Annotated in this window: 41 protein-coding genes and 1 pseudogene (1 of these 42 running past the window's edge); 12 read left to right on the forward strand and 30 right to left on the reverse strand. The window is 47.8% G+C overall.

Translation table 11 applies throughout. From position 1 onward, the window contains the following. Positions 1–927 carry the 5' portion of a Gfo/Idh/MocA family protein gene (locus BMW71_RS18035; RefSeq protein ID WP_092177252.1) on the reverse strand. 486 nt of this gene lie to the left of the window's left edge, so the window shows 927 of its 1,413 coding nt (coding positions 1–927); the start codon lies at positions 925–927; the stop codon falls past the left edge of the window. Positions 928–1,083: 156 nt separating this feature from the next. Here BMW71_RS18035 and BMW71_RS18040 point away from each other — a divergent pair, with 156 nt between their 5' ends. Both BMW71_RS18040 and BMW71_RS18045 read left to right on the forward strand, forming a co-directional pair. Further along, positions 1,084–2,196, forward strand: a complete 1,113-nt coding sequence (locus BMW71_RS18040) for a hypothetical protein (protein WP_143057677.1) — start codon at positions 1,084–1,086, stop codon at positions 2,194–2,196. A gap of 18 nt (positions 2,197–2,214) precedes the next feature. Continuing rightward, positions 2,215–3,090, forward strand: a complete 876-nt coding sequence (locus BMW71_RS18045; protein WP_092177256.1) for a 3-keto-disaccharide hydrolase — start codon at positions 2,215–2,217, stop codon at positions 3,088–3,090. Between the two features lie 124 nt (positions 3,091–3,214). On the opposite strand, the gene BMW71_RS18050 is transcribed toward BMW71_RS18045, so the two are convergent. From BMW71_RS18050 to BMW71_RS18090, 8 genes are all read right to left on the reverse strand, one after another. Further along, the gene (locus BMW71_RS18050) at positions 3,215–4,582 is read right to left on the reverse strand and encodes a D-arabinono-1,4-lactone oxidase (protein ID WP_092177258.1); all 1,368 of its coding nucleotides are present in this window, start codon (positions 4,580–4,582) and stop codon (positions 3,215–3,217) included. 11 nt (positions 4,583–4,593) lie between these two features. Continuing rightward, complete coding sequence (locus tag BMW71_RS18055) at positions 4,594–6,012, reverse strand: Glu/Leu/Phe/Val family dehydrogenase (protein WP_092177260.1); 1,419 nt, start codon at positions 6,010–6,012, stop codon at positions 4,594–4,596. A gap of 97 nt (positions 6,013–6,109) precedes the next feature. Further along, the gene (locus tag BMW71_RS18060) at positions 6,110–7,567 is read right to left on the reverse strand and encodes a sulfatase family protein (RefSeq protein ID WP_092177262.1); all 1,458 of its coding nucleotides are present in this window, start codon (positions 7,565–7,567) and stop codon (positions 6,110–6,112) included. A gap of 85 nt (positions 7,568–7,652) precedes the next feature. After that, a complete protein-coding gene (locus tag BMW71_RS18065) occupies positions 7,653–8,081 on the reverse strand; it encodes a response regulator (protein ID WP_092177264.1) in 429 nt (142 codons plus the stop codon). A gap of 668 nt (positions 8,082–8,749) precedes the next feature. Continuing rightward, positions 8,750–9,709 (reverse strand): aldo/keto reductase, encoded by a 960-nt coding sequence (locus BMW71_RS18075; protein WP_092177268.1) that lies wholly within the window; start codon positions 9,707–9,709, stop codon positions 8,750–8,752. A 31-nt stretch (positions 9,710–9,740) separates the two neighbouring features. Next, a complete protein-coding gene (locus BMW71_RS18080; protein WP_092177352.1) occupies positions 9,741–10,697 on the reverse strand; it encodes an aldo/keto reductase in 957 nt (318 codons plus the stop codon). A gap of 284 nt (positions 10,698–10,981) precedes the next feature. Then, complete coding sequence (locus tag BMW71_RS18085) at positions 10,982–12,439, reverse strand: DUF1501 domain-containing protein (RefSeq protein ID WP_092177270.1); 1,458 nt, start codon at positions 12,437–12,439, stop codon at positions 10,982–10,984. Between the two features lie 3 nt (positions 12,440–12,442). After that, positions 12,443–14,827, reverse strand: coding sequence for a PSD1 and planctomycete cytochrome C domain-containing protein (locus BMW71_RS18090; RefSeq protein WP_092177272.1), 2,385 nt, complete (start codon positions 14,825–14,827; stop codon positions 12,443–12,445). Between the two features lie 459 nt (positions 14,828–15,286). Between BMW71_RS18090 and BMW71_RS18095 the strand changes: the two genes are divergently transcribed. Together BMW71_RS18095 and BMW71_RS18100 are read left to right on the forward strand one after the other, a co-directional pair. Then, entirely contained in the window at positions 15,287–15,862 is a 576-nt protein-coding gene (locus BMW71_RS18095; protein ID WP_092177274.1) for a DUF3244 domain-containing protein, read from the forward strand. Positions 15,863–16,167: 305 nt separating this feature from the next. Continuing rightward, positions 16,168–16,365: a hypothetical protein gene (locus BMW71_RS18100; protein WP_092177276.1), complete on the forward strand. Its 198-nt coding sequence runs from the start codon at positions 16,168–16,170 to the stop codon at positions 16,363–16,365. Between the two features lie 71 nt (positions 16,366–16,436). Here BMW71_RS18100 and BMW71_RS18105 read toward each other — a convergent pair whose 3' ends face one another. Next, positions 16,437–17,396: a calcium/sodium antiporter gene (locus BMW71_RS18105; protein ID WP_092177278.1), complete on the reverse strand. Its 960-nt coding sequence runs from the start codon at positions 17,394–17,396 to the stop codon at positions 16,437–16,439. A 135-nt stretch (positions 17,397–17,531) separates the two neighbouring features. Here BMW71_RS18105 and BMW71_RS18110 point away from each other — a divergent pair, with 135 nt between their 5' ends. From BMW71_RS18110 to BMW71_RS18140, 6 genes are all read left to right on the forward strand, one after another. Next, complete coding sequence (locus BMW71_RS18110) at positions 17,532–17,885, forward strand: hypothetical protein (protein WP_092177280.1); 354 nt, start codon at positions 17,532–17,534, stop codon at positions 17,883–17,885. Between the two features lie 101 nt (positions 17,886–17,986). Further along, positions 17,987–18,484, forward strand: coding sequence for a hypothetical protein (locus tag BMW71_RS18115; RefSeq protein WP_092177282.1), 498 nt, complete (start codon positions 17,987–17,989; stop codon positions 18,482–18,484). Between the two features lie 285 nt (positions 18,485–18,769). After that, positions 18,770–19,294: a hypothetical protein gene (locus BMW71_RS18120; RefSeq protein WP_092177284.1), complete on the forward strand. Its 525-nt coding sequence runs from the start codon at positions 18,770–18,772 to the stop codon at positions 19,292–19,294. A gap of 114 nt (positions 19,295–19,408) precedes the next feature. Then, complete coding sequence (locus BMW71_RS18125) at positions 19,409–21,073, forward strand: ribulokinase (RefSeq protein WP_092177286.1); 1,665 nt, start codon at positions 19,409–19,411, stop codon at positions 21,071–21,073. Between the two features lie 349 nt (positions 21,074–21,422). Next, complete coding sequence (locus BMW71_RS18135) at positions 21,423–22,004, forward strand: DUF4136 domain-containing protein (protein ID WP_092177289.1); 582 nt, start codon at positions 21,423–21,425, stop codon at positions 22,002–22,004. A 109-nt stretch (positions 22,005–22,113) separates the two neighbouring features. Then, complete coding sequence (locus BMW71_RS18140) at positions 22,114–23,496, forward strand: DEAD/DEAH box helicase (protein WP_244891214.1); 1,383 nt, start codon at positions 22,114–22,116, stop codon at positions 23,494–23,496. Between the two features lie 414 nt (positions 23,497–23,910). Here the strand turns inward: BMW71_RS18140 and BMW71_RS18145 are convergent, their stop codons facing one another. Then, a complete protein-coding gene (locus tag BMW71_RS18145) occupies positions 23,911–25,761 on the reverse strand; it encodes a serine hydrolase domain-containing protein (RefSeq protein ID WP_092177356.1) in 1,851 nt (616 codons plus the stop codon). A gap of 154 nt (positions 25,762–25,915) precedes the next feature. Here BMW71_RS18145 and BMW71_RS18150 point away from each other — a divergent pair, with 154 nt between their 5' ends. After that, a complete protein-coding gene (locus BMW71_RS18150) occupies positions 25,916–26,281 on the forward strand; it encodes a DUF2200 domain-containing protein (protein ID WP_092177291.1) in 366 nt (121 codons plus the stop codon). Positions 26,282–26,441: 160 nt separating this feature from the next. Here BMW71_RS18150 and BMW71_RS18155 read toward each other — a convergent pair whose 3' ends face one another. The 6 genes from BMW71_RS18155 to BMW71_RS18180 all read right to left on the reverse strand — a co-directional run bounded on the left by BMW71_RS18155 (position 26,442) and on the right by BMW71_RS18180 (position 36,509). After that, positions 26,442–27,629 (reverse strand): PQQ-dependent sugar dehydrogenase, encoded by a 1,188-nt coding sequence (locus BMW71_RS18155; protein WP_092177358.1) that lies wholly within the window; start codon positions 27,627–27,629, stop codon positions 26,442–26,444. 154 nt (positions 27,630–27,783) lie between these two features. Then, positions 27,784–29,985, reverse strand: a complete 2,202-nt coding sequence (locus BMW71_RS18160; RefSeq protein ID WP_177179701.1) for a DUF5916 domain-containing protein — start codon at positions 29,983–29,985, stop codon at positions 27,784–27,786. Between the two features lie 376 nt (positions 29,986–30,361). Beyond that, positions 30,362–30,907: an REP-associated tyrosine transposase gene (locus BMW71_RS18165; protein WP_092177295.1), complete on the reverse strand. Its 546-nt coding sequence runs from the start codon at positions 30,905–30,907 to the stop codon at positions 30,362–30,364. A gap of 485 nt (positions 30,908–31,392) precedes the next feature. Further along, on the reverse strand, positions 31,393–33,480 hold the full coding sequence (locus BMW71_RS18170) for a Kelch repeat-containing protein (RefSeq protein ID WP_092177297.1): 2,088 nt from the start codon (positions 33,478–33,480) through the stop codon (positions 31,393–31,395). After that, complete coding sequence (locus BMW71_RS18175) at positions 33,477–34,709, reverse strand: hypothetical protein (protein ID WP_143057678.1); 1,233 nt, start codon at positions 34,707–34,709, stop codon at positions 33,477–33,479. The genes BMW71_RS18170 and BMW71_RS18175 overlap by 4 nt, the downstream gene beginning before the upstream one ends. A 477-nt stretch (positions 34,710–35,186) precedes the next feature. Next, positions 35,187–36,509 (reverse strand): PQQ-dependent sugar dehydrogenase, encoded by a 1,323-nt coding sequence (locus tag BMW71_RS18180; RefSeq protein ID WP_092177301.1) that lies wholly within the window; start codon positions 36,507–36,509, stop codon positions 35,187–35,189. Positions 36,510–37,209: 700 nt separating this feature from the next. Between BMW71_RS18180 and BMW71_RS23765 the strand changes: the two genes are divergently transcribed. Beyond that, complete coding sequence (locus BMW71_RS23765; RefSeq protein WP_177179702.1) at positions 37,210–37,365, forward strand: hypothetical protein; 156 nt, start codon at positions 37,210–37,212, stop codon at positions 37,363–37,365. Here BMW71_RS23765 and BMW71_RS18185 read toward each other — a convergent pair. The 13 genes and pseudogenes from BMW71_RS18185 to BMW71_RS23865 all read right to left on the reverse strand — a co-directional run bounded on the left by BMW71_RS18185 (position 37,362) and on the right by BMW71_RS23865 (position 47,296). Next, the gene (locus BMW71_RS18185) at positions 37,362–38,267 is read right to left on the reverse strand and encodes an oxidoreductase (protein ID WP_092177303.1); all 906 of its coding nucleotides are present in this window, start codon (positions 38,265–38,267) and stop codon (positions 37,362–37,364) included. The two genes, BMW71_RS23765 and BMW71_RS18185, sit on opposite strands and share 4 nt — an antisense overlap. Before the next feature lie 4 nt (positions 38,268–38,271). Beyond that, a complete protein-coding gene (locus tag BMW71_RS18190) occupies positions 38,272–39,183 on the reverse strand; it encodes a helix-turn-helix domain-containing protein (protein WP_092177305.1) in 912 nt (303 codons plus the stop codon). Positions 39,184–39,427: 244 nt separating this feature from the next. Further along, positions 39,428–40,006 (reverse strand): hypothetical protein, encoded by a 579-nt coding sequence (locus BMW71_RS18195; protein WP_092177307.1) that lies wholly within the window; start codon positions 40,004–40,006, stop codon positions 39,428–39,430. 775 nt (positions 40,007–40,781) lie between these two features. Continuing rightward, positions 40,782–41,792, reverse strand: coding sequence for an alpha/beta hydrolase (locus BMW71_RS18200; protein ID WP_092177309.1), 1,011 nt, complete (start codon positions 41,790–41,792; stop codon positions 40,782–40,784). 342 nt (positions 41,793–42,134) lie between these two features. After that, positions 42,135–42,722 carry a hypothetical protein gene (locus BMW71_RS18205; protein WP_092177311.1) on the reverse strand — a complete coding sequence of 196 codons (588 nt, stop codon included), beginning with the start codon at positions 42,720–42,722 and terminating at the stop codon, positions 42,135–42,137. Positions 42,723–42,822: 100 nt separating this feature from the next. Then, positions 42,823–43,443, reverse strand: a complete 621-nt coding sequence (locus tag BMW71_RS18210) for a Crp/Fnr family transcriptional regulator (RefSeq protein WP_092177313.1) — start codon at positions 43,441–43,443, stop codon at positions 42,823–42,825. Positions 43,444–43,906: 463 nt separating this feature from the next. Further along, on the reverse strand, positions 43,907–44,074 hold the full coding sequence (locus BMW71_RS18215) for a UPF0175 family protein (protein ID WP_092177315.1): 168 nt from the start codon (positions 44,072–44,074) through the stop codon (positions 43,907–43,909). A gap of 394 nt (positions 44,075–44,468) precedes the next feature. After that, positions 44,469–44,822: a hypothetical protein gene (locus BMW71_RS18220; protein ID WP_218145604.1), complete on the reverse strand. Its 354-nt coding sequence runs from the start codon at positions 44,820–44,822 to the stop codon at positions 44,469–44,471. Between the two features lie 4 nt (positions 44,823–44,826). Then, positions 44,827–45,249 carry a DUF2141 domain-containing protein gene (locus BMW71_RS18225; protein WP_092177319.1) on the reverse strand — a complete coding sequence of 141 codons (423 nt, stop codon included), beginning with the start codon at positions 45,247–45,249 and terminating at the stop codon, positions 44,827–44,829. Between the two features lie 81 nt (positions 45,250–45,330). Next, a complete protein-coding gene (locus BMW71_RS18230) occupies positions 45,331–45,900 on the reverse strand; it encodes a Crp/Fnr family transcriptional regulator (RefSeq protein WP_092177321.1) in 570 nt (189 codons plus the stop codon). Positions 45,901–46,075: 175 nt separating this feature from the next. Next, positions 46,076–46,423 carry a group II intron maturase-specific domain-containing protein gene (locus BMW71_RS24025; RefSeq protein WP_317041163.1) on the reverse strand — a complete coding sequence of 116 codons (348 nt, stop codon included), beginning with the start codon at positions 46,421–46,423 and terminating at the stop codon, positions 46,076–46,078. Positions 46,424–46,444: 21 nt separating this feature from the next. Continuing rightward, a pseudogene (locus BMW71_RS24030) lies at positions 46,445–46,942 on the reverse strand (reverse transcriptase domain-containing protein); the annotation flags it as partial. 63 nt (positions 46,943–47,005) lie between these two features. Next, complete coding sequence (locus tag BMW71_RS23865; protein ID WP_218145606.1) at positions 47,006–47,296, reverse strand: RNA-dependent RNA polymerase family protein; 291 nt, start codon at positions 47,294–47,296, stop codon at positions 47,006–47,008. Between the last annotated feature and the right edge of the window lie 574 nt (positions 47,297–47,870).

A 47,870-nucleotide genomic window follows, 5' to 3' on the forward strand; every position in this document is an offset into this window, starting at 1 on the left:
GGTCATGGCAGGCATATCTCCTCGCTTGGGAAATTTGAACTCCAGGGTGGTTTCCATGGGAAAGAAGAAGGTATTATGACCATCCAATCGGGTAGGAATGATTTCTTCCGGAAGCCCTAAATCCAGGAATTCGTGGGCGGTATCCATGATATGCGCGCCCCAATCGCCCAAGGCACCCATGCCGAAATCGTACCAGCAGCGCCATTGTCCGTTCACCAGATCTTCGTTATAGGCGTGCTCATGAGCAGTGGTGTGCCAGGTATCCCAGTCCATCGTATCCGGTATGGGCTGCTTTTCGGGAAAGGAGATGATATTGGTGTCCCAACCGTGCCACCTCCTGCGACCGTTCATATGGGCCGTCATATTGGTGACATCTTTGATGATTCCTGCCTCTTTCCAGGCCTTAAATTGGAAATAATTGGCTTCCGAATGGCCCTGATTTCCCATTTGGGTGGCCACCTTGTATTTTTTGGCACCGTCCATCATTAGCTGCACTTCCTGAAAGGTACGGGCCATCGGCTTTTCTACGTACACGTGTTTGCCAAGCGACATGGCCAGCATGGTAATGGGAAAGTGAGAGAAATCAGGCGTACCTACGCTGACCGCTTCGATGTCCTTCCCCATTTTGTCAAACATTTCCCGAAAGTCCTTGAATCGGGGCACATTGGGAAACATTTTCATGACCTCCTCCGTGTGGGGCGCTCCCATGTCCACGTCGCACAAGGCCACAATGTTGGCCAGTCCTGTTTGGTAAAGCGATTTGGTGATGCTTCCACCTCGGTGACCGATACCGCAACAGGCGAGGTTTACTTTCTCGCTTGGTGCAATGTACCCCAGAGGCTTGCCCAAAACAAAGGATGGGATAATGGAAATACCGGCAGCTCCGAGGAGCCCGGACTTGATAAATTGTCTGCGTTTATCGTTCATTTATTTATTTGGTTATTTTGATCTGTTCGTCTCAAACGATCCCTGCACCCCGTCTCTAAAGAAACGGAAAAGGACGCATGAAGATAAACCATTTGTTGAGAATTTCGGGTAAAAATCACCGATTAGTTTCCCTGAAATGTTTGAAAAGGCTAAAAAATGCACGTAACTTTCGACATGAATTCTATTCGTTCCTTTATCTTACACGGGTTGGTTGCGTTCGTAGTCGTGGCCTGCGGGCCTGGAGATTTTGAGAAGCAATCCCGGTATACATTGGCCGTTTTAGATACCTTGTCGATTCCTTTTGAAGGAGAAATTCATGCCGCAGACTTTTTGGGAAACCGGGGTGTGCTTTACAACTACCGTTCCGGGACCTACCTGGCTTTCGATAGCACCGGAGCCGTGCTGGCCAGCAATTCGTTGCCTCCACAAGGCGATAACGGCCTGTTTTACGTCAATGGCTTAAAACTACTACCCAACGGGGAGCTATTCGCCCATTCGATCAAAGGAGAAATCGGCCTGCTCGACCAAAACCTACGCCTTCGGGAAAAGCGGCTGATGCCGTTCCCAAATGGGGTGGTGGACCTGAAACGGAACGTACAGATCATGGAGAAATGGAACGACGAGCTGTTATTGTTTTTTCCCGGAAGAGGAAACAAAAGCCCCTATGCGAAGGGATACTACCGGGACAATCACTTGCTGGAAAAGTTAGATTTGGTGACCGGCGAAACGGCCCCATTTTTACGGCTATCCCCCGAAAGTCAATACCAGCAGGACCTGCATTTTGAACCCTCCACTCCGCTAATCAGCCGGGCTGGTGATCACCTGTACCTTGCTTTCAACAAAGAGCCATTGATCCACCGATACAACCTTGCCGAGGAAGGGGCTTGGGAGGAAAGTGTACCGCTAGAGGCCGCGTCATTTGCACGGATAAAGGGCCAAACCCTTCCCCTGGGCAACGATGGCTCCATCCTGGCCGAAGGGGAGATTACGGGGCTGTTTGGCCTGGAAAACGGCTTCGCGGTAAGTTACTTTGAGGGCCTGTACCGGGACAGCCTGCCGCCAGCCGCTACCCTGCCCGGACAAGTAGTGAAATGGTATTTCCCGGAAAGCGGTTGGTCCGAGCCACTCGCCCTGCCAAAAGAGCTGTTGTTTCTGCTGAATTTTGAGGGACCGGACCAGCCGTTTTACGTACTACTCGATCCGGGCTATTTTCCAGATCGGATAAATGAAATGAAGATTCTTAAATTACATGTTCAACCCAGCTTGTGAAGCAGTTAATATACCAATATGACACCCACACGTACCAAAACCCAATTGCTGGCATTTCTCTTTGCCGGTAGCCTGGTGCTGGCCTGTTCGCCGCGCACCGAAACCGAAAAAGAAAGCCTGGATATCACTTCCGGCTGGCGCTCCCTTTTTAACGGGAAGGATATGGAAAACTGGCGAATAAAAATAGCCAAACACGAACTCGATGAAAACTATGCCAATACCTTTCGGGTAGAGGACGGTTTGCTCAAGGTCCGCTACGATGGCTACGAATCCTTTGACAGGCAATACGGGCATATTTTTTACGATGAGTCTTTTTCCCATTACCTGTACCGGGTGGAATACCGTTTTGTGGGCGAGCAAGCTCCCGAGGGAGAAGGCTGGGCGCTGCGAAACTCCGGCGTGATGCTGCACGGTCAGGATCCCGAAACCATGACCCGGGATCAGGATTTTCCGATTTCCATCGAAGGGCAATTACTGGGCGGAGACGGAGAAAATCCGCGCACCACGAGCAACTTGTGCACCCCGGGTACCAACGTGGTCATGAGCGGAGAGCTATTTACCCCGCACTGTACCAGTTCTTCCTCTAAAACCTATCATGGCGAACAGTGGGTAACTGCCGATTTTCTGGTGTTGGGGGATTCCATCATTCACCACATTGTGGAAGGAGACACAGTACTCACCTACCAGCAGCCCCAAATGGGCGGAGGCAACGTAAGCAACCACAATCCCGAGATAAAAAAAGATGGCCAATTGATTTCCGAGGGATTCATTTCGCTCCAGAGTGAAAGCCATCCCATTGATTTCAGGCGGGTGGAAATCTTTGATTTGGCTCCCTACAAGGACGATCCCGAAAAACTCGCAGAGGTGTTGGATCTATTAAAAACAGTCGAATAAGGGGTTTCAAAAAGCAAAAGCGGCGGTCTCTCCCACGGAAAGACCACCGCTGTATGTTGACTTTTACCTGGCATACCTGCAGTGCGTCCCATCTCTCTTTTTTCCGGTTGAAATGCCGCTTGCTTTATGTTTCACTCAGCAGTTTTTCTTGAAGAAAGGCATTTACAAACTTGCCGGAAGGATCCATTCGCTTCATCAGCGCGCGGAAGTCATCCATGCGTTCGTACCGATTCTGAAGGTAGCGGGGATCCAGGGTAAACAATTTCCCCCAATGAGGTCTGACCTGGAGCGGCCTTAACTTTTCCTCGATCCTTGGCAGGAGTTTCCGCACGTTTTCCCAATCCCGTTTCCAGGTAAAGTGCAGGGCGATGCTGTCCCGCTCGTAAGCCGGGCTTAACCACAGCGAATCTTTTTGTATGGACCTTACCTCAGAAACCAGCAAGTACGGAAAAATCGTTTCTCCCATCGCAAACAATGCAGCCAGCGCTTCCACTGCCCGGTCCCGGGGAACAAAATATTCCGATTGAAGTTCCTCTCCACTGCTGGGCATAAAATCCATCTTGAAGTGCGGCAAACGCTCGTGCCAGGGTCCTGACAGGCCCATTTGTTCGGTACAGTTTACCGCAGAGATTTCCTTGATGGGATGCAAATGGTCCCTGGCCAATGTTGCCCCAAAACGTTCCTCCCGCATGGCATCCTCTTCCAGATCCCCTGCTTTCTGTTTGATCCAGAGTTGATTAAAGCGATTTTTTTGCCAATCTGTAAACAAACTTACGCTGTATCCGGAAGAAAAAACGGCATCAAAATTACCGGCCAATTGCTCAAATGGCAGGTTTTCGTAAACGTACTGCCGAATGGAAAAGGTAGGTTGAATCGAAAGCGAAATTCGGGTAACAACCCCCAAGGCGCCCAAATGGACAACGGTCCCCTGAAATTCCTCCGGATTATTCTCCCTGCTGAGTTCGGTGATTTCCCCATCGGCTTTCATCAGGCTCATGGACGTAACGGCGGTAGACAGGTTGCCATTGGCATCACCGGACCCGTGCGTACCGGTGGCGCAGGCACCCGCGACCGAAATATGCGGCAGGGAAGCCAGGTTGTGCAGCGCAAAGCCCTGCTCCTCCAGCTTTCGAGCCAGGACACCGTAAGGCACCCCCGCATTCATGCTAACAGTGCCCCGGGCAGCATCCACTTGAATGTCCGCCTCCAGCTGATCCAGCGCCACCTGCTGGTGTTTGCTATCCGCGATAGCATTAAAGGAATGCGCGGTACCCAACACCTTTAGCCTGGACGATGTTTTGATACGTTGCCGGAGGGCATCCCGGTCCGTGGGCTTGTCCAAATTGGCGGTACTATACCGCAGGTTTCCCGCCCAGTTGAACCGCTCGGGATCAGTCTGCGAACGGGGTTGCGAATCACATGCTACCATGGGCAAAATCAGGTTGGTTCCAAGGACAAGAGAGGTGTTTTTTAAGAATTTCCTTTTTTTCATCCGGGAAAAAATTACGGGAAAATTCCCAGATCCATGTAGGAGATGGAGATACGTTCCAGCGCGACGATAAAGCCTGCGGTTCGCAGGTCCTTGATATTTTTTTCCTTGCGCACACCATTCATGTGATGGTAGGCGGTTACCATGGTTTCTTCCAAACCCGAATTGACAAGGTCCCGCTCACTTGCTCCCCGAACGATCAGTTCCTTCTGTTGCTCGCTAAACGAATCCCCCGTCGCCTTTTCGATGGTTTCCAACAGCGCATCGTATTTCTTCATGTCGTACCGCTTTTCGAGTTTTCCAAAAGAAACCCGGGATAGGTTTTTCAACCACTCGAAATAGGAAACGGTCACCCCTCCCGCATTCAGGTACATATCGGGAATGACCATGATCCCTTTTTCAAGGAGAATGTTGTCGGCATCCTGGGTTACCGGACCATTTGCGGCTTCGCCTATGATTTTCGCCTGAACCTTATCCGCATTATCCAGGGTAATCTGGTTTTCAAGGGCAGCCGGTATCAAAATATCGCAGGGATAGGTCAGCATGGATGCGGCATTCTCAACAAACGTTCCCTTTTTATAACCCAAAAACCCCTTGTTCACCAGTTGATAGGTTTTGATTTCCTCTACATCAATGCCGTCTTCGTTCCAAATACCACCGTTGTATTCCGCAATGCCAATGATTTTGGCGCCGGCTTCCTGCAAGTATTTTGCCGAATAGTACCCGACATTTCCAAAACCCTGAACGATGATTTTCTTTCCGGCCAATCCCACGCCGAGACCCAGTGCTTCCATATCTTCACGCACGCTGACAGCTTCGCGGATTCCAATAAACACTCCCATACCGGTGGCCTCTGTCCGACCCTCAATGCCGTGTTGGGAAAGGGGTTTGCCCGTCACGCATCCCTTGGCGTTGATCACCTCGGGATTAAACGCCTCAAATGTATCAACTATCCAGGCCATCTCCCGGCTGCTGGTTCCGTAATCCGGCGCGGGAACATCGATGGCCGGACCGATAAATTTCTTTTTTATCAACTCGGAGGTATACCTTCGGGTGATTTTCTCCAGTTGATCGGTGGTGTATTTTGTTGGGTCAATGGTGACGCCTCCTTTGGCACCGCCATACGGGATATTTACCAGCGCGCATTTGTACGTCATCAGTGCGGCCAGGCCCTTTACCTCTTCTTCATTCACAAAACTGCTGTAGCGAATTCCCCCTTTCACAGGCAATTTATGATGGGAATGCTGCACGCGGTATCCTTCGATAACCTGGTAGGTCCCATCCCCGTTTCGAAGGGGGAAATTAAACTTGTACACGCTGTTGCATTGTTTGATCTGATCCAAAAGTCCCGGATGGATATCCATGTGACTGGCAGCGTGGTCCACCACTTTGCACACATCTTCAAAAAGACTGTATTCCTGCTGTTTTACCATAAAATTTTTTTTCGTTAAAGGTTCCTGTTAATTTTCTAGTTACCCGACCGCAATGAGTGTGCCTAATCTTCTAAAGGCAAGCCACCCTTCAAACCTGCTAGTTATCGGTAGCGGTAAGCTGGCCGGGTGGGCGATTAGTTGCTCCGGTCCTATTTTGCAGGGCATCTCCCATATCTTCCCTGGCTCGCTCGGCGAGCTGCATCATTTCTTCCACTACTTCCGGATACTGCCCGGCAAGGTTTTGGCTTTCACCAGGATCGCTGGAAAGATCGTATAATTCCGGCTGGTCCAGTTCCACCATTTCATACCGGGTCGGCGTGCCGTCGTTCGGCAATTCGCTGCTTGCCGGAAGAGATCGGTAACGATGGGGAAAAACCAGTTTCCAGTTATCCATAATCAGCGCCTGCAGTTCGTTACGGTTATAGTAAATGTAATAGGCGTCGTGGGGAGAAACTGCTCCCGGTTCCTGCGCAAGCAAGGGCCAGATATTTTTTCCATCAATTTTTTTCTCCGGTAGATCGGCGCCGGTGAGGTGGGCAAGTGTGGGTAGCAAATCTATGGTCATGACCGGTTGGTCCATCACTTTTCCGGCGGGGATTTTTCCGGGCCATTTGATGATTCCCGGTACGCGAACTCCACCTTCCCAGGAGGTGCCTTTGCCTTCTTTTAGGTGTCCAGCACTACCGGAATGGGTCCCATATGAAAGCCAGGGACCATTATCGGAGGTAAAAATCACCAGCGTATTGTCCGATAGGCCATGCTTTTGCAGCGCCGCCATCACCTGACCAACCGACCAGTCGATTTCCATAATAACATCGCCGTACAATCCATTTTCGGATTTGCCTTTGAATTTATCGGAGACAAACAAGGGAACATGCGGCATGCTGTGCGCCAGGTAAAGGAAAAAGGGGCCATCCTGCTTACGCGCAATAAAATCCACCGCACGTTCCGTGTACCAGGTGGTGAGCATGGTTTGATCGTCCAGCGTATCGATGACCGATTCGTTCTCGTAAAGGGGAAGCGGGGGGTAGAAATTAGGCCGTTCCGGATGATAGGGCCACATATCGTTGGAATACGGCAAGCCAAAAAACTCATCAAACCCCTGCCTGGTGGGTAAAAAGGGAGGCTTATGCCCCAAATGCCATTTTCCGATGATTCCGGTGGCGTATCCCAGTGGCTTTAGCACCTCGGCCAGGGTCTCCTCCTCCGGATTCAGCCCATGCTGGCTCTCGTGGGACAACGCACCGAATATTCCCAGCCGGTTCGAATAACAACCGGTAAGCAGGGCTGCCCGGGAAGCCGAACAGACCGCATTGGCCACATGAAAATTGGTCAACTTCGTCCCTTCATTCGCCAGTTGGTCCAGGTTCGGGGTCTCGTAACCCTGTGCCCCAAAAACACCAAGATCGGCATAGCCCTGATCATCGGTAAAAATAAGTACAATATTGGGAAGCGACGTATCCGTACCGGACTCCTCGTTTTGACTGCCACAGGCCACTAAAAAACAGAGTAAAAGTAACCGGGGCAAGCGTGTCGTGAATTTGTTTTGCGTCATGGGTATATGGTTGATTGACAAAATTTAGCAATCTCAAACGACTTAACAAAACCCAACGCTGCTCGATACAAGCCTGTTTAGCGAATTAAACGGAAGGCAATGCAGCGATGTTGAGCCAAAATTGCTCAATCGTACTGATGGCATCTAAAAAATCCCCCACCTCTACAGGTTTGGTAATGTAACAGTTGGCATAATTCTCGTAGGACAGGTCAATGTCTCTTTTCGAGGACGAAGTAGTCAGCATGATTACCGGAATTTTCTTGTACAATTCGTGATTTTTCAATTCTCCAAGAACTTCGTGGCCGCTTTTTTTTGGTAGGTTTACGTCCAGAAGAATTAAATCCGGCGTGAGGCAGGTTTCGAAGCCTCTGTTTTTACAGACAAAATCCAGCGCCTCCTGACCGTCCCGCGCGATGCTTATCCGATCGATAAACTTGCTTTCTTCCAACGCCTCCGTCGTCAAAAAAATATCCCCTTCGTTATCCTCTACCAATAAAACGTGCACCAATCTCATAACGTTATCCAAGTGTGTTAAATGATCGTGTAGTATCGACTCTTCCTCAGCATATAGTAGTCAAAGTGATTTTTTTCAACGCTCCTTACAAATCTATTAAATATAAGGGATTAGATGTACTGATTTGATAAAAAATTCAGTAGACCCAACGGGTGCGCTAGCGGACCCGGAATCGCGCTTGATCGGTAAATAAATGAAGATCGATCGCTGATACGCTTATTCCGCATCCGTCCACCTTTGCAAGACACATCCTGAACAGCTCCCGTTAGTGTCGGCTGCTTTTACCGGTTTCATTGGTTTTGTGCCGTTCATCCAGAAAGCAACTACCTATCCCGAAGATCTCACGCACAAATTTCCCAGGTGCTTGTCAGCTTGCTCGTTGGCTGGCACCTGTGCCTGTGCTTTGTTCGATACCCGGAGCGCGGGAGCCGCTCCCTAACAGGCTCTTCATTTTCATCTAATTGCAACGTTATATCCGCAGTCGGTTTGCTGTGCGAAACCCTTGAGGTCATTTTTCGGCACAGCGTTTATTTCATTGCTCCCCACACCGGCCAAAAAAAGCATCCACCCGAGGAAAGGATGGATGCGTACGCATTATTCAGCCTTTGGGTACCAACGACCCATTTTCCGAATCCGGGATACCTTAAGGCTCATTTGTTGTACCTAAATCAAACGGGTTCCCAAAGATCAGACTGGCTGTAGGGACTTCCAGGGACCTCGGTAAAAAACGTTCCGTCGATGTACCGATGCCGCTCAAGGATTCCCGCGATGGCCTGCATGTCTGCCGCATCCAATTGAAGCGAGGCCGCTTGCAGGTTTTGGTGGATCCGTTCCTTATTCACCGATTTGGGGATTACCACAATATCGCGATGAAGCGACCAGGCGATCAGTACCTGTGCGACGGTCGCTTCGTGCTTTTCTGCCAGTTTCCGGAACAGCGGGTGCTCCAGCAACACGGGGTCATCGGCTTTCTTTCGTGCTTTGGGCCGGTCTGCGGAACCCAACGGGGAGTAGGCGGTTACCTGTAGTCCATTTTCTTTACAAAAGGTCACCAACTCATTTTGGGGAAGGTAAGGATGCAATTCAATCTGGTTCATTTCGGGCGTTACCTGACAGGATTCAAGCACTTCGGTGATTTTCTTCTGGTTAAAATTTGAGACACCGATGTGCCTGGCTTTCCCTGCCCGCTTCAAGGCTTCCATGCCGGCCCAGGTATCGGCAAGAGGAACCTGCTCGTAATTGAGGAAGTCCTCCCCTTTTTCCGGGAACATGACATGGGTCTTTAGCGAAACGGGCCAATGAACGAGGTACAGGTCCAGGTAGTCCAGTTGCAGATCACTTAACGTGCGCTTCAATCCTTCTGCCACCTGATCCTTTTCGTGCGCATTGTTCCACAATTTGGAGGTAACAAACACCTCTTCTCGTTTGACCAGGCCTTCTCCAAATGCTTTTTTCAACGCATTTCCTACTTCCTTCTCGTTTTGGTACACGGCGGCACAGTCGATGTGCCGGTAGCCGGCTTCAAGCGCCCACAAGACCGCCTGGTATACTTCTCCCGGAGCAGATTTCCAGGTACCCAGTCCTAGCATAGGCATTTGATCGCCGTTTTCAAACGTTACGTATTTCATGTTTTTTCGATTTAGGTAATTATCTGATCGTCTATAAATATTCTTCCCAAAGATCGGCGTACGTAAAAGGACTGCCGTTGCTTACCCAGGCTGGCCCGGGCGTATACCGATAAGGGCCCTCCAGCTGGTTGATCCGTGCAATATCCGCTTCATCCAATTGCAGCTTGGTGGCTTCAAAGTTCTCCGCAATACGGGCTGGATTAACCGATTTGGGCACCACTGAGGTGTTCCTCTCCAAAGCCCATGCCAAAGCCACCTGCGCCACTGTTGCCTGATGTTTAGAAGCGATCTCCTTTAGGGTGTTATCCTCGAGAAGAATGGGAAAATCTACCTCCTTGGCAGCTACCCGGTAGGCCGCTCCCAGCGGACCGTAGCCGGTAAGCAACATGGAATGCTCGTCGCAATAAGCTTTTAGTTTATTTTGGGGCAGGTACGGGTGCAATTCCACCTGATTCAATTCGGGTTGTTTGTTGGCCGACTCCCGAATTTCACGCAGTTTTTGGGTATTAAAATTGGAAACACCAATGTGCCGGGTAAGGCCTTTTTCCAGCACTTCTTCCAGGCCCTCCCAGGTCTCGGTAAGGGGTGCTTCCTCATAGCTCAAAAAATCTTCTTTTTTGGACGGAAAATCCACCCCTTTCCGGACGGCTACCGGCCAATGCAACAGGTACAGATCCAGGTAGTCGAGTTGCAGGTCGACCAGCGTTTGTTCGATGGAAGGCAGCACATCCGCTTTGAGATGCCTGTCGTTCCATAGCTTGGAGGTAACCCATACCTCTTCCCGGCGGACCCAGCCTTCATCAAATGCGGTCGCCAGCGCATCCCCGATTTCTTTTTCATTCTTGTAAATGGACGCACAGTCGATGTGCCGGTATCCGACTTTCAGCGCCTGCAACACGGCCTCGAATACTTCATTTGGCTTGGATCTCCAGGTGCCCAATCCCAGCGCAGGCATGGCATCGCCATTGGCAAATACTAGTTTTTTCATAAGTTTGTAATTTGCATGTTTATAGTCCATATGGAATCTCCCTTGGTGTCACGTCGATACCCTTCGGCCCACTCCAAGGAGTGATGTTCTCATCATGCCCGCCTACCCGCCAGGCAGGCTCGATTTCATGAAATGAATTGGTACTCTGAAAATTAGCAGATAAGATGGTTTCTAAGCGGGTAAAATGCGGCTTTTTTCGAGCAATCCCAAATTTAAACCGCTTGATTTTTGGCTCGAAATCGCTCCTGTTGACGGACGCAAGGGGTACAGGCGCCCCTCGGGCATCATACCAAAATGTCCGGAACTACCTTTCCCGAAACATCCGTCAGGCGGAACTTTCTGCCCAGGTGCCTGTAAATCAAGCGCTCGTGGTCCAAGCCCAGGAGGTGCAGCACGGTTGCCTGAAAGTCGTGCACGTGTACTGGGTTTTCGGTAATGTTGTACCCAAACTCGTCCGTGGCGCCGTAGACCATACCGGGCTTCACGCCCCCTCCTGCCATCCAGATACTGAAGCACCTGGGGTGATGGTCGCGGCCATAATTTTCTTTGGTTAGTTTCCCCTGAGAATAGTTGGTGCGGCCAAATTCCCCTCCCCAGATTACCAGGGTTTCGTCCAGTAACCCCCGTTGTTTCAGGTCCTTGATCAAAGCCGCAGAGGGTTGGTCCACGTCTTTCGCCTGCACCGTCATCTCGGAAGGAAGGTTTCCGTGCTGGTCCCATCCCTGATGGTACAATTGCACAAAACGGACACCGTTTTCTGACAATTTTCTGGCCAGCAGGCAATTGGCTGCAAACGTTCCCGGTTTGCGGCTATCCGCTCCATACATATCAAAGATGCGGTCGGGTTCTTTGGAAAGATCGGTGGCTTCGGGCACGGCCGTCTGCATACGAAAGGCCATCTCGTACTGGGCCACCCGGGCCTGAATCTCCGGATCGCCGGTGCGTTGAAAGGCCATTTGATTCAGCTCGGACAGATGGTCGAGCATTTTTCTCCGTTCGGAGGGGCGCATTCCTTCCGGGTTGCTCAGATAGAGCACCGGATCCTCCCCATTGCTAAACTGTACGCCCTGATGAGTAGCCGGCAAAAAGCCATTGTTCCAAAGTTTCGAATACACGCCCTGCCCATTGCCCTTGCCTTTGGAGAGCAAGACGGTAAACGCCGGAAGGTTGCTGTTTTCACTCCCTAACCCGTAGCTCAGCCAGGAACCCATGCTCGGCCGATTGCCCTGCTGGGCTCCCGTTTGGAAAAACGTAAGCGCCGGATCGTGGTTGATGGCCTCTGTATGCATGGACTTGATGATGCAAATATCGTCTACAATGCCCGCTGTATGGGGAAAAAGTTCACTAATCCAGGCCCTTGCTTCGCCATATTGCTGGAAATTGGTAAAGGATCCAACCAAAGGAAAGGAATTTTGGCTGGACGTCATACCGGTCAACCGCTGCCCCATCCGGATGGACTCGGGCAACTCCTCCCCCCACATTTCCCGGAGTTTTGGCTTGTAGTCAAAGGATTCCAACTGGGAGGGCGCTCCGTTTTGAAACAGGTAAATAACCCGTTTGGCTTTGGGTGCAAAGTGGGGGATCCCCAGGGAGCCCGGGGATTCGCCAATACCACCATTGCCCCGGAATAAATCCGGAATCAACAGCGATCCTAAAGCGGCACTTCCCAAGCCAAGGCTCATTTTGGAAAGAAAATGCCTGCGGTTCATGTGAAGCCGGTGTTCCAATAGTTCCTTTTCCATACCTCAGGATTTGGTGATCGTTTCTTCTAAATTGTAAAGCAGGGAAATTACCTGCATCAAGGCAGCTCTTTCCGTAATGGGCAAGGACGGACTCAAGGGATACTCCCCAACGGCGAGCAATTGCTCTGCCCGTGCTCCGTCGGCCTCAAATGCCTCGAAAAAAGTCCGGTAGTTCTCCTCAAGGATGAGCCTTTCCGCTGTTTCCGGCTTTCTGCCCAGAATCCGGTAAAATGCATTTCCAATCAACTCGGGTACCGGTTGCTGACTTTCCAGCAAGCGCTCGGCAAGTACCCGGGATGCCTCCAAAACAACGGGGTCATTCATCATGACAAGTGCCTGCAAGGGCGTATTGGTCTTCAATCGCTCTACTTCGCAGGCATCCCGGTTGCTGGCATCGAACAGCATCATGCTGGGCGGAGGGACCGTGCGTTTGATAAACGTATACAATCCCCTTCGGTAGAGGTATTTACCGGTATCTTGCTGATACCTGGACAGGTTTCCCCTGCCAGAGGTTGCTGCTTCCCAAAGTCCTTCGGGTTGGTAAGGCTTTACACTGGGACCGCCAATTTCCGGAACCAGCAGCCCACTGCTGGCGAGTACCAGGTCCCGAATTCCTTCGGCAGGAAGGCGCTGCCGGGGAAAGCGAGAAAGCAAGCGGTTTTCGGGATCCCGTTCCAGTTTTTCTGCCGTGACCTGAGAGGACTGCTGATAGGTCGCCGAAAGAACGATCGTTCGGAGCAGTGCCTGTATGTCCCAGCCACTTTCGATAAAATCCACTGCCAGCCAATCCAGCAATGGTTGGTTGACCGGTAAGTTCCCCTGCATCCCAAAGTCGCCGGGGGTGCTTACGAGTCCCTGCCCGAATAGCTCCTGCCAGATGCGGTTTACAAACACCCGGGCGGTCAATGGGTTTTTCGGATCAAATAGCCATTTTGCCAGACCCAACCGGTTTTTTGGTAGCTGTTCCGGAAAGGGCAAGATCGCTTCGGGTACTCCCGGCGACACCTTTTCCAATGGGGCATCGTACATGCCCCGGTCCAGCAAATAGGTTTGTCGTGTACTGTCAGGTTCCCCCATTACCGACACCTTTAGAACATTGGACTCCGCAAGCAGGGAATTGTAGTTGGCCCCTTTTCCCATATTGGCCAGCAAGGCCTGCACCCTTCGGGAACTATCGGGCAGGTTTACAAAATGCAGAATATCGGAAACATCCGCCTCTGAAATCTCCAGCATGGGTAATTTCGCCGGACTTTTCTTGGAGAAGCCAGGCGTAGACTCTTCCATGCCCCATTCGGCAACGGTGTTAAAAAAGGCATAGGTTTGAAAATATTCCTTTTGGGAAATGGGGTCGTATTTGTGATCGTGGCACTGCGCGCATTCCAGGGTAATTCCCAGCAGTGCCTTACCGAGGGTGTTGGTCCGGTCCACGGCATACATGACCCGGTATTCCTCGTCTATGGCTCCGGACTCCTCGGTTATTTTGTGGTTTCGGTTAAAAGCAGTGGCCAGCACCTGTTCCTTCCCCGCATCCGGCAGTAGGTCCCCAGCCAGTTGCCAGGTGACAAAGCGGTCATACGGCATGTTTTGGTTAAACGCATGGATTACCCAATCCCTCCAGGGCCATTGGGTACGGTAATAGTCGTCCTGATACCCATGAGAATCCGCATAGCGGGACAGGTCCATCCAATGGATAGCCATTTTTTCTCCGAAGGCCGGATTGGCAAACAAGCTATCCAGCAAGGCATCCAGATCCAGTTCGGCGGTTTCAACTTGATCCAAAACCGCAGGCGGTGGCGGTAATCCAATGATATCCAAATACACCCTACGTAGTAAACTCCGTTTATCTGCCGATTGATTCGGCGTCAACCCTTGTTCCCGCATGCCTTTCAACACAAAATAATCCACTTCATTTTGCGCCCATCCCAGATCATCTGCGGGCAAAGCTGCCTTGACCGGGGGCACGAAGGCCCAATGCGGTTCGTAAGCGGCTCCCTGACGGATCCATTTTTCGATCAAACGGACCTGATGGTCCGTGAGACTCAAATTGGAAGAAGGGGGAGGCATCCGCTCGGAGGAATCGGTGCTGACCGTCCGCAAATACGCCTCCGATGCCTGCGGGTCGCCCGGAACCAATGCATGTCGCCCGGGTTGTTCTTTCAAGGCAGCATAGGCATCCGTTTCCCGGTCCAGTCGCAAGCCCGCTTCCCGTTTGTTGGCATCCGGCCCGTGGCAGGCAAAACAGTTTTCGGATAAGATAGGCCGGATGTGCAGGTTGTAACTAACCGTTTCCGGAATGTCGGCAAGACCTTGGCTGGAATCGCTGCTGCAACTGAGCATCCAACTACTCAAGCCAAACCAAACTGCTATACGTGTAATCCCTCCAATCATGTGTTTAAAATTAGGCAATTACCTGTGAATTACAAATATAACCAAATCGCCTTTCACAATCCCGACCGCTCGTAACGTATCCAATCGCTCCTTTTCTAGGGTTAGTCGGATCCGGCAACCTCGTATCCGTACAGCGCCTGTTCGTAAACGAACACCAAAAACGGAAAAATCAACGAAAAAAAAAGCGGTAACTTTTTTCTGAAAAAAAAACAATTCGAGCAGAAACGAATGTATGGCCCGTAGGGCGCCCCATTTCTGCTCGGTACCGGACAGATTCGTTCAGATCTGTTCAAAAAGCGGACAACCTACCCGCATTTTTCCGCATGCCAGACTCACCGTACATACGCCAGACCGGCTAGATTGTGGTTTTGGCCTGTCGTTCGCAGCTGGCAAAGGAGCAAAACAAATCGAATGCATCCATTAAATCCTTAGCATTTAACCGTATAAACCGTAAATCCCATGAAAACGCTACTCACACTTCTTCTCAGCAGTACCCTATCTTTCGCTTCTCTGGCCAGCCCGACCGTAGAAATGTTAAAAGAAAACACCCGCATCGAAACCAAAGGGCAGTTGGTACAGGTACATTTCACATCCGCCATGGAAGACGTGGTGCTGCGCCTCACCGATAGGTATGGAAAAACCCTTTTCAAAGCCAATTATACAACCAGGGAACCGGTAGTAATTCCCATAAACTTGTCTCAGATCCAGGAAGGCAACTACGTACTGCACGTAATTGGCGAAAACGGAAGCAACCAATACGAATTGGAAAACCGGAAAGAAGCGTCCCTACCGCTTATGGCCTACGGTAAAAAAATCGGCCCCAATACTCTTTCTCTTTTGGTAGTTGGCCTGGAAAAGCCCGGAACCAGGGTTACATTCTTCGACGCCTCCAACAAGTTGTTGATGCAGGAAACCATCGACGAACCGAAGGGTTTTCGAAAAAATTACGTATTCGATAAATTTCCGGTGGAAGAACTAACGCTGAAAGTCACCGATTCTCAGGGCAGGGAGAAATACATTCGTTTTCAAGATTAATTTGAAAACATTCCGGAAACGGTCAAAGGGTCCTTCTACAGCGGACCCTTTTTTTATTTGCCCGTTAGATCCTTCCCATGCGCTTCTCTAACCTCCTTTCCCCTTCCTGTTTTACCTTCCCAAACCGTACGATGCCAGAAAAATCCCCAGGCTGATGGCTAAAAAACGACCACCGAAGCCCTCCGCAATAAAGGAACACCAATGTCAAAAATTTATTTTTAGCAAGGGCCCGGATTTGAAAAAACTGGCATGCAATTTAGGGTGCGATGACTGTCCTTGTGACGTAAAAAAAGCAAAATAAAAAAATGAAAACAAGCATCTTAATTCCAATCGCCTGCATCGCAGGCATTCTGGTTTCCTGTGGCAAAAAGCCCGCTGACCCCGCCTTGCTCACCCCTTCCGAACAGGTGCAAGTAGTACCGGAGGAAGAAGTTCTGGAAGAAATGCCGGCGACGGCAGATTCCCTGCAGCTGGAAATCGACTCAGCATCCATCGCTTTGTAAATCACGCGCTACCAGGAGCTGTCCTTCAAAAGAGGGCAGCTCTTTTTATTTTGGTGTTTGAGCCAGTACGATCAGAAAAAAAGCAAATAGCTCAGATAGGCCCCATATAACAACACGAATACTCCCCCTTCCCATCGTTCCAACATTCTCCCTTTTCCAGAAAAAATAAATACGAACAAGAGCAAGCCCGCCACACAATTCACCAATATGTCCACAAATGTCCCATCGTTCACAAGCACCGGATGGATTGTCGAAGAAAGTCCCAAAATCAGGAAAATATTAAAGATGTTTGACCCGACCACGTTACCGATAGCGATATCCACTTTCTTCTTTTTTACCGCGGCCAGTGAGGTGGCCAGTTCGGGAAGCGATGTACCAATGGAAACGACCGTGAGTCCAATCACTCGCTCGGATAATCCAATCGACTGGGCTAAGAAAATCGCGTTTGTGACTATAAAATTTCCGCCGACAACCAATCCTGCCAGGCCAAGTAGCAACCAGAAAACAGCATGGCTGAGCTTCATCTCGGTAACCGAAACCTCTTCCGTAGGGCTTTGGGGGTTTTTGGAAACAAGCAATGTATACACCAAAAAAACGGCAAAAAACAGCAGCAAAACCAATCCTTCGCTTCTACTTACCAGATTGATGTCTCCCCCGTCCAACCATTGGTCGCTCGCAAGGATCCACACCAGCAGGGCAGCCAAAAAACTAAGCGGCACCTCTATCCAGGTAGTGGCAGATTTTACAGTCAGCGGAAAAATCATTGCGCAGAGACCCAGTATGACCAGCCCATTGAAAACGTTGCTTCCCAAAACGTTTGCCATTACCATTTCTCCCGAGCCCTCGATGGCCGCCATCACGTTTACGGACAATTCCGGTGCCGAGGTGCCAAAAGCCACCACCGTAAGTCCGATGACGCTGTTCGGAATGGATAGCCGTGCAGCAATGCTAGTGGCTGCTTCTACCAGTTTGTCCGCTCCATACACCAGCAGTACAAAACCAAATACAAGCACTATCAGGGAAAGTAGCATAGAAATTGAAAAGGTACGGTAGCAAAGGTAGGAAGAATTGCTTGCGCGAAACGCATGACAGCTGAAAATTAAAATGATGATAAACGAACCATTTCTTTTTTCGGTTTTCCGTTAGTACTACATCTTCTGATACACATGAAAGCAAAATCTGCGGCTTTGCTCTTTGCTATGCTACTCCTAACCGGGATTGCTGCAATCGCGTTTTTTACCAGCAATGGTGCTACAAACGATAAATCCCAACCAGAAGGACTGCCAGAGGCATCTTTTAAACCAGGTAGTCCGGCCAGCCTTACACCGATTCACCAGGCAGATCAGGTAACGGTAGATGCACCCAATCCACCCCCGGTACCGGTCCGGGAGCATCCCTACGAAGGATTGCAAATACGCTTCGACGCCTTTGGAGCAAGAGGTGTACGGAAAACGGCCTTTGCCGTACATGCAATGGCCCGTTTGCGGTTGATTTTATTTCCGTACCATTTTTTCTACTAATTGGCCGGCAATCGGGCAGGTCTTATTCAACCGCACCCGCATCGCGCCTGGGAATCGTTTCCGGAGTACCTTCATTTCTTAACCAATTCATCTCATCCTACATGGTACCTATCGACCCGGTCAGTACAGGAATCTCCCTGCTGGCCATCTGTGCATTTATCTTCCCGATTCTAAGAGCCTGCATCCGACAAAAAGCCCAACGGGCTTTGCAACGTGCGGCGTTTCTCAACGAAGCGAAAACGCGTGACCTCCACCTATCCCAAACCGATTTTTGGCGAGGACAATACGGAATCGGCCTGGATACAGCCAATCAAACAGTGGTTTATTACAACACTTCATCCGAACCGACAATTCAGTGCATCTCCCTACCTGACATCCGGGAGGTACGGTTTCATAAAACCAGTCATTTAACGGGCAGGGGGAGATCTCGAGAAGAAATTGTTGACCGACTAGAAATCCATCTGCTGGGCGAACCCGCTGTTTTTCCGTGCTTCAGTTTGGTTTTTTTTGACGGGGACAAGCATTCCGACCTATGCGGAGAATGGCCTCTGGCGAAAAAATGGGAACAACTCCTTCGTAACGCCATAGCCGGCATTTAAGGAAATGGGCCGGTAAATCCCCATGCCGGCCCATTTTTCCCACTCCCCTGGACTGGCCGCAAAACAAAAATAACTGGTTTCCGGCTCTGGCATTTTCACCGATACGCATCTCCTTCGGGAGAACTGGGGAACAGTACCCTCCAAATAAAAAATAAAATTAAAATCTAGCCGAATAGTTGGATTTCTCATGCCTTTTTTTGTATTTTGTAGGAACAATACAGAGATACTGGATTTATCACCCTACTCCAGGCATCTTTTCTATTTTTACACCTTAAGCGAACGAAAATGACCAACATACAAAATTCACTGGCATTGGCCTTTTTACCAGGCTATCTGTTCTCCAGCCAATACGAAAAACAACAAAAACAAAACACAGGCGACACCTTGCCTCCCGTTACGACCAACCCAAAAGCAAACTCCGACCAAAAATTAATCCGTCGCTATCTGGAAAGTTTACAGCTGGAAAGCTATGACTATATCAAAGAATTTATTCACCCGGATTTTAAGTGCATCAATACCAACACCGACTCGATCCGGGATTGCATGCAAGAGTTGGCCCATTGGAAGGCGCAGCATGAAAAATTAAGTCACTTGTCGTTTAGCGACCCCGTTTTGAAAAGTATCCGGGTAAACCGGGGGATACTAAAGGGAGACTGGACCCTGGTATGGACTACTTTTGCGGCCTTGGATGGACTCACACTAAAGTCAGTTAAGTACGAATACCACATGGCCGTAAAAACGGAAAACGATTCCATTGTGGAAATTCAGACCTGGCACCAGGAAGACCCCTCCGAGTCAGAGCTTCATTGACTCCAGCCCCTTTTTAATTTCCTGTTATTTGGTTTTTTTTTGGATAATTGCGTCTATTTTTACGATCCAGAGTACATTCTTTAGCGATTTTTTTTTAACCCAAAAAAAACACACATGGACAATTACGTAGTGGGAGTTGATTTCGGAACGGATTCCGTGAGGGCTCTTTTGGTAAACGCCGATGACGGCAGCACCAAAGGCAGCGAGGTATTTTACTACCCCAGGTGGAAAGCTGGCGCGTATTGCGATCCCGAAAAAAACCAGTTTCGGCAGCATCCATTGGACCATTTGGAGGGATTGGAACAAACCGTCCGGAGGGTTGTAGCCAATAGCGGTCTGCCGAAAGCGCAAATAAAGGGCATCTGCGTGGATACCACCGGCTCTTCACCCCTCCCGGTGGACCAAAACGGCCAGGCACTTGCGCTGTCGGAGGCTTTTTCGAACAATCCAAACGCCCAAATGATCTTGTGGAAAGACCATACGGCTGTGGCAGAAGCCGATGAAATCAATCAGCTGGCCCGGTCCTGGGGTGGAGAAGACTTTACCCGCTACGAAGGAGGGATTTATTCTTCGGAATGGTTTTGGGCCAAAATCCTTCACATACTTCGGAAAGATCCGGAAGTAGCCGCCTCTGCCTATTCCTGGATGGAGCATTGCGATTACCTGACCTTTTTATTAACAGGAGGAACAAAGATACAGGAGGCAAAACGAAGTCGCTGTGCCGCCGGGCACAAAGCCCTATGGCACGAAAGCTGGGGAGGGCTCCCGAATTCAGATTTTCTGAGCCGATTGGACCCCCGACTGGCTTCCCTGAAGGAAAATCTGTACACGGATACCTTCACCTCGGATACCGTAGCCGGATACCTCGCTGCTGATTGGGCACAAAAACTTGGCTTGGAGGAAGGAATTGCGGTGGCAGTAGGCACCTTTGATGCCCATGCAGGAGCGGTTGGCGGTGAGGTGTCTCCCGGCACAATGGTGAAAGTCATGGGCACCTCTACCTGCGATATCATGGTCACTTCACCCGCAGCACTGGAAAACAAAACAGTAAAAGGAATTTGCGGTCAGGTGGACGGATCGGTGCTACCCGGACAAATCGGTTTGGAAGCAGGTCAATCCGGCTTCGGAGACGTACTTGCCTGGTTCGTCCAAATGCTCCAAAAACCCCTGCTGGATACCCTTTCCGACGCCGGCATGAACCCCAATACCCTCTCAGAAATCCGCAGCCACCTGGAGGAAAACCTAATCCAAACGCTTTCCCGCCAGGCGGAACAGGTGTCTCCTGAGAACACCCAGGTGCTTGCCATGGATTGGATCAATGGACGGCGAACCCCCGATGCCAACCAAAATCTAAAGGGCGCATTATCCGGGCTGGACATGGGTACCGATGCAGCAAAGATTTTCAAAGCGCTGGTGGAATCGATATGCTTTGGTTCCAAGCGGATCATCGAGCGATTCCAAGAAGAAGGGGTCTCCATTCAGCAGGTAATTGGTCTGGGTGGGGTCGCTAAAAAATCCACGCTGGTCATGCAAACCATGGCAGATATATTGGATATGCCCATTAAGGTAGCTAAATCGGAACAGGCCCCCGCTCTTGGCGCAGCGATGTATGCAGCCACTGCCGCCGGTATTTATCCGACGGTTGCGGATGCCATTGCCCACATGGGAAATGGATTCAATCTGGTATACAAACCCAGGGCGGAAAACCGCAATACGTACCAAAGAAAATACCAAAGATACCTGGAGTTGGGAGAATTTATTGAAAAGAATCTTAGTTAATCGGGAGGTGCACTTCTTTGCTTAAACGCAGGGTCTCGGCAATGGCAATCATTTCTGGTTGCCATTTTTTTTAATCCGAACGGCGACACGCCGCCAGTAACACAACTAAATACATCTCTCTTAGGCTCAGGCAGATAAGTTTTATGTATTTCCCGGGCATTTTTTTGGAAATAGAATCGAAAATTGCTAACATTAACTCGGATTCGTTCCTAACCCCGGCAAACAAAAATTTTATTTTGAAGTTTATTTCTAAAACGATACGAATCGATTTTGTTTGTTCAAAATACATGTTCGTTTAGTTAGCATGAAACTTCGTGTGTAATCACCAACAATTTCAAAACAAATCTGTATGAAAAACATCAACTACTTCATCTTTGTTTTGCTGATCTTTAATTCAGCCTGTTTATCTCAAAAAGACTTTATTGCTGAGTACGATTACAATTACAAGGGAGCGTTTAAGAAATACAAAACCTTTGGTTTTGTAGAGGAGGAAGGAAAAAACGATGCCGAATTCACAGGCATCATCGAAAAATCGATCAGTTCCCGCCTGGGATCCCAGGGATTCCGACAGAAAGATGCCAATCCCGACCTATTGGTTATCCATAAGCTGTACATGAGTGAGGTTCGATACCGGGGATACAACCAACCAAATTTCGATTACTGGCTGAAGAAACAAGGCATTGAACTGGTAGAAGAGTCCGTTTTAGACAGTCTGGAACGGCAAAAGCGGGGCGAAAATTACAATGCGGTCAAATATACCCAAAACGACGGCATGCTTGTCGTATTGGTCATCGACCATAAAAAGGGAAATACCATCTGGCAAGGATATACTTCTGCTTATTTCGACTACAGCTCTCCCAATATCCACATCGATCTAACCCGTGCCACCTATAAGGTCATGGACCAGTTTAAGATCTTGACCAGAAACTAATACGTTTCCACGTGAACGTTGGTAAGCACCCGATCACGATTGGTCGGGTGCTTTTTTTTTGAAAACTCCTCGATTGCATTCGAATCGAACTACCAAAAATGCTGTGGAGATGAATGAATCTTTTACGGATGCACTAAATGGACCAGACAATCCGTACCTTTGTCCCATGACTGCAGCATCCCCTACGGAATTTCAGACCTTTTTGGAAAACCTTCCCTTCTCCGCCTTTAATGAAATGCAACTTGCCTTTTTCGAGAAGGCAGCGTCCTGCAACGAACTCATCCTGTTGGCGCCGACCGGGACGGGAAAAACCCTGGCGTATCTCCTCCCCCTCGTGCAACGATTGAAACGGAATGAATCTTCCGAAAGGGCCTTGATTGTGGTACCTTCTCGTGAACTTGCCTTGCAGATCGAACAGGTATTCAAATCCCTGAAGACGGGTATTTCCTCCTGTACCTGCTACGGCGGGCACGAAATGAAGGTGGAAACGAATCGACTGAAGGAAAATCCCGGCCTGGTATTGGGGACACCCGGAAGACTCTCGGATCATGTCCTGAATGGCAACCTCAATCCCGATGATTTTTCGCTGATTGTCCTGGATGAATTTGATAAATCGCTGCAACTGGGCTTCCAGGAACAATTGAAGATCCTGTTTGAAAAACTAAGCGGTCATTCACGGTTTTTCCTAACCTCTGCTACACCGCTAAATCCCTTACCGGATATGCTTCCATCCCGAGAATGGGTGACCCTCGATTTTTTGACAGATACATCTGCCGTAGGTTTGGCGCTAAAACTGGTGAGAACCTCCAGCGTCGAAAAGGCAGATACGCTCCTGCGGCTGCTGGCAAATTTGAATCAGGATAGCACCCTGGTCTTTTGTAACCACCGGGAAGCGGTAAACCGCATCAGCCAGCTGCTCACCGAAAACAATTTTGCCCATGCCTTATTGCACGGCGGAATGGAACAAATCGATCGGGAAAAAAACCTGATTCGCTTTCGGAATGGTAGCCAGCAGGTGCTCATCGCAACGGATTTGGCATCCAGAGGCCTGGATATTCCCGAAATTAAGCAGGTGGTGCATTACCAACTCCCTACCTCCGAGCAGGCCTACATCCACCGAAATGGCAGAACCGCCCGCATGCAGGCTTCGGGTACCGGTTACCTGGTATTGGCCCATGACGAACAGCTTCCGGAATACCTATCGAAGGAATTACCCGAATACGAAGTTCCGGAAACGTTTAGTATTCCGGGACCTGCTCCCATGGAATGCCTGTACATCAGTGGGGGGAAAAAAGACAAAATCAGTAAAGGGGACGTGCTCGGTTTTTTGACCAAAACGGGCGGACTGAAAGGTGAGGAAATTGGCTTGATTAGCATTCTCGAAACGGCTACCTACGTGGCCGTCCCTCGCGAAAAAGTGCTGGCCTTGCTTCAGAATACTTCCGGAAAAAAATTAAAGAAAACAAGGGTTAAACTGGAGGTTGCGAATTAATCCAAAAATCGATGCAGATTTGCTCCAACATCGCCTCCCATGGGATCCACAGACGTTGAATGGGATTTGAAATAACGAATAGTTAGGTGAACCTTTTTTTATGCTCGCTATTAGTTAGGGTCATGGTTTTTTTCCAAAAGGGTTAGCTAGCGTTCGCGACTTTCCTCCCCCTACTGGTCTGGACTACACCCGAAAATTCCTGAACCACCTAGCGAACACAGTCCACATAGATCAACGAAAAAATACTTTCCCCAAAAAAAAACTATGTGACCCTATGTGCCTGGGTGGTTACCCCCCCTTCTTATTTCCAGAAGTCAAACGCGCAACGCCTTGAAATCCAGAACTACCTGGCTAGCGCTCGCCGGGTTCCTAATAAACAAAACGGTTTGGTCGAAACCGTTTCGAGACGGACTACTACTCAAAAGCCGGCAATAAATACGCCCAAATCAGGTTAAGTTCCGCCTGCATGTTCGGGATATTGGCCGTAGTGACAATTACCGCATTTTTCTCCGGCAGTATCAGGATAAACTGCCCGTTGCGCCCATCTGCCCGGTAAGAACGATGGCGACTGCGCCAGAGCTGGTAACCGTAGCCCTGCAACCAATCCGAATCCTCGACGGCCAAGCTTAGGTTTTCCCTTTTTGCACCGGCAGGCAGAGAAGGCACCTGGGCAGCGGTGGCAGCGTCAAACCAGTATTCCGCGAGCAGCTGCTTGCCGTTCCATTCACCTTTTTGCAGGTAAAACTGCCCCAATTTGGCCATATCCTCCGTCTTTACTTTCAGTCCCCAGCCTCCTATAGCGATGCCCTGGGGGCTTTCCTCCCAAGTAGCCCCAGTTATTCCCAGGGGCCGGAAAAGCCTTGGCTGCAGGAAATCCAACAGCCGCTCTCCCGTCACCTTCGTAAGAATGGCTGAAAGCAGGTAGGTAGCCAGGCTGTTGTAGACAAACTGCTCGCCAGGCTTGTGGGGAATGGGAAAGGCCAAAAAAGCCTCCACCCAGTCCGAATCGCTACGTTCCCGAAGGATGCCGGTAGGGTCCACATCGTGACCGACCGTCATGGTCAGCAAATGGCGGATTTCCAATGCCTGCAGGTTCGGACTGATTTCTTGGGGTAATTTGTCTGGGAAAAAAGAAATAACCTGGTCGGAAACATCCAACAGCCCCTCCTGAACGCCAAAACCGATGGCGGTTGCCGTAAACGTCTTGCTAACCGAAAACATCACGTGGGGCTTCGTGGCGGCGTTGTCTCCCAACCAGGTTTCGAATACCACCTTGCCGTTTCTTAGAATCATCAGGCTGTGAAGGTCCTGATCCTGATTTTTTACGGCTTCAAGGTAGCTCCGGATGGCCGTTCGATTCACATTTTCCGAGTCAGGATCGCTTCTGGGTAATGCCTTGGCGATGCTGCTGAAAGTTACCAGTTCGATTTCCTTCCGGGCCACTGCTTCCTTAACCTTCTCGCTGGTCCAGGTATCGGTCACGCCTTGCCGGTCCCTGGCCACGTTTTCGTAGCCGATATGTCCCACCCCTTGCATTTCCAGGTTGTCGTAGGCCGGGTGGTCAACAAACTGGTAGGTTTTTCCCGGTTCCAGGTTTTCCAACATGCGGATAAAAGAGGCCTCTTTTTCTTCGGAGGTTCCTTTGGGACCAGCGTACGTGGCCCTGTGTACCCCCAACTCCTGCATAAAATCACTATCGATCAGCAACAATCCGTATTCGGCCGCCAGCCCAGCAACCATCTTGGCTACCTCAGGATCAAAACCAGTCGATCCCATGTGTCCGGAAAGGTGATTGATTTGGGGTACGTGTTTCAGGGCCATTTCAATTTGGGCCCGGAATTCCTGTTCCACCTCCGACAGCTTCCAGCGATTATCCAGGATAGCCCGTTCCGGATAATTGGGGTTGGGTCGTATCATTGGAAAGAAATACCCCTCTTCGTCCGTCAAACTGGGACAATGGCTCAAGGGCCTCCATTTGACGCCATCCCATTCACTGGTAATGGCCAGGTGAAGGCCTACCTCCACACCGGTGTGTTTCCGCAGCAATTGCGCCGCCTCGGGAAACCAGGGAGCCACGGCCATTACTTCGATGGAGGTCTCGATACCCTCCTCAAACGCCGCAATACTGGCCAGATTCGCCGAACGGGAGGAACCCATGTCGTCCCCACGAACAATCAATCTGGGGCTACTGGTTTGTTGGCAAAACGCACCAAAAGAAACGAGCAGGAAGGTAAGAAACAAAAAGAATTTATTAGAATAGGTCATGGCAACCGGGGTTTTCAATGTCGTAAACAAATGGATCTGCTGCACCGATTTCCTCCGGGCGCCTAGGGCCTGTGGCCTGTGAGGTATGCCGGAAAAATCGTACATTTAACAAAGTAACAATAAAATTCGAAATTGTCAGAAATCGATTACACGCATGGCTACCACAGAAAAACACGATCGGCGCATGGCTACCATGACCTTTGCTTCCGTCTATCCGCATTACCTAAACAAAGTTGAGCGAAAAGGCCGAACCAAAGAAGAATTGCACCGGGTCATTGAATGGCTCACCGGCTTTAACGAGCAAAAGCAACAGGAGCTTATCGCGGAAAAGGCCACCTTCGAAACCTTCTTTCAGGAAGCTCAACTCAACCAACAGGCCCACCTAATTACCGGAATGATATGCGGGTACCGCATCGAGGATATCGAAAATCCGTTGACGCAGAAAGTCCGGTACCTGGATAAGCTGGTCGATGAATTGGCCAAAGGCCGGAAAATGGAGAAAATTCTGCGGAAAGGATAGGTGGAAATCGTTCTGCAATTGGGCTGTAATCAAACAAAGCGGATCTGATGAGCCGGTAACTGTTGATCAAAGCGTACCGTTAGCGCCCTTGCTGCAGATCTGGTACAAGGGCTGGTTTACCTACCAAACGATCCCCTAACCAAACACGATCCACTATTTCTTACTCCCCTGCGTATTCGATCCGGTAAATCCTCCCATCAAAGCCGCTTATCAGAAGTTCGCCTTCCTGATCCAGACCAAAGGAAGCTACCGGAAAGGTGGCTTGCACCAATTCAGATACCTTGGGTTCACCAGTCTCCGAAAAATCCAGGGCCCAGATACGTCCCGAGGCAAAATCGCCAAAGACGTACCGACCGGCCAATTCAGGAAGCGCCGTTCCCCGGTATACGTAGCCGCCGGTCACGGACACGTCTCCCTGACTGTGGTCATAGGTCCACAGGGGTAAATCCAGCCCTTCCTGCGCGCAATTGGACGAAGGAGAAAAACAGGCGTTGCCTTCCATGGTATTCCATCCGTAGTTGCCACCGCTTTCGATCAGACTGATTTCTTCAAATCGGTTTTGCCCCACGTCTGCCGCCCACAATGCGCCGGTCTCCGAGTCAAAGCTAAACTTCCACACATTTCTCAACCCATAGGCGTATACCTCCTCCCGGAACCCTTCCTGATTACCGACAAATGGATTGTCCGCAGGGATGGCATAGGCCAAATTCCCTTCCTCCCGGTCCACATCCAGTCGCAGGATGGTGCCTAACAGCGTTTGCGGATTCTGACCGTGGTTTTGGGGATCACCCCCGGAGCCACCATCACCTACCGACACGTAGAGAAAGCCATCGGGCCCAAAGGCCAGGTGCCCCCCATTGTGATTCGAAAAGGGTTGCTCGATTTCCAGCAAGACCCGTTCCGTCCCCGGGTCCGCCCGCTTGGGATCGGCGGCCGCCACCGAAAATCGGGAAACGACCGTCCGGTCCGGATTGGATGCGGTATAATTGACGTAGAAGTACCCGTTGCTGGCATAGTTTGGATGAAACGCCAGGCCCAACAGCCCTTCCTCGTTGCCCGCGTCGTCCACCTGGTTTTCCAAATTGAGAAAAACCGATCGTTGCCCCGTAGCCGGTTCGTTGGGAAACACCGAAATCACTCCCCGTTGCTCCACAACAAACAGGCGATCGGATCCGTCACCCGCATGCACCATCTCCAGGGGCCGGTCAAAGGAAAGGCTGGGGAAGGCATTGACCAATTGCGGCTCACCGGTTTCAACCGGATCGGGAGCGGGTTCGGAATCCTCCGGCACACAGGCGGAAAAGGCGGCAAACAAACTGCAGGCAAATAAGAGGCGGGTAGGGATCATGGGTAACGGTTGTTTTATGTAAATCAATACGATAAAAAGCGGGCAAACAATGTGCCAGCCGGAAAAATACCCCTTTACAAGGGAAGAAAGGTTCCGGCGCCAGCTCCGCCACGAATTGGGCGTTGGCTTTCTGTCGCGCAAGGCGGGCTGCCGGCTAGATGGTAAACATGTACGTAAATTTCAATAAAAGAGCTTGGTTTCTTCGGGTTTCGATAAAGGGCGAAAAGGAATAGTTGTAGGTATATACCACAAAAAAATCCGACATGGGCAGGTACCTCCATTGCAGGCGGCTGTTGATATTGAAGTTTTCCTGTTGCGTATTGTATTGCAAAAAGCTGGTCCAAAACATATTGGTGCTAAAATTGATCTCGCTACGGGTGCTGATAAGTGTGAGCGTGGATGTCCCATGGGGCTCCGGGAGGGAAAGGTCATTTTGCTCCCAGGAGAGCGAAAACAAGCCCCAGGGCTGCCGTCGAAGGTTCAGCTCGAGCAAATACGAGGTCAGGTATCCGTTGTAAAACCGCCCCGATCCAATTTCCCCGCGAAAGGGCAGGCCGGTTCGGGCATCGGAACTGTAGGACAAACTTACCCGTGGGTAGCGGTACAGCCCCGGCTGCAGCGGCTCCCCTTCGGTAAAGCCGGTATGGAAGAGCAAGCGGGTATCCAATCCCTGTGCCTGAAAATCAATCCTGCTGGTGTTTCGAAAACGGATTTGGTAATCCAGGCGCAATTCGTTGTCCATAAAGGACCAATCCGTGTAGTAATTGATGGTATTTCGCAACTGAATATCGTGCGCCACGATTCGGCTACCATTTTCCGGCCGGATGATATAGCCGATCCGCCCGTGAAAATGCTCCATCCCCAGGTGATAAACCGTATCGTTTAGCGCATCGTAATTTCGCATCTGCGGAATAAAGCCCATATCCGCGTAGTAATCGTCTTCCATCCCGTAGTAATTCAGCCGGAAATTCCATTTTCTCCCTCCGTACTCAAAGCCAAGTTGCCGGTAATTCCCCATGCCAATCTGCGATTTTTCCGAGAGGTGAAAAGCCCCAAAATAATTCCAGGTCCCGGATTCGTTTAGGTAGTTGAGTTCCATTCCGGCATTTCGGCCAAAATCCGTTTTATCGATTCCATTGCCGGCCGTGTGTGCTTGCCGGTTGGTCACATAGCCTCGGAGAACCGATCGTTCCCAAAGGCTTTGATTGAATACCCCCACGCTGTAATTTTGAGCCGCCTGGGAGGGAGTTGCCCGTGTACGGATATTCATCAGACCGATCCGAAAGTCCGGGTTTAGGTTACCACTCAGGCGGGCACCGTAGGCGATCGGAATGGGTTGGTTATCCTCGTCCAGGCCGATCCTGCGGGTAAAAATGGGCTTGGCCGAATTCGGCCCAAATCCCGTAAACAAGTCGTTGTTTTCCAGAAAGAAATCCCGTTGTTCCGGAAACCGCAGGTTGAATCGCGTCAGATTGGTTTGCTGCACATCCACGTCCACCTGGGAAAAATCCGGATTCAAGGTCAAATCCAGATTCAGGGAAGAGGTGATGGCTACCTTTGCGTCCATGCCCAGATCGGTGGTCATTTCGGTGTCGGTATCCTGCACCGCCCCAGAAGTGACGTAGGGAATCAGCGAAATATTGGTTCCCGTTTTATCCGGAGCCTTATCCCAGCGCATCGCGCCTGTGTAGCCAAGGTCGTAGAGGCGAAAATTAACCGGCATGGGCGTCCAGCTGTAATACTCATTTTTCGCCATGTTGTTCCGGATAAAGTTGATTCCCCAGGTGGCTATGTCCTTTTTAAACCGAAGGGTTTTGAAGGGAATGGCCAATTCCACGACGTATCTGTCGGGAAGCCGGGTTACGGCCGAAAACCAGCGGTTGTCCCAGCTAAAGGTGAGTTCACGGGGTGCATTGGGCCCCAAAAGATCCTCCGATTGTACGTTAAACGGGCTAATCCCGAAAAAAAACCCGTTGGTCCGGCTATTAACGGGATCGATTATGACCGCAAAACCGTCTCCTTCAAAAAAACTCTTATCGCGCTCCAGAGTCTGTACCACGTAGTTCTGCACGTCGTAGCAGGTGGCGGCGATGTAGACATGGTCGGCATCGTAGGTCATGCGCACCTCGGTGCGGGGCCCTGCTTTGATGCCGTCAAGCGGCTGCTGCATCCAAAAGTCGCTCACCACTTCGGCCTCCGCCCAGGACTGTTCGTCCAGTTTTCCGTCCACCACCAAGGGATCTACTGCCCGCTGAATTTGAAACCGATAGTCCACCAGGGTTTCGGTAGTCGATTGGCCCCATAGAAACGAACTGTGTACGAAAAGTACGATAAAGAGGAGAACGGAACGCATCATGCGATAAGGGGTGCTTGGTAAGGTCTGTAGGCTCAAATATACGAAAGTGGTTAAAGCGGGAATACCTGACAGTAAGATCAACATCACCCCCATCTGCTGCCAAATTTAATTTTTTTCTTGTTTTAAATGGAGTTAATGGGTAAAAAAATAACCACCTCTTTATTTTTACATACCATTTCCATTTTATTCGGCTTAAAAATAAACACCCATAGACAAAAATTGCAACCGTTTATCAAAAGATAGGTAGGTTAGGAGGTTCGCGAGGTACATGTATTGCCACAATCTCCCATACATTCATTCAGAAAAACCTCATCTGGGTGTAGTTTGCAACTACACCCTTCTATCCATTTCAATTTGCAATTGGAAATGGACGTCATTACCAATAATCCACCTCTATCAAACTATCTAATCCCGCATAATTTCTCGCGCTTGAATACATGTAGTCTTCCCGTTTTTCCACGATTCCCGCCCTTACCGGATTCTCATGAATATAATTCATTCTACTTTCGATCATCTCGGTTCGATAAAGTTCAATGGCATGGTTTTCATGTGTCCAAAATTGCATTTCTCCAGACCTGTTATTAAACTTAGCATGATAAGCAAAAATCATCTTCAACCATTCCTTTCTGCTTTCCTGTGGATTTTCCAATATCATCTTGAGCAATTTCTTGCTTGTAAACTTTTTGAAATCCCGAACCCAGTCTGATAATTTTCCATCTTTTTGTTGAGCAATCAAGTGAAGGTGATTGGTCATGATGACATAACCAAACAAAAAAAGCCCCTTCTCATTTCTACAATAAGTCAGATTTTCCAAGATAAAATCCCTATACATTTTTCTTGAAAACACATCTGCCCATCCAACCACTTGGAAGGTGAAGAAATAGGGCATTTCCTGATCTCTTATCTGGTAAGCTTCGCCCATGATCTAAAATAATTGTTGTAAACTGGAATTACAAATTCCAAGGATAAAAAGGTGTAGTTACAAACTACACCTAGGTAGGGCTCAAGTATACGAAAGTGGTGAAGGCGGGAATACCTGACAACAAGATCAACATCACCCCCATTTGCCACCAAATTTAATTTTTTTCTTGTTTTAAATGGAAGTAATAGGTGAAAAATAAACCATGTTTTAATTTTTATCACCTTCCTCTTTTTATTCGCTTAAAAATAAACGAATGGTGACAAAAAAATGCAGCCGTTTATCAAAAGATAGGTAGGTTAGGAGGTTCACGAGGTACATCTATTGACATAATTTCCCGGACACTCGTTCAGAAAAAGCCGGCTTAACAAAGAAGCGGAAAAGGGTTCTCGAATTTTTGTTCGTGTGTAGCGAATCTCGGCTAAAATCGGTTTGTTCTCGATTTTAGCCGATCGAAAACCGGCAAATCCTCATCCAAAATCCAGGGCTTACCAATTATCGAACCTTTCGGGGTCAATTTCCCAAAACGTTTCGTTGCAATCCCATGCGTAGATCTTTCCATTGGCCATAAAGGCCATTACACGTAAAAACTCACAGGTAAGGTAGGATGGATGGGACAGATTGGTCACTTGGCTCATTTCCATGCTTTCTAAATCCAAAACAAAGATTTCGATACCCATGAGAACGGCTTTGTTTCCAACGATAAACACCTCATCTGTTTTTACGCCCACCCTTCCTATGTCCGAAAACCGCTTCACTAGGTTCCACCGTTCGGTGGTCAAATCGAACTCAAAAAGTCCGGAATGCTCGTCTCCTGTTCCATCCGGCTCACCAAAAGCAAGATGGCGTCCATTAAACGTAAACGGAACGGTCCTGCCAACGACCATCCGGCCTTCTTCTTTATCCGGTAGGCGCACCCATTTTTCAGAACGGATATCGAATTTATACCGTTGGCGGTGGTCTTCCCCTCTCTCAGGCGTATGCCCCCCCTCCACATACAAGTGTTCGTTGACGACATGCACCAGCATGGGGTTTCTTTGGTCCAGCGGCAAATCCGGAAGCCGTCTAATTTCACCACTGCGTAGATTAAAGACAAAAAACGCCCGATTGGACGGATTTAAATCGGTCGTCTGCCCACCGCCAAGGTACCAATTTTCTCCATGTGCAGCCGAAAAAGTAAACGAAAGACGATAGGTTCCAAGTTGAAGGGCACGCAGGGGAGTCATCGATCTGCTTGCTACGTCTACTTCGAAGATCTCCTTATTCCCAAGTGCATATCCTTTTCCTTCGAAACTCGTCATGTTACCATACTGTAGGTATTCTGCTAGCGCAATAGAAGGGATCGGCTTTCTCAGAAAGGGGATATCTGGATCGGTCAGTTCAATCGTTGCGGAGTTTTGAGAAACGTTGGCAAATGTTTGAATCCGGAATTCGTTGATTCGATCGAATAGGTAGCCCTGGGTAACAAAACGAAGGGATAGGGTTTCACTGTTCGATTGCTCGTAGTTTATTTCATAGGTCTTACCATTCAATACACCTTTGTGGTAGTAAGGCGCCGCGTAATTGATGTTTTTTCCTGTGATGCTGAATTGATCCCCGTAGCGGGTAACGATATGTTGCCCAGGGTCTATTTCTGTCGGATTGTACGTGAAAACACCGGATCCCAGGTTGTATTTTTTCCCGCGTATTTCCAGCTCGACGACATTTTCTTCACCTGCATAGACCGGATTGGGTTTGAATACAATTTTATTCCGGTCTGCAGACACCAAGGTCACGGTACCGCGAATAGGATATTCGGAAGGTTGAGGTGACAAGGTCACAACCAAATTAGGGTCGACCAAATAATCCCCGAGGATTTCGACCGTACCTCTATAGTCGATTTGCTGAATTGCCATCTCGGCAAACTCCGGCTCACGAAACGGCATGAGGACGTTCATCTCCATCTCCTTGTCCACGATTTCCATGGAAATGCGAAAAACATCCGGTTCGCTGTAGCGGTCAAAATTTTGAAAATCCGGGATAATAAATTTAAAGAAATGCTTTTGTACCTCAATTACACGCGCTTCTTCGCCCTGAAAGGTGACCTTGTAATTAGCGATAACGCTGCTTAGATTCTCTCCATACACGTCCACTGTATCGCCAAAAAACACGGGCTGAGCATAGTCAAATTTCTCAAAAATAAAACCAACGGCTCCTTTACTGACAAAGCGATGGGGTTCCGAATACACCACCCCTGACAAGGTTTTTACGTACGCCACTACGTAGTAAATCTCACCCTTCGCCATGGAGTGCTCGGCCTTGAGGACAAAATACTTTTCCGGCTTTCCGGTTTGTTTCAACTCCTCGGCATAGGGCGGTCTTGGATTCCAATGGGTACTGTAAAGAAATCCGTATTCCAGGATCTCTTCGCTGCCAAAATCATAGACGTTTGCGGCGAATTGCGCCCCGGATTCGTCGATTTCCTGGATAAAAGCCACACTGAAGCGTGGATTGGTCCTGGGCGTCAGTTCTGGATTTACGCAGCCAAACAGATGCAGTATCAGGATCGTGGCCAAATGGTGCAGGTGCTTTTTCATAACCGAAACCCCAGGATAAACGTGGATACAAATTGATTGTATTGAAACTGATTTGAACCAAGCGATAGGCCGTAGCCTTTATGGGTATACTCCAACTGAAATTCCGAGACGATCCCCCATTTTTCCTTGTACAATAAATGCGTTCCTGCTTTAAAAGCCGGTGAAAACTGAACCGGCGAATGGATGTAAATCGGCTCTTCGTATAACTCAACCACGACCGGTTCGGATTTAGTCTTGAAATCGACCATACTGCTTGCGCTTTGAAAGGAATTAATCCGAAGATTGGCGCCCGCCCCCAGGTAATATTCGTGCTTTGAAGACCGAAACACCAGGTAATCAATAAATACAGGTACCGATACGGTGGTGGTTGAAAATTCCTCGGTTGCCGTGTAGAAGTAATTTTGCCGATTCAACTGGGCGTTTAGCGTATTTTTGACCCAGGAAAAGCCAATCCCCAGGTCAAAAGCAAATCTAGGGGCGCGGCGCCACTGATCCAATTTGATTCCTACCCCGACAAATGGCGCCACGTTGGTTGCAAATACATGCCCAGTCCGGTCGCTCATGGGTACCGGATAGGTTTGGAACAAAGAAGCCCCCGCCATGCCTACCCAAGACAACCTTAGTACCGGAATCTCTTCTACTAACAATTCATAGGGCAGATTTTCACAGTCATGATACATCATGATAATGTCAATAAATCCACTCTCGGAATGAACGGTTCTTGCGATCCTTTCCCTTAATTGTAACCCGCAAGGTCCGTATAACATGTAATTGAGGATTCCGGTAATCTGCTTGTGCCTTGTCATGATCACATTGCCCTGAATGGTTTTTGGGGCAGACGTTTTTGACAACTCCAAATAGTCTTTTTCACTTTCTACAAAAAAACGACTGTTATAGGAAAAAAGACTCACCTTCCCACGTAAGATCACCTGCAAAAAATACAACTCCTTCTCCCCTTTTCCGGGCAAGGAGCGGCTTTCAAATGTTCTCCCGTTGGCCAAAACGAAGCCTTTCAGGTCCTCGGGTCCAAAACGGAACTCCTTTCCCTCAGGGTCCAGAAATGTGATGGTCCGGGCATTGTTGAAATCGAAGGACCGCGCTATGGTACCCGTACGTGTTGCTCCATCGTTTGTAATAATGTAATCGGTCGGAGCCTCTTGCCCATGTACCGTCGCATAGGTAAAAACCCAGCAGCAAATGCCAATAATCAAAAATTTGGCTGTTTTCATCGCAAATAAAACATCGGTTCCTAAATTAATCTTCTTGAAAAAAGTTCTGGAGTCCCTGGGTGCGTTCAGCCCCAATCGTACCCGGGTAAGAAAATTTGGATCAAAAATTTAAAAAATTCATCGCTCCAGTCTTCACCCCTTTCAACACCACAACCGTCTTCTAGAAAATTTGAACGCAAGTTTAAAGATTAAAACTTAAAAAAATAGGAAGTATGTATTTTTTATTTTTCAGGCCTCATAAAAGGCTCGGTCAGCAGGCCTGTTTTCCAAAATAGAATGCGGATGTAAACGGGATAATGGCGGTAAAAACCATCCATTGCGGGCGTATTGATTGTTTCAGGCACCAGTCCATCAACTACCAATTATTCAAAAAAAGGCCCTTTAGGGAAAATTAAAATGCCAACCTCCTCAATGGAAGCCGGCATAAAAAGATTTTTCAGCTAAGAATCGCTAGTTTCCCCCGCTGCTGATCCGCAGTCAGTTCATGGCTACGGTTTCGTCTTCCTGGTAGAATACCCGCCAGATTTTTCCGCTCACCGAATCGGAAATAAGTACGGTACCATCCGGCGCCTGTGCCAGGCCCGTAGGCCGATGCTGGGCATCGCTGGGTGCTTCGATCGTCGCTACCCCGGCAAATCCTTCCGCAAAGGCCTCGTAACTGCCCGCCGGAGAGCCATTTTCGAAAGGAACCGCGGCGACAAAATATCCCTTCTGCTCCAGGGGAGCCCGGTTCCAGGAACCGTGAAAGGCCACCAAAGCCGTACCCTTGTAGCTTTCCGGCAGCTGATCACCCGTGTAAAACAGCAGGTCATTGGGCGCCCAGTGGGCAGGAAAGGTCATGACGGGGTCCTCCGTCCCTTCGCAGCGATCCGCTTGCTGTCGATCCCCTCCGTATTCCGGAGCGGTCAGCCGCTTGTCCTGAGACGGATCGTAGTAACAATACGGCCAGCCAAAATCGGCTCCATCGCTTAGCCGAAACATTTCTTCGGCGGGTTGCTCCGCACTCTCCTCTTCGGAATACATCTCCGGAAACAGGGCATGCAACATGTCCCGGCCGTGCTGTACCACGTAGACGTGTCCGTCTGCAGAGTTATAGTCCAGTGCCACTGCATTTCGGATCCCGGTGGAAAAGCGGTACCCGTGCTCCAATTGGGTTTGCCCGATTGTCTCGGCTTCAAAACGCCAGATACCTCCCTGCCGCTCCAATAGCGGACAAGGATCCATGGCGGGGGAACCTTGGGTGCGGTCCTGTTCCTGGCAGGCATTGGACGGCGCGCCCACATTTACATACATGTAGCCCTCTTCGTCAAAGGTAAAGGGCTTTACCGCATGGGAGGTCTGCACGGGCAGACCGGAAACGATCGTATCGGGTGCAGCGGCATTATCCGGAATCAGGTTGTCTCCCGAAAAGGTAAACCGGAACACGGTACTGTCGTTCGAGGCATACAGGTTACCCTTGTAAAAGGCCATTCCGGTGCCTCCAAAATCACCAAAGTATTGGATATCGTCCGCTCGTCCATCGCCGTCGGTATCCCGCAGGGCTACAATACCCCCTTCATCGGTGGCTTCCCGCAGGTTCATGTAAATGTCGCCGTTTTCATTCACCGCCAGGTGGCGGCCTCGTCCCAGGTCTTCGGCGACCACGTAGGCCTGAAGTCCGGAACCTAAATTCAATCCGCCCTGATCTTCATCGGCCGTAAAATAGGGCGTGGGGGCCGCCGCTTTCTCAGAGGGACTGCCACAGGCGGCAGTAAAGAGCAGGGCGACCAAACAGGAGTACAAGTAGTGGGTGTAATTCATGGTTTGCTGGTTTGGAATGAAGTTAAATATACAGCGAATGCCCCTTCCAAACAAATTTTATTTCTTGTTCTGGCCTATTTCGGGACTGAGCGGAACCGAACCCTTACAACGGTAATTTTCGTATCAGCCGCTGTTTTGCTCAAACCATTCCCGTGAATTACTTCGTTTGAGATTTGAAAGCAAATCAATCAAAAGTAGCTTAATCCATTGTCCCATTTTTTTTGCAAATCCAGACAGGACTTAATCTCCTGAAGGGGACTTCCTGAGTCCTCCCAGGGACCTCCTACCCCCCTGCGGCACACTTCCGAGGTGCTCGCACGCAGTTAATACATGCAAAAACAGACTAAAAACTGACACGCGTCGACCGAAAACTGACAGGCTTGAATAAAATATATTCAACGTTGCGGTTCGGAAGTCGGCTTTAGAACCTCAAAACCGGAAATTTTCGCTAAAAAATGACAGGCCTTTGGTTCAAAAAACAAAAAGCCTGACATTTTTGCCGAAAATTTTTGCTGGATGGCGAAAAAGGGGTACTTCAGAGGTCCGATCACGGAGCACAGAACTCGGCGTGTCAGTTTATTTTATTCAACGTTTCGATTTTTAGGTGGACCGTTGTCAGTTTTTGGTGGGCAGTTGCACCTGTTAGCCGGATCGTTTCGCCTTAAAGGAGCCACATTGACTAAAATAGGCCGGGGGACGAATGGTAGAAGCGGAACGTTGCGTGCCCGAATCGACACGTGGTGTCTCGGAACCGCTGCGCCGGGGTTCGGAAGGGGTATACCGCAGCTCGCAAGTACCCGGATACCTGCCCGACCCGATCAATTACCGCTTGGCTTTGCTCCGAATCATTTTTTAGAGATACGAAAAACCCACTAACTTTTCCGATACCTCCCAAAGTTTCTTAGCCAGGTTTTCATCCTTTGATACATCTGAAGCGGTTGCTTTACCTGCCTTCCCTTTCATTTCTTTAAATCCTGTCGGGCCAAAATACTCGCCACCTTTGGCTTCACCAATAGCTGCCAATAGGGTGGGCTTTGCCCCTTCACTTGGTGCATGTGTAAAAAATGGGGCAATGGTATATTTCGCTAAATAGTAGATAACCTTTGGCATATTGCGGCTCAATTCTGTGTCCGCAATGCCTGGATGCGATGCAGTTGAAATAGTTTGATGGTTTCCTGCTTTTTCCAATCTTCTTTGAAGCTCAAAAGCAAAAAGCAAACAAGCTAATTTTGATTGCGCGTAGGCTTTCATGGCATCATATTTATTTTCACTTTGCAAATCATCAAAATTAATTTTGCCGTCTTTGTGCACAAGAGAACTCAAGGTAACAACTCTTGATTGAGGCGTTTTTACGATCGTATCTAACAAAAGCCCTGTCAGAAGAAAATGTCCTAAATAGTTAGCTCCTAATTGCAATTCAAAGCCATCCTCTGTTTTGGAAAAGGGAGGTGCCATGACCCCCGCATTGTTAATCAACACATCGAGTGTATCGTACGTACGCTGATAATCTTTGGCAAATTTCCTCACCGATTGCAAGCTGCTCAAGTCAATTTCCATAACCGCTAAATCAGCATTTGGAACGTGTTGTTGGATTTTTTCTTTGGCGATATCGGCTTTCGATAAACTTCGACAAGCCATAATTACCTTTGCTCCTTTCTTTACCAATGCCAAGGTTGTTTCATAACCCAGTCCTGAGTTGGCTCCGGTTACAAGTATGGTGCGGCCTTTCTGGTGGGGCAGTTTGTCAATGCTTTCCATTTTATTACGATTTGTTTCTAAATTCCAGTGGGGTTTGTCCCGTTTTTTGTTTAAAGAGTCTGCTGAAATACTGAGGATACTCAAAGCCAAGCGAATACGCTATTTCACCAACAGCGGCATCGTGGGTAAGCAGCCTGTTTTTAGCCACTTCGATTAAATGATAATGGATAAAATCCTGCGCATTCATACCTGTTTCTTTTTTGAGCAAATCGCTCAAATAGCTTGGCGATAAATGTACTCCTTCGGCTAAAGATGTAACCGTTGGTAAAGACGACGCTGCACTTTCCGTAGTATGAAAATGGGCTTTCAAAAGGGCTTCTAACTGAACGATTATTTTAGAATTACTTCTTTTTCTGGTAATAAATTGCCTATCGTGATAGCGTGAGCAATAATTAAGCAGCAATTCAATGGTTGAAACAAGAAGCGTTTGGCTGTGGTGGTCGATATTTTCATTCAACTCTATCTCAAGCATTTTTACACAATCAGACAAGGTCTGTTCTTCTTTTTGAGAGAGATGCAGTGCTTCAGCCATTGCATAGGAGAAAAAAGAATAATCTTGAATCTTGCTCCCTAACGAAGTGCCGTAAAGCAAGTCGGGATGAAAAAACAACCCCCATCCCTTCATTTCTTTCTCTTTTTCGTTATCCTTCTCGTTATCCAGGGTAATCAATTGTTTCGGCCCAATACAAACCAAACTACCTTCCTGAAAGTCCAAAGACTGCCTTCCGTATCGGATGGTATTGGCACAATAATTTTTAAAAATCATGGAATAAAAGTCTGCGCTGATTCTAACGTCCCCTTCGTTAAATTCATCGGCTTTACTAAAATCAAAAACAGCAACCAGCGGATGCTTGGTAGTGCATTGAGAAAAGTTGTTGATGTCAGTGATACTTTTTAAATGGATGATTGGCTTCATACAAGTCAAATACATGTACAGGCAAAGGTCGACAATACCTGGTAGATGATGTTAATACAAATTCATGCTTGTTGTATACGTTTTGCGGTTTACGTTTTTGCTGCCGCACAGCGGTTGGTATCTAAAAAGCCGGCGATCTCGAAGCACAAAAATTGCGGATAAGCACTTGCTTTGATACGAGCCAAAAGCCTTCCGTTTACTACTGTTTCGCCTATTTTTATTTGCATCCTTATATTCCGTACTTTTAAAGAGACTTTTTTATCGAAATTCCACTTATCCATCCTCCGATCACAGCTGTCGGTAACGCCAAAATAAGCCACATGATCGTATGAAGCCCAATACTGTCTTGCATTTTACCAATAATTCCGGTTTGTGTGTCAATGAGGGTTAATACCATTCCTCCCACCAAAGCACCACAGAAGAAACCGCAATACGCAAGAATTTTATAGGGCATGGTTAATTTCCTAATCTTGTCATCAAAAATCCACAATACAGAACCAAGTACAGGAAACCCAAGAATTATGTCAAGTGGTGGCCCTGAGAGATAATATCCTATCCAAAAAAAAGCTACAAAAAACAGCGGGACAACAATGATTTTTGAAGACCTTAGGTTATAGCTTTCTGATAGCGCCGAATATTGGGCAACGCCAACGATCGATCCTACTACAAGAAGAGCTACCGTATGCGTCAAGAATTGAGCAAAACTAAGTTCATAATCATGCCCTCCTGTATAACCATGTGCCAGTAGACTGTAAATAGAATAGGATAAAGCAAATCCCAGGAAGTTCTTTAGTAGCCAATCGTTACGTGTAAATTGCTTCATCCTACATTGGTTTTATTGCGCACAAAGGTTAGAATAAGCGTCTTGCGACCCTTTAGGGAGCATTATCGCAAATCCTGTGTCATGTGGGAGACGATTTTTTGGATAGAAGATTAGGTGAATATAAATTTTAACAAGGGACTGGCCGATTGTACAACTATTCTAATTATCAAAAAACCAGCGCGTTAAATATATTTGAATTTTGTTCTATTTGCAAGTGTAATCGTTGATTAGAAACCTATATCGCCCCTACAGGGCTACCAAAAAAATAGTGACATCGCGACGATGGGCGGCACCCATCGCTGGGAGATGACGCGCTTTCAGGGCTAAAAGTAGGCAATTGGAGTCCGGCGCCAGAGCTGATTACTAACCGAATCCCTGACCGTTATCTAGCAACGAATACCATTCTCTATTGAAAACTCCAAGCACTGAAAGCGCGAAATACCCCAGCACAGGGTGTAGTCCTGTGATAAATACCCTCAATCCCGGCCTCCCAAGCCCTGTAGGGGCGGAACAGGCTCGTCCATTACTCCACTTGAAGTAAATCCATCGGAGTCGCTCACGTACGCACTTGAAAACCCGGTGCAAACAAACCGCAGAAACGTACGGGATCGTTACGCATAGCACTTCAAAAAAAGGTTTAGCACGTACTTGGTGGAATGCATACGGCGAATAACTACTGCGTTGATCGTATCCACGCCAAGCTGACAGCCATCGATAAGTGGCTCAGAAACCGACTTCGTTACCGTATCTCGTCCACCGCGGCGGAGAAGGAGCGTTAGCGAAAACGTAAAAACCTGATAGCGTATTCCGGCAGTTGGCTGATTCCGGGCTGTTCGATGGGAAAATGACCGGCATTCTCCAGAATTTTCAATTCTTTTTTACCACTTAGCCTGTTGAAGAATACTTCGCTGGTCCAGGTGGGTGTCCAGAGGTCATCTCCAGGGTGAACCAACAATACCGGAATCTGAAAATCCTCTGGCTCGACCGCAGGTTTTGCTTTAATCAGACTAGTCAGAAATCTCAGCGGAACTTTGGTACCTGAAGACTTTTCATCATTCAACAACAGCTTAAGTACTTCTTCATCGTTGACGATGGCTTTCATATTGGCCACCTTTTTCATGGGGAGCATGGCTCCTCCGGCAAAAAGAGAGGTGAATTTCAGCATGGGTACCAGCACACGACTCTTGAGTTTGCTGCCGGTTGAGGCATCCCGTACCCTTTTATCGCGCTGATCCAGCAAATTGGTGGCAATGACGCCTGCTACTTGCGGATTTTTAGCAGCCGCATGATACGCCAGCATTCCTCCGGCACTCAGCCCAAAAACAAAGACTGGCCGCTGGTCTTTTGCTTTTTCCTGGTCAATCAGGAAGGAAACGAGGTTGACCCAATCCTCATAAACCACTTTCCGTTTTTGCACGATGCTGTTACCGTATCCGGGCAAATCCGGGGCAATGACTTCATAACCCGCATTGAACAAGGGAACAGCAATAAATGACAGCAGTCTTCCGTTACCGCCTACCCCGTGCAAGAGGATTACCTTTGCCGGGGCATCTTCATTTTTGTAGGAATCCAGGTGAATTTTCCAGCCATTCCAATCTGTAAAAGACTCCTCGGGCATTGTGGAAGGGGATGTTCGAAAACCTTCGGGTAAATGCGACTCGATCTGTTTCCATGTAGTAAGGTTGGAGTAGAGGGTTTCCTCTATGTCGGTTTGATTCTGGTTTTGTGCTATGGCAACGGTACTCAAACCTACTAAACAAGCAATCATCATAACAATACGTTTCATTTTTTTCCAGATTTTTAATTTGAAATTGTTGATGCGAAATTCTATTTCACATCATTTTAAATCATTGATTCAAATCAAGAATTTATGTTTTCCTTTCCGGTTACAACAAGCGGGGGTCACTACCTGCGTGTATAGACTTTGGGGATGGGTTTTCTTTAAAAGTCCTTTGTATCACCCTGCTCAGCGTCTCGAGGGTCATATCAAGGTAAGAGGCAATCATATAGTGAGGAACTCTCTGCTAGAGCGAGAGAGCTACTCGTTCGAAAGTGGGGGTTTTAGCACTTCTCTATCATGGAAGCGCGAAACCCCCGCTTTTGCGAGACAGCTGATGACAGTAGTATTTTATTCTGCGAAATTGAGGTTTTCCTTTGCCACTATTTGCCATCTTTTTTGACGGTGTTTGTAGAACTTTTTTGCAAAAGAGGTTATAACACCTGTCATGACTCCCCCATAAATGGTTATGGAGTCTTCATATTGAATTATCTCATTACCTAAATCTTTCAATACCACATCGTGATTCCAAACTTTTGCTACTTTATCCCACTCTTTGGTAGAGATTATATGGTTGTTATCATCAATTTTCTCAATGAATAGGTAATGGGTACCACCGAACGGAATAAATCCGAAAATCCGCATTTTTGCTCCATAAGTTTGACCGACTTCCCATTTTTTTGGAAATTCACCTTCGACGGCTTTGAATCGAATCATTCCTTTGGCGACAAATTCCAATAATGCGGGTGTCAAATTTGCCCAAGCACTATCTATGTGTATCGGGATTTCAGAGCTAACCGTCAATTGCCTTGCTTTAACCTTTTTCCCGTTATACTCAATAACTACCTTTTCAATTTTTGATTTGGGCTTACTATCTTGAGCATAACCGTAGGCAATTAAACCTACGGAACAAGCAATCATCATGATCATACGTTTCATTTTTTTCCAGATTTTGAATTTGAAATTGTTGATGCAAAATTCTATCTCACATCATTTCAATTCATTGATTCAAATCAAGAAGTGATGATCTCGTTTCCGGTTAAAGTAATTGGGGATCAATACCTTCGTGTATAGACTTTAAGGATGGATTGTTCTTAAATGTCCTTTTTTTTACCCTGCTCAGCGTTTCGGGGGTCATATCAAGATAAGAGGCTATCATATATTGAGGAACTCTCTGCAGGAGCGAGGGATACTCGGTCATAAAGGTGATAAATCGGGTATCAAAGTCATCGTGGAGCAACCTGTTGGCCCTTTGAACTGCGAAAACATAAGCCCTCTCTGCCATAACCCTTGCTATGTTTGACCATGTTTGGGACGTTTTGATTAGGTGGTTTAATTCGTCACGCGTGATGGTATAGACAACCGAGTCTTCCAGCGCTTGTATCGGCCGAATGGAGGGAGTCTGGGTCAGATAACCGAAGTAGTCGGTTAGAAACTGTCCTTCAACGAAAAACAACATGATCCTTTCCTGACCTTCAGTCAGGTAGTATAGCTTGAACAAACCCTTGGATACAAAAGACACTTTGTTGCAGTGCCTTCCTTCATTGATAAAAAAGTCACCTTTCTTATACTTCTCCTCTTTGAAGGATTGTACCGTTAAATTCCAATCCTCTTTGGTGAGGGGTGAGACTCTTTCCAAATATGCTTGTAAATCTCGCATAAAAGCACCTCTTTTCTAATTACCGCCAATCGGGATTCAGCTTGGAGACGGCGGGCATTCGGAGCCGTTCCCTTCCTTTTCTGGCCGGATAGTATTACACGTTCAAAATAAAACCTCTACCGGGACTCCCGATGGATCAAAGGGGAAGTTAGGCTTTGGCATGCTTCTTTTCATTCCCCTCCTTGTTCCAAAACTTTTTCAAAACGCTTGTCATCAAATCTGAAATTGGTGGATTTTATTTTTTCGAGTATAAGTCTTACGCTATTTACCAATTTGTTTGGCTCTAAGGATGAAGCCAACGGTTCCAGAATACCTTTAATTAAGTTTCTCGGCGACTCTTTTATCTTTTAGTTCATCAATTTTATCCAAAAGTATCAAACAGCTGGTATCGGAAATGATACAATCAGAATTGTGCGCCACCTTTTGGAATATCCGAAGGTGGATCGTTGATTAAAGAAACACCCTAATCCGCCAAAATCTCCGAAAATGCCACTTTTGACAACCCAGCCAATTCTGCTGCCTGTCCAAGTGACAGCTTTCCGGATTCATACATTTTTGCTGCAAGGAATCTTTTGGTCTCCGTCTCACCCAGGTCAAGATGATCGGGTATAGTTAAAGTTATATGCTTCATTGCTTAAATTTATCAAAATTTTGGATATCGACTTGATTTTAAACGATTCTTTTGCTGGAGCCGAATCGGGTCAGGCAAGGGAATGAGCTGTTTTTAGGCGCAGTGACTTCAAGTCACACACAGTTTGCAGCTACCTGCAGGTGGCTATTTCGAAGCACTTCACTGTCAACCAAGCAGAAACTTTGTTACAAGCACAGAGCTTGATTTAACCGCTGATCCGCAGCTTTTGGGTAGGTGCTGTTAGCTGTTCGTTGTTTTCTTCGATATCAACTTTTACATTTATTAAATTCTTTATCATATTTTATTACCCATACAAATGTAAAAATAAAAGACCAACGCCCAATTAAGCACGTTAGTCCACATTACAAAAAAATGCTATAGTATTTTCCTTCGGTCAGAAGTCAAAATGAAGTGCGTCTGCCTTTATCATCGTATAGATTGTCACAAGATGAAAAATCGCAATAACAATATTGCTGATAACAAACGGATGTTTAAGAGTCTTTACTGTAAACGGACTTAGTAGCTTGTACACTATCTGCATAAAGAAAAGTGCAAATGCAAGTTTGACATCTGCAAAGAATATTAATAAGATAGAAGCTAAAAGGATTGTTGTATAAATAGCAAGTAAAATTCCTCGAGAAGGACTAAATTCACCCATAGTTTTTACCATTCTAAAGTTGTTTGTCAGCATAAAATAGCAGACAGGAATAAGTACGGCAATATTCAGAATTAAAGATGCGGTTATCATTTGTTTAATTTATTAAAGAAATAGAAATTAACTTTGGTGCACTAGTAAGGTTAAATTTGCAGTCCTTATAACTTGGTGGACCGAATGGTTTAACATTGTTGCTAAAACCATAAGGTTCTTTTGGCTTACCAATAAAATATCTGTCTAACTTGCCATTACTGTTTACATCTTGATATGTAGAAACCGCATACTCTCCTGGTGGTAAATCAAACTCTACAATAACTTTGCTACCTGATATGATAACAGATTGTGTCTGAATAGATTTTTCTAAAAAATCTTTTTCAGAGAAAACACTTACCCAGATTTTTGTAGAAGCCTTATTTTCAAAGTTGCTTACTTCTACTTTTAAGGTTGTGTTTCCGTTAGGTTTAAACCCAGTTAGTAAAAGGAAAAGCAACACTGTAAATGTCGTGATTATTTTTTGCATTGATGTAAAAATTTAACTCGTTTGTGATTAGGCAAAATTACAACAGTACAAAAACAATCTACTTAACAAATGATAAGTTCGTCATTTTCGCATTCTTTCTTTTCTTATTCTACTTAGTGAAACATCAGTAATACCTATAAATGAGGCTATATCTCTAAGGGTAAAATGTTTAAAAATTTCAGGCTGCTCTTTTTCAAAGTATTCATATCTCTGCTTTGCGGTACAATTCAGTAGAAGTTTTTTATTGAAATACTCTTGTACAAAAACTTTTTCCGCCATTTTTCTCCCAATCGTATCGAAAATATGATAATGAGTACACAGTTCTTCTAATTTTGGATAGTCAATCTCAATGATTTCGGAATTTTCAACGACTTTGTAAGTCAAATCGGATTGTTTTTTTGTAACCCAACAGTAATAATTAGTAAAAAACATATTGCTTAAAAAGAAGTGAGTAACTCGTTCACTTCCGTCAATCATTTCATAAGCTTTTACTGCACCTTTATTTATGAACCATAAATGGTTACAATGTTTTCCTTGTTCAAGAATAATACTATCCTTGTCAATAGTACACACGGTAGATATTTCTTCTAACATTGTCCTATTTTCAGAAGGAAAATGTCCGATTGCTGCTTCTATAACCTTATATATCATTGTCTTTTCAATGTCTTGTATAGTCTGTCATTACAATGACCGCTAATCGGGTCAGACAAGGGAATTGCACCCCTACCTTCCCACGGAACTCCCGAAAATCGGGAAAGGCTGTGCATGAGACTCTCACCTCACACGGCTCTTCATGTTTGTAAATCGCTCGGTCCTCCGAAGATACCTAAGGTTGAACCAATTTCCAATGCGCAAACAGTCCCGGTGAGGACTTGTACTGACGCTTAAGCCATCTGACTGCCGCCATTTTGTACAATCCCTTCTCCCATTTGACCCATTTGAGCAGACGGTGGTTGAGTTGATTCCATACCTCACGCATAGATTCTCCTCTTAGCTTGTGATAGTAGTTGAGCAGTCCTCGGACAACCGGATTGAGTCGACGGGCAATCTCCTGAATAGGCTTGCGCCACTTGTGGATTGCCAGTTCCCTAAACTTTCCCAGTATAGCCGTTTTGGACTTGATGCTAACAAACGTGCCCGGTAACAGCATTCCCCTTCCTTTGATGGTCTGCATCGATGCTTTGATAGTGAAGCCCAGAAAATCGTACTTCCGTGTATATTTGGTCTCAGACCAACCCCGGAGATTTACAATCTTCGTCTTCACAGGGTGCAGTTCCAGATGACAGACCCTCATGCGTTGGCTGATTTGCCTAGGCATAAATTGGGCTTGCTTCTCCGTCTTGCAGTGTATCACTACATCATCCGCATACCGTTCGAATGGTTTCTCCGGATGAAATCTCTTCATCCATTCATCAAAAGCCACATGAAGATATAGGTTTGCCAATAGTGGACTAACTACCCCACCTTGAGGTGTACCCGCACTTGTCCTCACAAACTCCCCTTCCGCCATAATACCTGCCTTTAGCCATCTGGACACATACATCGCTACCCACTCGTCCTTGCAGTAATGCCTCAAGGCTTTCATCATCAGGTCATGGTTGATGTTGTCGAAAAACCCTTTGATATCCAGGTCTACCACAAAGTCATGACCGAAACAATTTCGCTCTGATTGTTTCACCGCTTGGTGGGCACTCCTTTTAGGCCGTTAACCAAAGGAACTCTCATGGAAAAGTGGTTCAAGCTGTCTTTCCAAGTGCTAACGGACTACCTGCTGGGCGATACGGTCAAGAAGGGTCGGTACCCCCAATTTGCGGACACCGCCATCTATCTTGGATATTTCCACCCGCTTGACAGGTACCGGAAAATAACTCCCCGAGGTCAGTCGGTTCCATAGTTTATACAGGTGTGAGGTTAGATCGCTGTCCAGTTCCTCCCAGTCCATACGGTCTATGCCCGCACTGCCCTTGTTCGATTTTACTTTCTTGTACGCCTGCCATACCATCAACTTGGTAATTGGTTGCGATTTTGTTTCATAGTAGTCTGTCATCCCAAATTGATTGGTTGTAAACTGGTTTGAAACCAAAAATGTCCCCATCCCCGCACACCTCGCTCAAATGTCCTCCCGGACATTTGCCGTGCTCCACTCCCATTACAGGAGCCTCATCACTACTACGGCTGGATCTGTCCCCCATGCCTCACCCAACCACGGGTGCCGGTTTCCTCTCTCAATTTGGCCTGACGGCATAGAGTTCACTTGTTCCTTAAAATGGCCTGTACTGCGTTCCTGCCAACTTTACCCCGGATGCGGTGTGGCCGGTATCTTCCGGGCGTCTGCCACACTTTGTCACAGGTACAAACGTAACTACCTGTTTTACACATCATGATTTGCTTTCTCGAGGCTTCATCACTGGTTTATTTTCATTCAGCTCCATCTGCACTTACCTACGGGGATCACTGTCCCCGTTTTTCCTTATCCGCTCACCACACCAGCATTTCCGCTAAATGCAGCGCAAGGCGATTTGATGGCTGCCCCGGCAGGCCGCCATCGGAGGGCCTCTCTATTGGTTGCCCACTAGTCCTCCATCCATTTCAAAGCATTCTGCCCCTAGGGGCTGATTCAA

It is taken from the genome of Cyclobacterium xiamenense, from assembly GCF_900109255.1.
GTDB classification, from domain to species: Bacteria; Bacteroidota; Bacteroidia; order Cytophagales; family Cyclobacteriaceae; genus Cyclobacterium; species Cyclobacterium xiamenense.

Bases quoted from the DNA above. Each gene is read 5' to 3' on its own strand.
- BMW71_RS18090 (WP_092177272.1), bottom strand. From the start codon at position 14,827: ATGATTGGAGGGATTACACGTATAGCAGTTTGGTTTGGCTTGAGTAGT.
- BMW71_RS18150 (WP_092177291.1), top strand. From the start codon at position 25,916: ATGGCTACCACAGAAAAACACGATCGGCGCATGGCTACCATGACCTTT.
- BMW71_RS18205 (WP_092177311.1), bottom strand. From the start codon at position 42,722: ATGAAACGTATGATCATGATGATTGCTTGTTCCGTAGGTTTAATTGCC.
- BMW71_RS18155 (WP_092177358.1), bottom strand. From the start codon at position 27,629: ATGATCCCTACCCGCCTCTTATTTGCCTGCAGTTTGTTTGCCGCCTTT.
- BMW71_RS18100 (WP_092177276.1), top strand. From the start codon at position 16,168: ATGAAAACAAGCATCTTAATTCCAATCGCCTGCATCGCAGGCATTCTG.
- BMW71_RS23865 (WP_218145606.1), bottom strand. From the start codon at position 47,296: ATGACAGACTACTATGAAACAAAATCGCAACCAATTACCAAGTTGATG.
- BMW71_RS18105 (WP_092177278.1), bottom strand. From the start codon at position 17,396: ATGCTACTTTCCCTGATAGTGCTTGTATTTGGTTTTGTACTGCTGGTG.
- BMW71_RS18055 (WP_092177260.1), bottom strand. From the start codon at position 6,012: ATGGTAAAACAGCAGGAATACAGTCTTTTTGAAGATGTGTGCAAAGTG.
- BMW71_RS18110 (WP_092177280.1), top strand. From the start codon at position 17,532: ATGAAAGCAAAATCTGCGGCTTTGCTCTTTGCTATGCTACTCCTAACC.
- BMW71_RS18185 (WP_092177303.1), bottom strand. From the start codon at position 38,267: ATGGAAAGCATTGACAAACTGCCCCACCAGAAAGGCCGCACCATACTT.
- BMW71_RS18180 (WP_092177301.1), bottom strand. From the start codon at position 36,509: ATGAATTACACCCACTACTTGTACTCCTGTTTGGTCGCCCTGCTCTTT.
- BMW71_RS18045 (WP_092177256.1), top strand. From the start codon at position 2,215: ATGACACCCACACGTACCAAAACCCAATTGCTGGCATTTCTCTTTGCC.
- BMW71_RS18050 (WP_092177258.1), bottom strand. From the start codon at position 4,582: ATGAAAAAAAGGAAATTCTTAAAAAACACCTCTCTTGTCCTTGGAACC.
- BMW71_RS18215 (WP_092177315.1), bottom strand. From the start codon at position 44,074: ATGAAGCATATAACTTTAACTATACCCGATCATCTTGACCTGGGTGAG.
- BMW71_RS18200 (WP_092177309.1), bottom strand. From the start codon at position 41,792: ATGAAACGTATTGTTATGATGATTGCTTGTTTAGTAGGTTTGAGTACC.
- BMW71_RS24025 (WP_317041163.1), bottom strand. From the start codon at position 46,423: ATGCAGACCATCAAAGGAAGGGGAATGCTGTTACCGGGCACGTTTGTT.
- BMW71_RS18060 (WP_092177262.1), bottom strand. From the start codon at position 7,567: ATGACGCAAAACAAATTCACGACACGCTTGCCCCGGTTACTTTTACTC.
- BMW71_RS18170 (WP_092177297.1), bottom strand. From the start codon at position 33,480: ATGAAAAAGCACCTGCACCATTTGGCCACGATCCTGATACTGCATCTG.
- BMW71_RS18165 (WP_092177295.1), bottom strand. From the start codon at position 30,907: ATGGGCGAAGCTTACCAGATAAGAGATCAGGAAATGCCCTATTTCTTC.
- BMW71_RS18095 (WP_092177274.1), top strand. From the start codon at position 15,287: ATGAAAACGCTACTCACACTTCTTCTCAGCAGTACCCTATCTTTCGCT.
- BMW71_RS18115 (WP_092177282.1), top strand. From the start codon at position 17,987: ATGGTACCTATCGACCCGGTCAGTACAGGAATCTCCCTGCTGGCCATC.
- BMW71_RS18085 (WP_092177270.1), bottom strand. From the start codon at position 12,439: ATGGAAAAGGAACTATTGGAACACCGGCTTCACATGAACCGCAGGCAT.
- BMW71_RS18145 (WP_092177356.1), bottom strand. From the start codon at position 25,761: ATGACCTATTCTAATAAATTCTTTTTGTTTCTTACCTTCCTGCTCGTT.
- BMW71_RS18220 (WP_218145604.1), bottom strand. From the start codon at position 44,822: ATGATAACCGCATCTTTAATTCTGAATATTGCCGTACTTATTCCTGTC.
- BMW71_RS18230 (WP_092177321.1), bottom strand. From the start codon at position 45,900: ATGATATATAAGGTTATAGAAGCAGCAATCGGACATTTTCCTTCTGAA.
- BMW71_RS18210 (WP_092177313.1), bottom strand. From the start codon at position 43,443: ATGCGAGATTTACAAGCATATTTGGAAAGAGTCTCACCCCTCACCAAA.
- BMW71_RS18225 (WP_092177319.1), bottom strand. From the start codon at position 45,249: ATGCAAAAAATAATCACGACATTTACAGTGTTGCTTTTCCTTTTACTA.
- BMW71_RS18075 (WP_092177268.1), bottom strand. From the start codon at position 9,709: ATGAAATACGTAACGTTTGAAAACGGCGATCAAATGCCTATGCTAGGA.
- BMW71_RS18065 (WP_092177264.1), bottom strand. From the start codon at position 8,081: ATGAGATTGGTGCACGTTTTATTGGTAGAGGATAACGAAGGGGATATT.
- BMW71_RS18190 (WP_092177305.1), bottom strand. From the start codon at position 39,183: ATGAAGCCAATCATCCATTTAAAAAGTATCACTGACATCAACAACTTT.
- BMW71_RS18135 (WP_092177289.1), top strand. From the start codon at position 21,423: ATGAAAAACATCAACTACTTCATCTTTGTTTTGCTGATCTTTAATTCA.
- BMW71_RS18175 (WP_143057678.1), bottom strand. From the start codon at position 34,709: ATGAAAACAGCCAAATTTTTGATTATTGGCATTTGCTGCTGGGTTTTT.
- BMW71_RS18040 (WP_143057677.1), top strand. From the start codon at position 1,084: ATGCACGTAACTTTCGACATGAATTCTATTCGTTCCTTTATCTTACAC.
- BMW71_RS18160 (WP_177179701.1), bottom strand. From the start codon at position 29,985: ATGATGCGTTCCGTTCTCCTCTTTATCGTACTTTTCGTACACAGTTCG.
- BMW71_RS18195 (WP_092177307.1), bottom strand. From the start codon at position 40,006: ATGAAGCAATTTACACGTAACGATTGGCTACTAAAGAACTTCCTGGGA.
- BMW71_RS18125 (WP_092177286.1), top strand. From the start codon at position 19,409: ATGGACAATTACGTAGTGGGAGTTGATTTCGGAACGGATTCCGTGAGG.
- BMW71_RS18080 (WP_092177352.1), bottom strand. From the start codon at position 10,697: ATGAAAAAACTAGTATTTGCCAATGGCGATGCCATGCCTGCGCTGGGA.
- BMW71_RS23765 (WP_177179702.1), top strand. From the start codon at position 37,210: ATGGTAGAAGCGGAACGTTGCGTGCCCGAATCGACACGTGGTGTCTCG.
- BMW71_RS18140 (WP_244891214.1), top strand. From the start codon at position 22,114: ATGAATGAATCTTTTACGGATGCACTAAATGGACCAGACAATCCGTAC.
- BMW71_RS18120 (WP_092177284.1), top strand. From the start codon at position 18,770: ATGACCAACATACAAAATTCACTGGCATTGGCCTTTTTACCAGGCTAT.